Source organism: Pseudomonas sp. S4_EA_1b, assembly GCF_016307435.1.
GTDB classification, from domain to species: domain Bacteria; phylum Pseudomonadota; class Gammaproteobacteria; order Pseudomonadales; family Pseudomonadaceae; genus Aquipseudomonas; species Aquipseudomonas rhodesiae.
On sequence record NZ_JAEILC010000034.1, the window covers coordinates 1 to 56,308 of the forward strand.

Annotated in this window: 55 protein-coding genes and 6 pseudogenes (1 of these 61 cut by a window edge); 46 read left to right on the plus strand and 15 right to left on the minus strand. The window is 62.7% G+C overall.

Annotation, left to right across the window (positions count from 1 at the left end):
* Positions 1-191: 191 nt before the first annotated feature.
* The 4 genes from YA0848_RS11085 to YA0848_RS11100 all read right to left on the minus strand — a co-directional run bounded on the left by YA0848_RS11085 (position 192) and on the right by YA0848_RS11100 (position 5,276).
* Entirely contained in the window at positions 192-620 is a 429-nt protein-coding gene (locus YA0848_RS11085) for a (R)-mandelonitrile lyase (protein WP_034114465.1), read from the minus strand.
* Between the two features lie 99 nt (positions 621-719).
* Positions 720-3,104 carry a membrane-bound PQQ-dependent dehydrogenase, glucose/quinate/shikimate family gene (locus YA0848_RS11090; protein ID WP_052202187.1) on the minus strand — a complete coding sequence of 795 codons (2,385 nt, stop codon included), beginning with the start codon at positions 3,102-3,104 and terminating at the stop codon, positions 720-722.
* A 117-nt stretch (positions 3,105-3,221) separates the two neighbouring features.
* Positions 3,222-3,986 (minus strand): SDR family NAD(P)-dependent oxidoreductase, encoded by a 765-nt coding sequence (locus YA0848_RS11095; RefSeq protein WP_198712510.1) that lies wholly within the window; start codon positions 3,984-3,986, stop codon positions 3,222-3,224.
* Between the two features lie 42 nt (positions 3,987-4,028).
* Entirely contained in the window at positions 4,029-5,276 is a 1,248-nt protein-coding gene (locus YA0848_RS11100; protein WP_332873550.1) for a multidrug effflux MFS transporter, read from the minus strand.
* A 321-nt stretch (positions 5,277-5,597) separates the two neighbouring features.
* Here YA0848_RS11100 and YA0848_RS11105 point away from each other — a divergent pair, with 321 nt between their 5' ends.
* From YA0848_RS11105 to YA0848_RS11115, 3 genes are read left to right on the plus strand one after another with little or no spacing between them, the layout of a single operon-like run.
* Positions 5,598-6,089: a (R)-mandelonitrile lyase gene (locus tag YA0848_RS11105; protein WP_169869060.1), complete on the plus strand. Its 492-nt coding sequence runs from the start codon at positions 5,598-5,600 to the stop codon at positions 6,087-6,089.
* Positions 6,086-6,874: a carboxymuconolactone decarboxylase family protein gene (locus tag YA0848_RS11110; protein ID WP_034097275.1), complete on the plus strand. Its 789-nt coding sequence runs from the start codon at positions 6,086-6,088 to the stop codon at positions 6,872-6,874. Before YA0848_RS11105 ends, YA0848_RS11110 begins: the two co-directional genes overlap by 4 nt.
* Before the next feature lie 13 nt (positions 6,875-6,887).
* Entirely contained in the window at positions 6,888-8,087 is a 1,200-nt protein-coding gene (locus YA0848_RS11115; protein ID WP_034114467.1) for an NAD(P)-dependent alcohol dehydrogenase, read from the plus strand.
* Positions 8,088-8,117: 30 nt separating this feature from the next.
* Here YA0848_RS11115 and YA0848_RS11120 read toward each other — a convergent pair whose 3' ends face one another.
* The 5 genes from YA0848_RS11120 to YA0848_RS11140 all read right to left on the minus strand — a co-directional run bounded on the left by YA0848_RS11120 (position 8,118) and on the right by YA0848_RS11140 (position 12,005).
* Positions 8,118-9,035, minus strand: coding sequence for a LysR family transcriptional regulator (locus YA0848_RS11120; protein ID WP_034097271.1), 918 nt, complete (start codon positions 9,033-9,035; stop codon positions 8,118-8,120).
* A gap of 1,374 nt (positions 9,036-10,409) precedes the next feature.
* Complete coding sequence (locus YA0848_RS11125) at positions 10,410-10,958, minus strand: hypothetical protein (protein WP_034097269.1); 549 nt, start codon at positions 10,956-10,958, stop codon at positions 10,410-10,412.
* Positions 10,959-10,978: 20 nt separating this feature from the next.
* On the minus strand, positions 10,979-11,233 hold the full coding sequence (locus tag YA0848_RS11130; protein ID WP_034097267.1) for a hypothetical protein: 255 nt from the start codon (positions 11,231-11,233) through the stop codon (positions 10,979-10,981).
* 62 nt (positions 11,234-11,295) lie between these two features.
* Entirely contained in the window at positions 11,296-11,514 is a 219-nt protein-coding gene (locus tag YA0848_RS11135) for a hypothetical protein (RefSeq protein WP_152331814.1), read from the minus strand.
* A 107-nt stretch (positions 11,515-11,621) separates the two neighbouring features.
* Entirely contained in the window at positions 11,622-12,005 is a 384-nt protein-coding gene (locus YA0848_RS11140) for a hypothetical protein (protein WP_169903882.1), read from the minus strand.
* A 243-nt stretch (positions 12,006-12,248) separates the two neighbouring features.
* Between YA0848_RS11140 and YA0848_RS11145 the strand changes: the two are divergent.
* Positions 12,249-12,391, plus strand: a pseudogene (locus YA0848_RS11145) (integrase); the annotation flags it as partial.
* Here the strand turns inward: YA0848_RS11145 and tnpB are convergent.
* Both tnpB and YA0848_RS36655 read right to left on the minus strand, forming a co-directional pair.
* Entirely contained in the window at positions 12,357-12,578 is a 222-nt protein-coding gene (tnpB, locus tag YA0848_RS11150; protein WP_318253205.1) for an IS66 family insertion sequence element accessory protein TnpB, read from the minus strand. The pseudogene YA0848_RS11145 and the gene tnpB overlap by 35 nt on opposite strands.
* 25 nt (positions 12,579-12,603) lie before the next feature.
* Positions 12,604-12,876, minus strand: coding sequence for a transposase (locus tag YA0848_RS36655; protein ID WP_169903883.1), 273 nt, complete (start codon positions 12,874-12,876; stop codon positions 12,604-12,606).
* Between the two features lie 277 nt (positions 12,877-13,153).
* On the opposite strand from YA0848_RS36655, the gene YA0848_RS11160 reads away from it, so the two are divergent.
* Positions 13,154-13,444 carry a type II toxin-antitoxin system ParD family antitoxin gene (locus YA0848_RS11160; protein ID WP_034097264.1) on the plus strand — a complete coding sequence of 97 codons (291 nt, stop codon included), beginning with the start codon at positions 13,154-13,156 and terminating at the stop codon, positions 13,442-13,444.
* Between the two features lie 2 nt (positions 13,445-13,446).
* Complete coding sequence (locus YA0848_RS11165; RefSeq protein WP_034097262.1) at positions 13,447-13,803, plus strand: type II toxin-antitoxin system RelE/ParE family toxin; 357 nt, start codon at positions 13,447-13,449, stop codon at positions 13,801-13,803.
* Positions 13,804-14,421: 618 nt separating this feature from the next.
* Here YA0848_RS11165 and YA0848_RS11170 read toward each other — a convergent pair.
* Positions 14,422-15,708, minus strand: a pseudogene (locus YA0848_RS11170) (tyrosine-type recombinase/integrase); the annotation flags it as partial.
* Between the two features lie 829 nt (positions 15,709-16,537).
* A complete protein-coding gene (locus tag YA0848_RS11175; RefSeq protein ID WP_023082351.1) occupies positions 16,538-16,711 on the minus strand; it encodes a hypothetical protein in 174 nt (57 codons plus the stop codon).
* Between the two features lie 29 nt (positions 16,712-16,740).
* Between YA0848_RS11175 and YA0848_RS11180 the strand changes: the two genes are divergently transcribed.
* The 35 genes and pseudogenes from YA0848_RS11180 to YA0848_RS11355 all read left to right on the plus strand — a co-directional run bounded on the left by YA0848_RS11180 (position 16,741) and on the right by YA0848_RS11355 (position 49,822).
* Positions 16,741-17,496, plus strand: coding sequence for a hypothetical protein (locus tag YA0848_RS11180; RefSeq protein WP_023082350.1), 756 nt, complete (start codon positions 16,741-16,743; stop codon positions 17,494-17,496).
* A gap of 118 nt (positions 17,497-17,614) precedes the next feature.
* A complete protein-coding gene (locus YA0848_RS11185) occupies positions 17,615-17,827 on the plus strand; it encodes an AlpA family transcriptional regulator (protein WP_023082349.1) in 213 nt (70 codons plus the stop codon).
* 42 nt (positions 17,828-17,869) lie between these two features.
* Entirely contained in the window at positions 17,870-18,745 is an 876-nt protein-coding gene (locus YA0848_RS11190) for a ParA family protein (protein ID WP_023082348.1), read from the plus strand.
* Positions 18,729-18,977 (plus strand): hypothetical protein, encoded by a 249-nt coding sequence (locus YA0848_RS11195; RefSeq protein ID WP_023082347.1) that lies wholly within the window; start codon positions 18,729-18,731, stop codon positions 18,975-18,977. Before YA0848_RS11190 ends, YA0848_RS11195 begins: the two co-directional genes overlap by 17 nt.
* Complete coding sequence (locus YA0848_RS11200) at positions 18,970-20,604, plus strand: ParB family protein (RefSeq protein WP_023082346.1); 1,635 nt, start codon at positions 18,970-18,972, stop codon at positions 20,602-20,604. The genes YA0848_RS11195 and YA0848_RS11200 overlap by 8 nt, the downstream gene beginning before the upstream one ends.
* Before the next feature lie 15 nt (positions 20,605-20,619).
* Positions 20,620-21,180: a DUF2857 domain-containing protein gene (locus YA0848_RS11205; RefSeq protein ID WP_023082345.1), complete on the plus strand. Its 561-nt coding sequence runs from the start codon at positions 20,620-20,622 to the stop codon at positions 21,178-21,180.
* Positions 21,181-21,183: 3 nt separating this feature from the next.
* Positions 21,184-22,434 carry an STY4528 family pathogenicity island replication protein gene (locus tag YA0848_RS11210; RefSeq protein WP_023082344.1) on the plus strand — a complete coding sequence of 417 codons (1,251 nt, stop codon included), beginning with the start codon at positions 21,184-21,186 and terminating at the stop codon, positions 22,432-22,434.
* A gap of 315 nt (positions 22,435-22,749) precedes the next feature.
* A complete protein-coding gene (locus YA0848_RS11215) occupies positions 22,750-23,532 on the plus strand; it encodes a PFL_4669 family integrating conjugative element protein (RefSeq protein ID WP_023082343.1) in 783 nt (260 codons plus the stop codon).
* A complete protein-coding gene (locus YA0848_RS11220) occupies positions 23,529-24,056 on the plus strand; it encodes a DUF3158 family protein (protein ID WP_023082342.1) in 528 nt (175 codons plus the stop codon). The genes YA0848_RS11215 and YA0848_RS11220 overlap by 4 nt, the downstream gene beginning before the upstream one ends.
* 73 nt (positions 24,057-24,129) lie before the next feature.
* Positions 24,130-24,582, plus strand: coding sequence for a single-stranded DNA-binding protein (locus tag YA0848_RS11225; protein WP_023082341.1), 453 nt, complete (start codon positions 24,130-24,132; stop codon positions 24,580-24,582).
* Between the two features lie 274 nt (positions 24,583-24,856).
* On the plus strand, positions 24,857-26,869 hold the full coding sequence (locus YA0848_RS11230) for a DNA topoisomerase III (protein ID WP_023082340.1): 2,013 nt from the start codon (positions 24,857-24,859) through the stop codon (positions 26,867-26,869).
* Positions 26,870-27,403: 534 nt separating this feature from the next.
* The gene (locus YA0848_RS11235; protein ID WP_154355079.1) at positions 27,404-29,014 is read left to right on the plus strand and encodes a DNA cytosine methyltransferase; all 1,611 of its coding nucleotides are present in this window, start codon (positions 27,404-27,406) and stop codon (positions 29,012-29,014) included.
* Positions 29,015-29,318: 304 nt separating this feature from the next.
* Entirely contained in the window at positions 29,319-30,896 is a 1,578-nt protein-coding gene (locus YA0848_RS11240) for an ATP-binding protein (RefSeq protein WP_023082338.1), read from the plus strand.
* Between the two features lie 322 nt (positions 30,897-31,218).
* A complete protein-coding gene (locus YA0848_RS11245) occupies positions 31,219-31,776 on the plus strand; it encodes a hypothetical protein (protein ID WP_049272048.1) in 558 nt (185 codons plus the stop codon).
* 331 nt (positions 31,777-32,107) lie between these two features.
* On the plus strand, positions 32,108-32,320 hold the full coding sequence (locus YA0848_RS11250) for a hypothetical protein (RefSeq protein ID WP_023082336.1): 213 nt from the start codon (positions 32,108-32,110) through the stop codon (positions 32,318-32,320).
* Between the two features lie 21 nt (positions 32,321-32,341).
* Entirely contained in the window at positions 32,342-32,734 is a 393-nt protein-coding gene (locus tag YA0848_RS11255; protein ID WP_023082335.1) for a hypothetical protein, read from the plus strand.
* A gap of 98 nt (positions 32,735-32,832) precedes the next feature.
* Entirely contained in the window at positions 32,833-33,294 is a 462-nt protein-coding gene (locus YA0848_RS11260) for a hypothetical protein (protein ID WP_023082334.1), read from the plus strand.
* Positions 33,295-33,398: 104 nt separating this feature from the next.
* On the plus strand, positions 33,399-34,136 hold the full coding sequence (locus YA0848_RS11265; RefSeq protein ID WP_023082333.1) for a DUF5983 family protein: 738 nt from the start codon (positions 33,399-33,401) through the stop codon (positions 34,134-34,136).
* A gap of 97 nt (positions 34,137-34,233) precedes the next feature.
* Positions 34,234-34,512 carry a hypothetical protein gene (locus YA0848_RS11270; protein WP_023082332.1) on the plus strand — a complete coding sequence of 93 codons (279 nt, stop codon included), beginning with the start codon at positions 34,234-34,236 and terminating at the stop codon, positions 34,510-34,512.
* A gap of 444 nt (positions 34,513-34,956) precedes the next feature.
* Complete coding sequence (gene ltrA, locus YA0848_RS11275) at positions 34,957-36,381, plus strand: group II intron reverse transcriptase/maturase (RefSeq protein ID WP_374990868.1); 1,425 nt, start codon at positions 34,957-34,959, stop codon at positions 36,379-36,381.
* A gap of 321 nt (positions 36,382-36,702) precedes the next feature.
* A pseudogene (locus YA0848_RS11280) lies at positions 36,703-37,476 on the plus strand (GTPase); the annotation flags it as partial.
* 344 nt (positions 37,477-37,820) lie between these two features.
* Positions 37,821-38,173, plus strand: a pseudogene (locus tag YA0848_RS11290) (DUF3085 domain-containing protein).
* 146 nt (positions 38,174-38,319) lie between these two features.
* The gene (locus YA0848_RS11295; protein ID WP_023082328.1) at positions 38,320-39,162 is read left to right on the plus strand and encodes a phosphoadenosine phosphosulfate reductase domain-containing protein; all 843 of its coding nucleotides are present in this window, start codon (positions 38,320-38,322) and stop codon (positions 39,160-39,162) included.
* Positions 39,163-39,456: 294 nt separating this feature from the next.
* Positions 39,457-40,374: a DUF3577 domain-containing protein gene (locus YA0848_RS11300; RefSeq protein ID WP_023082327.1), complete on the plus strand. Its 918-nt coding sequence runs from the start codon at positions 39,457-39,459 to the stop codon at positions 40,372-40,374.
* A 56-nt stretch (positions 40,375-40,430) separates the two neighbouring features.
* A pseudogene (locus tag YA0848_RS11305) lies at positions 40,431-40,628 on the plus strand (DUF3275 family protein); the annotation flags it as partial.
* A gap of 616 nt (positions 40,629-41,244) precedes the next feature.
* The gene (ltrA, locus tag YA0848_RS11310; protein ID WP_023082325.1) at positions 41,245-42,963 is read left to right on the plus strand and encodes a group II intron reverse transcriptase/maturase; all 1,719 of its coding nucleotides are present in this window, start codon (positions 41,245-41,247) and stop codon (positions 42,961-42,963) included.
* 82 nt (positions 42,964-43,045) lie between these two features.
* Positions 43,046-43,537, plus strand: a pseudogene (locus tag YA0848_RS11315) (DUF3275 family protein); the annotation flags it as partial.
* Positions 43,538-43,632: 95 nt separating this feature from the next.
* Positions 43,633-43,956, plus strand: a complete 324-nt coding sequence (locus YA0848_RS11320; protein ID WP_023082323.1) for a hypothetical protein — start codon at positions 43,633-43,635, stop codon at positions 43,954-43,956.
* 100 nt (positions 43,957-44,056) lie between these two features.
* A complete protein-coding gene (locus tag YA0848_RS11325; RefSeq protein WP_023082322.1) occupies positions 44,057-44,464 on the plus strand; it encodes a hypothetical protein in 408 nt (135 codons plus the stop codon).
* Positions 44,465-44,480: 16 nt separating this feature from the next.
* Positions 44,481-44,741 carry a hypothetical protein gene (locus YA0848_RS11330; protein WP_023082321.1) on the plus strand — a complete coding sequence of 87 codons (261 nt, stop codon included), beginning with the start codon at positions 44,481-44,483 and terminating at the stop codon, positions 44,739-44,741.
* A gap of 76 nt (positions 44,742-44,817) precedes the next feature.
* Positions 44,818-45,468: a hypothetical protein gene (locus YA0848_RS11335; protein ID WP_023082320.1), complete on the plus strand. Its 651-nt coding sequence runs from the start codon at positions 44,818-44,820 to the stop codon at positions 45,466-45,468.
* Between the two features lie 64 nt (positions 45,469-45,532).
* Positions 45,533-46,642, plus strand: a complete 1,110-nt coding sequence (locus tag YA0848_RS11340) for a DUF6094 domain-containing protein (RefSeq protein ID WP_023082319.1) — start codon at positions 45,533-45,535, stop codon at positions 46,640-46,642.
* Between the two features lie 50 nt (positions 46,643-46,692).
* Entirely contained in the window at positions 46,693-47,013 is a 321-nt protein-coding gene (locus YA0848_RS11345; protein ID WP_023082318.1) for a hypothetical protein, read from the plus strand.
* An 88-nt stretch (positions 47,014-47,101) separates the two neighbouring features.
* Positions 47,102-47,407, plus strand: coding sequence for a hypothetical protein (locus YA0848_RS11350; RefSeq protein WP_023082317.1), 306 nt, complete (start codon positions 47,102-47,104; stop codon positions 47,405-47,407).
* A gap of 135 nt (positions 47,408-47,542) precedes the next feature.
* Positions 47,543-49,822: a DEAD/DEAH box helicase family protein gene (locus YA0848_RS11355; RefSeq protein WP_023082316.1), complete on the plus strand. Its 2,280-nt coding sequence runs from the start codon at positions 47,543-47,545 to the stop codon at positions 49,820-49,822.
* Between the two features lie 86 nt (positions 49,823-49,908).
* Here YA0848_RS11355 and YA0848_RS11360 read toward each other — a convergent pair whose 3' ends face one another.
* Complete coding sequence (locus tag YA0848_RS11360; protein WP_198712511.1) at positions 49,909-51,729, minus strand: ATP-dependent helicase; 1,821 nt, start codon at positions 51,727-51,729, stop codon at positions 49,909-49,911.
* Positions 51,716-53,500, minus strand: coding sequence for an ATP-dependent nuclease (locus YA0848_RS11365; RefSeq protein WP_023082314.1), 1,785 nt, complete (start codon positions 53,498-53,500; stop codon positions 51,716-51,718). The genes YA0848_RS11360 and YA0848_RS11365 overlap by 14 nt, the downstream gene beginning before the upstream one ends.
* A gap of 160 nt (positions 53,501-53,660) precedes the next feature.
* Here YA0848_RS11365 and pilL2 point away from each other — a divergent pair, with 160 nt between their 5' ends.
* The 5 genes in view from pilL2 to YA0848_RS11390 are tightly spaced (at most 14 nt apart) and all read left to right on the plus strand, a layout consistent with a single transcriptional unit that may run on beyond the window.
* A complete protein-coding gene (pilL2, locus tag YA0848_RS11370) occupies positions 53,661-54,248 on the plus strand; it encodes a PFGI-1 class ICE element type IV pilus protein PilL2 (RefSeq protein WP_023082313.1) in 588 nt (195 codons plus the stop codon).
* The gene (locus YA0848_RS11375; protein WP_023082312.1) at positions 54,245-54,886 is read left to right on the plus strand and encodes a hypothetical protein; all 642 of its coding nucleotides are present in this window, start codon (positions 54,245-54,247) and stop codon (positions 54,884-54,886) included. The genes pilL2 and YA0848_RS11375 overlap by 4 nt, the downstream gene beginning before the upstream one ends.
* A 14-nt stretch (positions 54,887-54,900) precedes the next feature.
* On the plus strand, positions 54,901-55,626 hold the full coding sequence (locus YA0848_RS11380; RefSeq protein WP_023082311.1) for a TIGR03759 family integrating conjugative element protein: 726 nt from the start codon (positions 54,901-54,903) through the stop codon (positions 55,624-55,626).
* Positions 55,608-56,198, plus strand: a complete 591-nt coding sequence (locus YA0848_RS11385) for a transglycosylase SLT domain-containing protein (RefSeq protein WP_023082310.1) — start codon at positions 55,608-55,610, stop codon at positions 56,196-56,198. The genes YA0848_RS11380 and YA0848_RS11385 overlap by 19 nt, the downstream gene beginning before the upstream one ends.
* Positions 56,195-56,308, plus strand: partial view of an integrating conjugative element protein gene (locus YA0848_RS11390; RefSeq protein WP_023082309.1) — the 5' end (the start) only. It continues 426 nt past the right edge of the window; the window shows 114 of its 540 coding nt (coding positions 1-114); its start codon is at positions 56,195-56,197; its stop codon lies beyond the right edge, outside the window. The genes YA0848_RS11385 and YA0848_RS11390 overlap by 4 nt, the downstream gene beginning before the upstream one ends.

The following is a 56,308-nucleotide window of genomic DNA, read 5'->3' on the forward strand; positions in this document are numbered from 1 at the left end:
TTTTTACACACTCTGGGCCAGAAGCGGTCATTTAAAAAAAGACGGCTTCTGGCTCAGCATTTCCACAGTAGGTTGCAAGGATCGGTCAGCGGTGAAGCAGCACTGCGTCCTGAATACCAAGGCTTAGCCAAATGGGCCCGAGTGCGATCAATCAGTGATCATGAATAAATGTTAAATAGCTGACCAACGCTTCAGTGGCTGTGGTCATGAGGCGCAACAGCAGGACCAACGCCATATTCCTCGTCCGTAACCTTTTCCAACCATTCAACGTTTTTGCCATTCAACGCTTCTTGCACCGCAATGTGAGTCATTGAGGTGGTGGCGGTTGCGCCGTGCCAATGTTTGTGGCCGGGCGGGCACCAGATGACGTCGCCTGCACGAATCTCGACGATGGGCTCGCCTTCGCACTGCGTCCAGCCGCAGCCGGCGGTGACGATCAGGGTCTGTCCGAGCGGGTGGGTGTGCCAGGCAGTGCGTGCCCCGGGTTCGAAGGTCACACTGGCAACGGACACTCGGGCCGGTTCCGGCGGGAAGTTCAGGGGGTCGATCCTCACAGTACCGGTGAACCACTCCTCCGGGCCTTTGATGGAGGGCTGCGAACCTGGGCGTTTGAGTTCCATGACTTTTCCTTTCGTTTCGGTGTTGGTTTTGAGGTGTGTATGCAGCGGTGACCTGGGTCAGGCCGCTGCAATGCCGACTGATATCAGCGATGTCCGCCATCAGGCCTGATCAGGCAGCGCGTATGCCACGATGTAGTCTCCTTTTTGCGTAGTGGCGGAGTTGCCGCCCGCGCTGATGAGCACGAATTGCCTGCCGGTCTTGGGCGAGACGTAGGTCATTGGCGTCGCCTCAGCGCCGACCGGCAAACGTCCCTTCCAGAGTTCTTTGCCCGTGCGCACATCGAAGGCGCGGATGTAGAAATCCTGAGTGCCGGCCATGAACACCAACCCTGTCGAGGTGGTGATCGGACCACCCCGAGTAGGCATACCGATTGGCATCGACAAATGGGTTGCAATACCCAACGGACCGGTTTGCTCGGTCGTACCCAAGGGCGTTGACCATGCAATCTTGCGCGTCGCCAGATCAATGGCCGTGAGAGTGCCATAAGGCGGTTCCTGGCATGGGATGCCCAGCGGCGAGAGGAAGCGACCTTGCTCGATACCCCACGGAGTGCCCGCCTGCGGCGCGTTGCCTTCATGGCCACCGCCACTGAGGGTTTTCTCGTCGTAGGCGGCGCGTGGAATCATGCGATTCCAGATGGCAACGCGGGTGTCGTTGACGATCATGTAGCCAAGGTTTTCAGCGATGGAAACCGAACCCCAGTTCATGCCTCCCAACCAGCTCGGATACTGAATCGTCAGGCGCTCGCTCGGAGGCGTGAATTCACCCTCATAGCGCGCCTTGCGAAAATCGATTCGGCAGATCAACTGATCCAGCGGCGTGAGACCCCACATGCGCTTTTCGCTCAGAGGCTCGGTGCCAATGGACGGCATGCCCACAGAGTATGGCTGCGTCGGTTCGGTACGATCGTCAGCCACGCCGCCCTGTGGAACCGGTCGTTCCTCGACCTGCGCTATCGGGGTGCCGGTGCGACGGTCAAGCATGAAAATCTGGCCGCGCTTGGTGGTCTGGATGAGCGCCGGGAGCATGCCGCCATGGCCATCCGGAACGTCATAAAGCGCTGGCTGCGAGGGTACGTCGTAGTCCCACAGATCATGATGAACGGTCTGGAAACGCCAGCGTTCGCGGCCGGTAGCAATGTCCAGCGCGACGATGGAAGAGGAATAGCGATCATCGGCTTCGGTGCGATGGCCGCCCCAAAAATCCGGGGTCGCGTTGCCGGTCGGCAGGTAGATCAAACCCAGCGCATCATCGAAGGCAGGTGTGGACCAGACATTCGGTGTGCCGGGGGTGTAGGTTTGACCTTCTGGCGGCTCACGCGTAATCGCCGGATTACCCAGATCCCAGGCCCAGGCGAGTTGCCCGGTTCGCGCATTGAACGCGCGGACTACGCCAGACGGTTCGCCGGTTTTCTGGTTGTCCCACACCAGCCCGCCGACAACGATCAGATCACGAACCACTGTGGGTGCCGCAGTCGGAAAATACAGATCCTGATCCTGGCCTCCCATGCCGATGCGCAAACTCACGCTGCCATGGTCGCCAAAGTCAGTACAGGCCTGCCCGGTCCGCGCATCCACTGCGACCAGTCGTGCATCGACGGTGGTGGCGATGATCCGTCGCGCACAGGCTTGCGGGCCAGCAGCCGTGACAGTGGCGGCCTGCTCAGGTGTCGCGTCGTAGTAACCCACGCCGCGACAGCGCGGGTAGGTGTTGTTGGCTTGCACCTTGGGATCGTGATGCCAGATCTCCTTGCCGGTGTCGGCGTCGAGCGCGAACAACTGACTGGACTGGGTGCAGCCGTAGACCATGCCGTTGACATGAAGCGGCGTCACGACATGGCCCTGGCTGCCTGCGGGAATTTCGCCTGTCCGGTAAGTCCACGCCACCTTCAGACCCGATACGTTCTGCGGTGTGATCTGGTCGACCACCGCATGGCGTGTGCCTGAAGGTGTGTGACCGAAATAGCGCCAGTCGGTCGCAGGCTCAACCGTTCCGACTGCCTTGCCCGGCACAGGCGCTGGCGTTCCGTCAGCCGTCTGGATAGGCTGCGGTTGCAGCGCCGTGTAAAAGGTTACGCCCAGACCAACCGCCACCACTGCCGCCGTAAGGTATGCCAGCGGTGCCGATGCGGGACGTCGGCGAGCCCGCAGATGCGGGGCCGCCAGCAGCACAAAAACCAACGCCACGCCCAACGCGAACAGCCGGGAAAACAGTGGCCAGAACGCCAGGCCCACATCCCACACCGACCAGACGACCGACGCGGCGAACACCAGCAGATACACCACCGCTCCCGGTAACCGCTGCCGTATCAAAAACAGGCCGCTGACAAACAGTCCCGCTCCCGCCAACGCGAAATACCAAGACCCGCCCAGCACGACGAGATACCCGCCCCCCACAAGCAACGCCAAACCAACAAGTAAGACGACGATACCGAGGATGATCAGCAGTGCAGTTGTTAACCTGGAAGTGCTCAATGGCGGCATGGGTCTGGGTTCCTTTCAGATGATTTCAGGCGAAGCGTGGCCACGACTTCAACAAGGTTGAAATCTGAAATCCGGGGTTTTGTCGTTAGGCGTCAGGTGTATGCGGCTGCAATCACATCAGCGCATGATGAACCCGCCGTCCACGGAGATGGACTGGCCAGTGACATAGCTTGAAGTCGAACTGCTCAGCCAGAGCACGGCATCGGCAATCTCTTCAGGTTTTCCATGACGGCCCATCGGAATCATCCGGGTCATGCCAGCTAGCGCGTCACCCTGCCCCGCTGCGACCATCTGATCGGCCATCGGCGTCCATATCAGCCCTGGGCAGACCGCGTTAATGCGGATGTTGCGAGCGGCGTATTCCAGGGCCGCGCTCTTGGTCAGGCCGATCACGCCGTGCTTCGCCGCGTGATAGTTGGCACGCTCGGCACCACCCACCAGGCCACCCAAAGACGAGCAATTGACGATGGTGCCGCTGCCTTGGCGGCGCATGTGTTCCAATTCGAACTTCATGCAGCTCCAGACGCCGCGCAGGTTGACCGACATGACCTTGTCGTAGTCCTCGACCGTCGCATCGGCGATTTCCGCCAGCTTGTTCTGGATACCGGCGTTGTTGAACGCCGCGTCCAGACGGCCAAAAGTGGCGACGGCTGCCTTGACCATCGCTTCGACCTGATCCATGTCAGAGACGTCGCAACGAATACCGATGGCGCGATGACCTTCGGCGATCAAAGCCTTGGCAGCCGCCTGCGCGGCTTCGCCGTTGACGTCGGCCAATGCCACAGCGGCACCTGCACGGGCAAAGGCCTGCGCGGTCGCCAGACCGATACCGGACGCAGCGCCGGTGACCAGTGCGACCTGATTCTCGAATGAAAAGCTCATGGGGGTGTTCCTCAGTTTCAATGGTTCAAGTTCTAAAATGGATCAGTGATCGTCAGGGGCGCGCAGCACCCATACCGCGCTGGCAAGGCAACCCACTCCGCAAACGGCCAGTACCAACCCCATCGGCCAGGGTGTGCCGTCAGCGAAAATCGCCACAAGCGCCGAGCCGAAAATGCCCGCGCCGTATTGCAGAGCACCGGCCAGCGCCGAGGCTGAGCCTGCGAACTCAGGCATACAGCCCAGCGCACCCGAGATCGAGTTCGCCAACACCAGCCCTGTGGCTGATACGAATAAAAGGCAGCCGCAGATCATCAGAGGCAGTCCGCCCAGATCGGCCCACGTATTGATGGCGAGCACCAGTCCGGCCACGCAAGAGACCAACCCACCCACGGTCATCATCGTGTCGCTGGTGTAGCGGTTGAGCAGCCTGGCGTTGATCTGATTGGTGAGCATCAGCCCGACGATCCCGGCGCCAAACAAGGCGCCGTACCATTGGGGAGTGACGTGGTGGTAGGTGATGTAGGCAAACGGAGAGCCGGCGATGTAGGCGAACGTTCCGGCGTAAAAGAACCCACCCGCAGCGACATAACCAATGAATTTGCGGTGGCTTAGCAAACTTCCGTAGCGCATCAGGATTGCACGGGGTGAAGTAGGCGTTCGACGGCGAACTGGAAGGGTCTCGGGCAGCCACAGTAGACTGGCCAATGTCGTCAGCGCGACCAGCACCAGCGTCCAGAAGATCGCCTGCCAGGACAACCAGTGCAGAATCTGCCCACCCACAGTCGGACCGGCCAATGGGGCAATTGCCATGATGGTCATCAGCGTCGACATCTTCTGCGCTGCCCGCTGGCCTTCGTAAAGGTCGCGTACCATGGCTCGTGCCAGGACGACATTGGCGCACGCGCCCAATGCCTGAACAACTCGCCAGAAAATGATCGTCGAGCCGTCAGCAGCAAGCGCGCAGCCGCTGGAACCGATGATGAACAGCAGCAACCCCAGCGCGACTGGCAGGCGCCGCCCGAAGCGATCACTGAACGGCCCCCAGAACAGCTGGCCCAGACTGAACCCCGCCAGATAACCGCTGACCGTCAGTTCCATCATGCCGCTGGTGGCATGCAGCGACGTCGCCATGACCGGCATCGCGGGCAGGTAGAGGTCAGTGGAAATAGAGGCGAACGCCAACAATGCACTGAGAATCAACAGAACCCGCAGCCCATGCTCAACAGTATTTTTCGATACATCGGCCAGCGCGACGTCACTACGCGGCGCAATCAAATCCAGTTTGCTCACTGTGTGTTCTCTCGGGGAAAATACGAATGCTTGCCGCGCAGGATTATTCTCCTGGAGCCTTGATCTTCAATGCTGGAAAGGGGAACGCGACGCCATTGTTCGATGGGATTACGGTAATCAACCTCGATTGAGACGATAACCCGCCAAGATCGGGATGTTCCTGTGAGGAATGCTCATCAATAGTCCCCGCCGCGTTGGCAGTGGTCTGACGGCCTACTGATGAGCATTGCTCATCGCTTCATGCAGGATTTGAGGGGTAGTTCTGTCGAAGATGTTCCTCTAGCGTTTCAGCTCCTCCGAATAACGAGCAGGAGCTTACCGATGAAAGCACTCGCCACCCTATCTGCGCTGGCCGCGACATTGATGGCCTCAATGTCTGGTTACGGCGCCGAAATTCCCACCGAGAAAACCATGAACGTGGTTCGCAACGGCGAGCAGGCGTCCATCATGGGTGCGCCCGGAAATTTTGTGGGTAGCGCCCGGATCGATCCTCTGATTGCGGTACGTGCACCCTCGAAAGTGTCGGCAGGTGCAGTGACCTTTCAGCCCGGCGCGCGCTCGGTGTGGCACACCCATCCCTTGGGGCAGGCATTGGTCGTCACGGCTGGCATGGGCTGGATCCAGCAGGAAAACGGCGAGAAAATCGTTATCAAGCCTGGCGATGTGATCTGGACGCCACCCGGCGTCAAACACTGGCATGGCGCGACTGCAACGACCGGGATGAGCCACATTGCGATCCAGGAGTCTCAGGATGGCAAGAATGTGGAGTGGCTGGAGCCTGTCACTGAGGCACAGTACGAGGCGTCGCGATGAAATGGGCAAAGGCCGGACTGGCCTCACTGTCATTGTTGCTGGCAGCGTGCTCCAACCATACGCCCGGCGACTCGGCTCAAGTACCTCCTGTTCCAAGCCTGGATGACATGCGTGCCGTGTCTCCAACGTTGGCACACAACACTGAATCGATGCTGCTCGGAGAAGTGTGGAAACGCCCCGGGTTGTCTCCTCGCGACCGCAGTCTGGTCACCCTCGCAGTGCTGATTTCCAAGCAGCAAACGGTCGAATTGGCCTACCACCTGAACCTGGCCTTGGATAACGGCGTTAAGCCTTCGGAAATTTCCGAAGTCATCAACCATCTGGCTTTCTACACCGGTTGGGGCAATGCCACCGCAACCATCCTGGTGACCAAGCAGGTGTTCGCCCAGCGCGGCGTCACAGTGGAGCAACTCCCCCCCGTGTCCCCTCCGCTGCTACCTATCGACCAAGCATCCGAGAAAGTTCGCACGACCTTTGTCGACAAGACAGTCGGTCCGGTATCACCGGGTGTGGTGCATTACACCAGCGCTGCGCTCTTTCATGACTTGTGGCTACGACCCGGGCTCGCCCCACGAGATCGAAGCCTCATAACGGTCAGCGCTCTAATCGCCACCGGGCAGGTCGCACAGCTCGGCGCACACCTCAACCGAGCCATGGACAACGGGCTGACTCAGGGAGAAGCCTCTGAGGTGCTGACACAACTGGCGTTCTACACCGGATGGCCAAATGTGTTTACCGCAGTGCCTGTGGTCAACGATGTATTTGCTGGCCGCAAGAAAACCTAAGGAGCGAAGCTGCATGAGTGAAAAGACATCTGACGCGACGCCTTCGGCCATGAGTCGGCGCAAAGTACTGATGGCGGGAGCAGGACTGGCGGCTGCTCCCTTGCTGAGCGGAGCAGGCGAATCAGTAGCCCAGGCTTCGGAACCCGCACAACTCAAAGGGCCGTTCAGCGTCCGTGCCTACGGCACGAAAGGGGCCAGGGCGGGCTTTGCGCCCATGCAGATCCAGCGCCGGGCCGTAGGCCCCAAAGATGTGTTGATCGATATTGAGTATGCAGGCGTCTGCCACTCGGATATCCACATCGCACACAGCGAATGGTCCGAGACACCCTACCCCTGCGTGCCTGGCCATGAAATTGTCGGAAAGGTCTCAGCTGTTGGAGCGCAGGTCAGCAAATTCAAGGTGGGTGATTATGCAGGTGTCGGGTGCATGGTGGACGCTTGCGGTAACTGCGAAAACTGCCTGGCAGACCGCGAACAGAACTGTCTCGAAGGGACGACATTCACCTACGCATCCCCAGACAAGGTGTTGGGAGGGATGACGTATGGCGGCTACTCGGAACGCATCGTGGTGGCCGAGCATTTTGCGATCCGCATGCCGTCGGGCGCCAACCTGGCAGCCATGACGCCACTGCTTTGCGCGGGCGTCACGACCTTCTCACCGATGCAGCACTGGAACCTCAAACCTGGGCAAAAAGTCGCCGTCATCGGCCTGGGAGGATTAGGACATGTTGCAGTGAAACTGGGTGCCGCTCGGCGAGCCGAGGTGACGGTCTTCACCACCACTGCCAGCAAAGTTCAGGACGCCAAGCGCTTGGGTGCGGGTGAGGCGATCTTGTGGAGCGATGAAGCAGCCTTTGCTCGACTCGCCAACCACTTCGACCTGATCATTTCCACGGTGCCGCAGGCCTACCCCATGCAGCGCTTCGTCAACCTGCTGAAACTGGATGCGACGTTCGTTAATGTCGGCGCTCTGGATGACTTGCAAGGATTGAGCGGAATGCTGATGGCGTTTGGGCGCAAAACATTCGCTGGATCCCTGATTGGCGGGATCGCCGAAACTCAGGAAGTCATCGACTACTGTGCGGCACGCAACATCACCGCGGATATCGAATTGATCAATCCAGACGAGATTGACCGGGCCTATGCACGAGTTGTCGATAAGGATGTGCGCTATCGATTCGTCGTCGATATAGCCGCCTCGAAACGAGCCTGAGATACCCAGCCGCGTCGAGGTCTGATGCGGCTACGGCAGGCACTCGCCCATTGGTTTAAGTTCCCTGATCAGGTCGATCAACAGCGTAAGGCCCATCGGGACCTGCCGGTGGCTCGAAAAGTACATGTGGAATCCCGGGGCTACGCTGGCCCAGTCATCGAGCACCCGGATCACCTCCCCGCGCGCCACCAGAGGAGCAATCGCAGGCTCCGGGGCGTACATCAGACCAGCTCCCTGGCGCACCAGCGAAAGCCCGACGCGTGTTTCGTCGATGGTGATGCAGCCCGGGACGGCAATTGCCAACTGCTCATCGTCCTTTTCGAATTCCCAGTCATACATGGCACCATTGCCCAGGCGAATGCGCAGGCAGCGATGTTGCACAAGATCGTTCGGATGCTGTGGCACGCCGAAACGTTTGAGATAGCCCCGACTGCCCGCCACCACCCAGCGGATGTCCGGCGACAGACGCTGAGCGATCATGTCCTCGGGCACCGTACCGCCGTAACGGATACCGGCATCGTGCCCGCCGCCGATGACGTCGACGATCAGGTTGGTGACTGTCAAATCGACTTGCATGTCCGGGTAGCGGTCGTTAAACACCGGGAGAACCGGGCCCAACAAGAGATCGGCAGCGTCACTGAGAAGATTAAGACGAATACGCCCGGTAGGCTCATCCCGATAACGATTCAACGCTTCGGCTGCTTGAGCGATTTCGTCCATAGGTTTGCAGATAAAGCCGTGCAACTCCTCGCCTGCCGCCGTCAGCGTGACACTGCGAGTGGTGCGGTTGAGGAGACGAACGCCGAGACGCGTCTCAAGCCCCTTGATGGCATGGCTCAACGCAGACGCACTGATGCCAACCTCCTTGCCCGCCCGGCTGAAGTTCTCGTGCCGGACAATGGCCAGGAAATAAACGAAATCGGCAAGATTCGCACGGTTAAGATTCATATCCCATGGTCCGTTCGTGATGGACGAGGCCCCGTTAGCCATCCAAAGTGGCCACCATTCTACGGGTTATGGAGCTGATGACCGATGAGCATTAATCAGCACATAAGTATAAATTGCTCATCAATATTTTTAGGGTCGATTGTGCGCGTGTTATGGGCTCCACCCTCACGAATCTGCTTAATGAGTTGCGAGTGACACGAGTAGTCGGTAATCGACATCGGTTCTGATTCGCGAGGAGCTGTACCGGACGTCCTAATGTTCTGTCGGGGATGAGCGATTGGAACGTCACCTAGCAGCTAATACCCAACTGTGAGGCAGTCTAGGGAGCTAGCCCCGGGATGACCGCTTTGGGTCGAAAGTCGTCAATCGCGAAGCGCAGCTATTGGCCGGGAGCTGCGGTACGCAACTGAAAGCTTCCGGCCCAAAAAAGCGGCTCCGAATCGCCGAATGAAGGCTAAGAAACCTGATCACCGATCACTATGATGGGTGCTCCGAAGGTTACATCAGATAGCCGAGTAGCCTCAGCTAATGCCCGTAAAGGGGCAGGCAAATCGAAAAGTGTCAGTGGATTCAGTGGGCGGCATTGCAGCTCATACCCCCTCAAGGCTTGGCGTGAATCGCGATGAACGTCTGACCAGTCGTACGCGAAGAACCCACGTTTGGCAAATTCAACGAAAGCGTTTACGCCAGCCCTGGCAGTGACCCGATCTGCATCGGACACCTCCGGCAATGAGAGGACAAATTCTTCGGAGTTTTCGACGGAGGGCATTGCGGAATCAGGAACCGGCCCCGGCCCCCCCGTAGTGAAGAGCGCAACCTGCCCGACGGCGTCGGTGGCGACCCATCCAACATCAAAGTCCTGGAGAACGAAGGGAGCCACCATTTGCACCTACTTTATAAAAAGGGACGAGCTGATTTCCTAACTCTACTTGCCAGCCCAGAGTGTGTAAAAGCGCGCCGGCAAACTCTTAAAGCGGGAAGAAATTCGACAAGTTCATTGTCCCAGCTTTAAACATCCGGTTCTGGCCGTTTTCTGCCTGTGACGACCGATTGAATTCGGCCATAAGCGGACATGTCAGAAAAATTGTGGTCGGTGATGCCATCTATCTCCATCTCGTGACAGCGCCAGAAAACGCTTGGCCTTTGTCTGGATGTCTACCTCAAAAGCGGACGACCAACTCGGTTCTGGTTTCGCCCAGCTTGCCTCCTCCGCAAGTGCAAGCTGGCTCACTTCTCTGCCTCTTGGATACGCCTGGTATGTCAAGTCGGCTAAAGGCCACGCCCCCGATGCGCATTGATTCGGCTCACGTTTAGGTTTGAACTATCCGCAATGTCCGGATAGCTACCTATCGCTGGAATTCTGAATATCCCAAGCTAAAAGGCATCCAATGCTCTACACAGCCCTGCCTTCTCAACAGGCTCGTTTTCAGGTTTTCCAGCTGGGTTTAAGCGCTGCAACGCGACCAGGCACTGGCCACCGTCGAGCAGGATCAGTTCGTAATCTTGCCCGGCCTTGGGGGTGAAGTGAAAGCTTTGCCTGCATCTATAGGAATTACCGCCGGAAACATAGCCCTCACTCTGGAAGTTCATGGCAAAAGGCTTGTTCGCCGGCACCTTCAGTTCGCTACGCGCGGAGCCTTGCGGCTCCACCCGGCGGTTGCTCTCGGGCATGCCCAGGCTGCGACCATTATTCTGCCCCGCAAAGCCGGACTCGGACACGGCCATCACCCCGGCGCCAGGCACACGCCAGTCGATGCAGTCACGGCCCGGCACGCCGCGCGCCATGCCATTGGTGATCACACGCAAGCGTGCGGTATCCCCGGATGTGGGTTCAACATAGGCCGTATTGTAAGCACGGATATTGGAAATATTGCCGCAGCCACTCACGGCCAGAGCCAGGCCTGCGATCAGAAACGCTCTCATGGAAATCCTTTTTTTGAGGCTTAACGGCAGTGATAAGGGCTTTCGCTGCGCAGTTCCTCGCCGGTGCGGGCATCGCGAATGATGACCGTCGCCCCCGGCGCATTGAGGCAGAACGCATTGCGTATGGGGTAGATGTTATGGCCCTCGGCGGTGAAGGTGCCAAGCTTGGTTAACGGGCCGCCGGAGGCGTCCTGAGCCGTCACGGTGTATTCACCCGACATGGTCAGACAGCCGCTCAGTAACAGCGCCAAGGTGGCGCAGATTGGATATTTCACAGGTGATGTCCCTATCGTGTTGAGTGACGAGCCCTCAAAAAGAAGGCGGTTTTTTTGTGGTTTCATTGCGCCGACTCGCAGGCCTTCAACGGCTCCTTGGGGTGCGATGCACAGATATCGAAACCGTCACGCCGGGTGTAGCCCGCGCGCTTCATACACACAAAGCGCTGGGCCATCTCCTGGAAGCTGGCCCTGGGATCAATGCCGGAACCATTCTTTTCACCACACGCCAACATGGACGCAACCACATCCTGGTGGCTGGCGCCGGGCTTCTCCCACAAGTCGGCATCGGCCGTGGGGGGCTAGAAGGGCTTGCTAAAGCAAGCGCTGACAAAAGGTGCAATCAACACAATTAACGCCAGACGTTTGAGCTGCATCCTGAATTTCCTTATTTGCGCGGGCTCACCGGCGCCAGCACGGGCCGACCCTCGGGCCAGTATCGTGTGCAGGCATTTGGGCCGTAGGCGTAACAGCTGTGCATTGTCGTCTCGCCCTTCAATACGTTGATAAGCTCTTTAAACAGGCTACTGCCCTGGGGTATCACCCCGCCGGTGCCTGGGTTATTGCCCATGATGAACCACGTACCTACCGGGTCGTAGTTATGGACCTCGTACTTAAGGACCAGGTTCGCCCGTTCGACGGGTTCGGTGACGGCTGCGCGATTTTGCAAATAGGCCAGCTGTTCATCGGCGCGATAGACATTGAATGCACCGCCAAAGTCATACACCGTGTGTTTTTCTAAGCATGCCTTGGGCGTCCGGTAGATTGGCAATGGAATCTCGCGAGATACTTATCAAAACCATCGGGCGCCCCCTCCAGCTTAATTAGCCATGACATGCGCTACTCCTTGCGGTGCTCTAGCAATCGAAAAAGTCTCGACACTAGCACTTTGGCACCCAGTAGCTTCATCCGCCCCATACCTCGAGCCGTGAGCTATTACTGGAGCAACTTCTGCGGAGGAAATGAGCGGCCGTAAAAGCTTACTGGCATTGCTGGCTCTCACAGACCAGCCCTGACCCGGCAGTACGCCCGAATCGTCAAGCGTGGAAAAAAGCTATTGGCCTTGAACCGGCTATGTTCGGCACCCACATGATGAGACGTATGAAGGCGTCACTGACCTATCTCAGGACCAGAAATCTGAGGGCACTTCAGCTCCTAGCACCTTTATGCGATTGGCGCGGCTGTTGGCGAACAGATAAGCGCAGTGCGGCTGCGCCGCACCGAACACCACGATCGCCTTAGCTAACGCAGTTTCGGTACCAGCGCGCATGTCCATCGGAGCGGTGACGAGCCAGATGGCGTCGATGCGGATCATCGCAACAGGTCTCGAAGAAAGGTCGCGCATGCAGCAGCATTTTCAGTGGGCCAGTTCAATTTAACGATGCCGCGTGGGTGCTGGATCTCAACGCAGATATTCGATGACGCTGCGTGCGAACTTGCTGCGGCCAACGGCATGGGTAATGGAATAAATGCATGTAAAGCACGACGCTTTTGTGCGTGTGCACCCGAATCCATTTGTGGACGAGGTTTGCGTTGAGGCTATGGCTGAGCGCAATGCTGGCAATCGAAGCACCGCGCTGGGCACACTCTTGAATGACCTGGGCGTTGAAGGATTTGGAATAGGAACGGCGTGTTGGCCGCATGAAATACCCGCTTAAACGGCTAGAGCTGGTGCCCACTTAAATTTAAGTGCACACCATCTCTTGGCTTTGCGGGGCTGGGTAGATGACTTGGCCGGACGCATACAATCAATCTACAGGTTGTTTTATTAATGGGTGGATCACTTTGAATCTTGCTGATTAGCGCCGAGTCAGCCATCAGCTGATCGCCGAATGTCGGCCCCAAACTATTCCCCTGAACGAAAATGGCATAATATGCCAACAATCAAAAGTACCTGTTTGCATGGACCTGGAGCTAGTTATGGCGACGCGAAACGTTGTGCTCACCCCTCACCAGGAACAGGTTATCCAGGACCTGGTGCAGTCCGGCCGTTATCAGAATGCCAGCGAAGTGATGCGAGAAGGTTTGCGCCTATTGGAACAGCGCGTCGCCGAAGACACCGCCAAAATTGAGGCCCTGCGTCAGGCGACCTCGATCGGCATCATGGATCTTGAGCACGGGCACTTTACTCAGTTGAACGAAGGAGATCTGGAGCACTACCTCGAGGGCTTGAGCCTGGAGGCCACCCTCCCCGCGCGCGAGAAACACTGAGCATGCCGCAATATCGGATTTCCAACGCGGCGCGCACCGACATTGTCGACATCCTCAGGCTCTCCCAGACGCAGTTCGGCGATCAAGCACGCCACCGCTACCAGGCGCTGATCCTCTCCGCATTACAAGCTATCGCCGACACGCCCTATCGAATTGGCAGCCACGACCGCGATGAGCTTGCACCGGGCCTTCGCAGCTATCACCTCATCTACTCACGCCAGCAGGCTAAACACCCTCATGGAACGGTCAAAAGCCCGCGCCATGTCGTGTTCTATCGCGTGGCAAATGACGACGTGATCGAGGTCGTCCGACTCCTGCATGACGCCATGGAAGTGCAGTTGCACTTGCCTAACGACTGATCACCGACCTGGCCCAAAGGCTTAACTGGCCATGAACAGCGAAGGATAGGTGCTGAAAAACAGCCCCGACAACGCCGCTTAAAGGTATCGACTCATCACCCACGTCCTCTTCCGAACGAGCAAGGGTTTGCCAGAGACGGGTTGCTCATCCAGTATAAGGAAGTGCACTGAATACCAGCCACGGCCACCGAGGTCCGTGTCAGAAATCGCCATTCGCGATCGCTCGTGCACCCAGTGCGAGCGGGGGCAAATCTGGGGGCATATTAAAGATTTTTTGAGCTGAAAAAATTGTCCTAGAGCCTAGTGAAAATGCTTTTCGGCGTTCCCGAGAGTCTTTAAGTGCCTTCAAAGTCACTAATTTTGGCGAGTTTGATAAATACTCAAAATGACGCAACCCCGAGTTCGCCACCCACGCGCTTGGACGTCACCTGGTTCTCGAGAATGCCCCATGAACAACCAAACCTTATATGAAATTCTAGGGTACCTGTTGCGCGACCCGCAGGCAGTGATGCCGTCAGCTACGTTCGACAACCCCCTATCTGCGACTGACCCAAGGCCCTATCCCGCCTGCACAGCCAAAGCAACCGCAGGATTCAGCTCTACCCCCTCGCCCAACTGAGGCACGCCCTCCAGACGAATGATCAGTCGTGTACTGGCAGCTTTCAGATTGCCCCGCTCCAGCAGATCCAGCCGATTGGCCCAGTCCTGCATCATGTGCCGCCGCAACTCCACGTACTCGGCGTGGTTGTAGGTGGAACTGGTCTTGTCTGGATCCGCGTGGGATAGCTGGGCGTCAATCCACGGTTTGGGGTAACCGATCTCATGCAACGCAGTGGACAGCGTGGCCCTGATTCCATGCCCCGTCAGTTGATCGACATAACCCATCCGGCGCAGGGCGCCATTGAGGGTGTTTTCACTGATCCGCTGGCCCAGGTTACTGCGATGGGCCAGCAAGTGGCGTTGCGCGGGACGCACTCGCTTCAACAGTTGGCGCACCACCTCCATCGCCTGAGTCGACAGCGGCACGATATAGGGAGGGATGTCCTGCGCACGCCTGCGCTTTTTGCGCATCTTCAGTTGCAACTGCTTGACCACCTCGGAGGGAATGGTCCACAACCCTCGCTCAAGATCAAACTGAGCGGGGGTCGCCCAACGCAGTTCTCCCGTGCGTACTCCCGTCAACAGCAACAGCCGTATTCCTAACCGCGTTTGTTCCATCCCGCCGTAATCACGCAAGGTGTGTAACAAGGCCGGAAGCTCGGCCATACGCAGGAAGGGTTGATGGACCACCGACGGCTTGGGCATCGCCACCACGTCCAGGTCTGAGGCGGGGTTCTGCTCTAGCGCCGGAACCTTGACCATGGCGAAACGAAACAGCTGATTGAACCAGGTCCGGCACTTCTCGGCAGTCGTGAACGCGCCACGCTGCTCGATCCGCGCCAACACCGCTAGCAGATCAGGGCGACGAATGTCACCGATGGAGCACAGGCCAAGCGTGGGCAGCACGTCCTTGCCAAAGATCCGCCGAATCTGAGACAGCGTGCTTTGCCGGCCTTCCTTGAGGGAGAGCGACCGATGCTCGACCCAGTGGTCGAACGTACTCTTAAATGTGTTTTCTTCTGCCAGCCGGTCAGCTTCACGGGTGTGCCGGCGATGCGCCTGGGGGTTGACCCCTTGCGCCAATAATTTGCGCGCTTCGTCCCGAAGGGAACGCGCCTCACGCAAACTGACTTCGGGATAGGTGCCCATCGACATGCGCTTTTGCTTACCGTTCCAGCAGTAACGGAAGTGCCACGAACGCCCGCCCGAAGCCGTCACCGCCAGGGACAGACCGTCAATATCGCCGAGAGTGTAGTCTTTGCCGGTGGGCTTGGCCTGCCGGACGGCAGCATCTGAAAGAGCCATGCTTCTAGCCTCCTGAAGGTTGGATTCAGGGCTAGATGTTCAGCAAATGACTCGTTGGGCTCCTGCAACAATCCGATCTCGAAGCCCGCCATTTTTATGGACTAGATTCTGGACTAAATCTAGTCCAGATACCCGTAGCTTTGAGTGGATGCCAACGGAACGAAAAAAGACGCCTAAGCGTCTATTTTCAATGACTTACAGACTTCCATGGAACTCTGTAGATCTATATTTGGAGCGGGAAACGAGACGTTTACTAGAGCAGTAAGTCGTTGATTCCCAAGCTCTTCCTTCGCCGAGGTGGTCAGCGAAGGCCTCAATTGTAGCCTTGTTTTTCGTCCCCGGCAAGAAGATCGTCCAAAGAGTTCCACTGACATCCACAGACCTGCACCCGGCAAACCAGAGCCACGTTCGGTACAGCGTCATTGGCGACGGCCTCGAACTAGCAGCCTACGCGTCGTCCTCTGCTCCCGCGTCCCACGACGATAAGGACCAGGCCGATGCTTCCGGTGCCGGCTGCAGTTCGGGTGCTGTCAATGTCAAGAAGCGGCACGCATCGCACATTGCAGCGCCCATCTGTGCAAATCACGCCGAAATAACGCATGCCCTTGCCGCAGCGTGTCGGCGCACGATTCTTTGTCGATATATCAGGATGCTGGGACAAGCATGACAGGCGTGGGTTCGCTACGTCCGGCTGGACGCCGGACGGCGATTACCGCCCCCCCTGGTGCCTCGTGAAACCGCTGGCATATCAGGTCATACCTAAACGGATTTGCAGGGGCCGCAACTTCTTACGACCCTGATAGCGTGGCGTCGCTGTCGAGCCCGCTTTCTACTGCTCGACCATCCAGCGATCGATGGATTTTTGCACATCGGGCACACGACGGCTACCAGTAGCGCGACCTGGTGAGAAGTACTCAAGCCCCATGACGAAGCTGGCCTCGGAACTCGCTTCCTGCACAGGTACCAGGCCGACCATGAGGTCGGCGGCAAAGGAGTCGGCCATGTAGTTCTTCTCCTGGAAGGAGACCAAGCATGCACGAGAGCAAGAATGATGCACCCACATCAAAGGTGTTCTACCGCCCGATCGAAGCCTCCATCCGCTGGGCCGGTCTGCTGCGATACGAGCAGGTGATCCTTGCCTCGATTTCGTCGCCAAGGAATCTGCCACAGTCGCTGGACTGCCCGCGCTGGGGCGAACTGCGGCTGTACACGGACCGCATATACGACGGCATCCTCAATGGGGAACTGCCCTTCGGGCAGAACGGCATCACGGTACGCGACATCGCACTGATCGACTGCCCTGACCTTACGGTTCGCCATATCGACTTGAAGCGCTGGATGCGTCAGCACTACCCCGAGCAGCGACCCGGCTTTCTCTTCTGCCGTAGCGAGCGCATCGCCCATCCCTTCATCACGCTGGAAACGGGGCAAGCCATGCTGGTCGAACGGCTCGCCCTGAAGTCCGCCTTGGAGCAATCCAAGCGCCAACTCCGCGAGTTGCAAGACAAGCACGACGCGCTGCTCAAGCAATCCACAGTCATTCCGGCATGCTCGCAGTGCCCGATCAGTGATCGGGCCGAAGCCACTTATCTGAACATCATCGGGGGCATGCTGGAGCTGATGCTCGGCCAGTCGCCTTCGGGCACGCCGTACTCCAGCTTCAAGACGCAGGAGGCCGTCGTCAGCGCAATGGTTGCCCATCACAGTGGTGTCATGGGGATCGCTGAGCGGACATTGAACGGCAAGTTCGCCACAGCCAGGCGCCGGCTGCATAGCGCCACCCTCTGAGGTCTTCTAGCTTGTATGTGCAGTCACGGATATTGCATTTGCAATGTCTTTCCGCAGCCGTGTCTATTGAATAGAGGTCACGCCAACAAACGCCACTAAGCGTTCAGGAGTGACCGCCATGTCGCAAACACCTGTACTGCCACCGAACGAGCGCCGCATCCTGCGGCTGGAAGAAGTCGAAGCGAAGTCCGGCTTCAAACGCGCCCACATCTACAACCTGATGAGGAAGCGCCAATTCCCGCAGGCGCTGCGCCTGGGCGTGCGCGCCGTCGGCTGGGACTCCATCGAAATCGATCAGTGGATCGCCGAGCGCGTCAACAACCGGGCCTGACCCGTTCTCCAGCGGACTTTTCATCCTCACACGGAGAACGCCATGCAGGTCGTATCCATCATTTCAACGAAAGGTGGCGTGGGCAAGACCACCACGGCCGCCAATCTAGGGGGGCTCGCTGCAGATGCAGGGCTGCGCGTGCTGCTGCTGGATCTCGACGTGCAGCCCACGTTGTCGTCCTACTACGAGTTGCTCCAGCGCGCGCCCGGCGGCATCTATGAGTTGCTGGCCTTCAACGAGCGCGACCTCGGCCAGCTCGTGTCCCGCACGATCATCACAGGCCTGGATCTGGTGCTGTCCAACGACCACCGGGGCGAGCTGAACACCTTGTTGCTGCATGCGCCGGACGGACGCCTGCGACTACGGCACCTGCTGCCGGCACTGGCTCCCCTCTACGACCTGGTGCTGATCGACACCCAGGGCGCGCGCTCGGTGACGCTGGAGATGGCAGTGCTCGCCTCCGATCTCGCGCTGTCACCCGTGACCCCGGAAATTCTCGCCGCCCGAGAGCTGCGGCGCGGCACCATGCAGTTGCTGGAGGACATCGCGCCGTACCGGCACCTGGGCATCGAGCCGCCGCCGCTGCATCTGCTCATCAACCGGGTCCACCCGGTGTCGGCGAACGCCCGGCTGATCCAGCAGGCCCTGCGCGACCTGTTCCAGGACCACACCGGCATCCGCGTGCTGGCCACCGACGTGCCGGCCATCGAAGCCTATCCGCGCGCCGCGACGCGCGGCCTGCCGGTGCATCGGGTCGAGTACCGCCAGCCACCGGGCAGAGTCGCCCCCGCCGCGCTCGACACCATGCGCGGCCTCGCTGGCGAACTGTTCCCGCAATGGCAGCACCGATTTACCACGGTGTCCGGCCGCCCGCCATTTCCTCTTGATACCGGGAGGCCCCGTGGCGAACGCACATGAACTGGCCCGAGGCCACAAGCGGCTGCGCGCCCTGATCGAGTTCGCCGTCGGAGAGGGCTGGCACGTCAAGCGCACGCCAGGCGGCCACCTCAAATTCACCAAGGCAGGCTGCGCCGCGATCTACACCAGTTCGACGGCCAGCGACCACCGGGCGGCGCTCAACGCCCGCGCGCAGATCCGCCGCGCCGAGCGCGAGGCCCGGTCCCGAGCGCAGGGAGGCCGCAATGGCTGAAATGACCTCCCAGCAGATGGCCGGCAAGCTGCTCGCGGCCGGGTTCGAGCGCAGCGGCCCGTCCACCTCGGCCTTGAGCGACCCGATCGCCGACACGCCCATGGTCGTGACCCTGGACCAGTTGCGCCCCTACGACCACGATCCTAGGAAGAAGCGCAACCCGGCCTACGAGGACATCAAGTCGTCCATCCGCGAGCGCGGCCTGGACGCGGCGCCGGCGATCACCCGGCGCCCGGGCGAGGAGCACTACATCATCCGCAACGGCGGCAACACACGCCTGGCGATCCTGCGCGAACTGTGGTCGGAGACCAAGGACGAGCGGTTCTTCCGCATATCGTGCCTGTTCCGGCCGTGGCCCAGCCGCGGCGAAGTCGTGATGCTGACCGGCCACCTGGCCGAGAACGAATTGCGCGGGGGCCTGACGTTCATCGAGCGCGCCCTCGGCGTCGAGAAGGCGCGCGAGTTCTACGAGCAGGAAAGCGGCGCCGCCCTGAGCCAGTCCGAACTGGCCCGCCGCCTGGCCGCCGATGGCTTCCCGGTCCAGCAATCGCACATCAGCCGGATGAACGACGCGGTGCGCTACCTCCTGCCGGCGATCCCGACCGTGCTCTATGGCGGGCTCGGCCGCCACCAGGTCGAACGCCTGTCGGTCATGCGCAAGGCCTGCATGCTCGCGTGGGAGCGCTACGCCAAGGGCCGCACGCTGGTGCAGGACTTCGATGACTTCTTTCAGGAGGTGCTGTCGCAGTTCGATACGCAGGCCGACGAGTTCGCCCCCCAGCGCGTACAGGACGAGCTGATCGGCCAGATGTCCGAACTGCTCGGCATCGACTACGACGTACTGGCGCTTGACCTCACTGAATCCGAAAGCCGCCATCGCGCCCTGGTCAGCGACCCGACCCCACCAACGGCACCGCCCGCGCTGCCTGAGCCTGGCACCATGGCACGCCCGCCTGCGGCACCAGCCCCATCGGCCCCAACGCCGACGGCTACGAATGGGGCGCGCGAACGCGAGGGCGGCTCGGGGACGAACGGCTCGCTCGCAGGAAGCCCCGTGGCTGCTCCTGGCGATCTGCTGCAGGGGCACATCGTTTCGCCTGCACCGACGACGGAGCGGTTGCAATCCATTCAGCGGATGGTCGCCGACGAGCTGGGGGATGCGCTGCCCGATTTCTCGGCCAATGTCTTGCAGTCCATTCCCGTCCAGGCAGGCGGTCTCTACCCGATTTCCGACGTCTGGCACATCGACGCGGGGCTGGACACGCCCGATCGCCTGCGCATCCACATCGCGCAGTTCGCACGGGAGATCGCCGGCGAGGCAGGCCTCGATCAGTGCATCGAGGACCGCGCGGACGGTGTGGGCTTCGCATGCCATGCCAGCGCGCAGCCCCCATCACCACAGGGCCGCGCCGTGCTGGCATTGCTGGCGAGCCTGGCTGGTCAGAGCTTCACCGATGCCGATCTGGACAGCCGGCAGCTTGCCGCCGAGCTGCCGGCGCTGCTGCACGGCCAAGGCGATGCGAACCGGCGATTGAGCGACACCGCGCTGGTCAAGCTGTTCCGATTGCTGCGTTTGGCCCGGCGCCTGCTGGACCTGGAATCCGGTGCCGCAGGCCCTGGGGCGTGAAGGAAGGAGACCAGCATGTCCGCACCGCATCCGCTCAATCAAGCCGTCATCGCCCAGGCGCTCTACGACCTGCGCAACGGCCAACTGCGCCGCTGCAAGGCGATGGGCTTCAGCGAGGCCGAGCTGGATGCGCTCAAGCATCCCGCCATGGTGAGCGTGCTTGCCAACGCCAATGTCTCGTGGTGTTCCGTGTCCGTGAACCGCGAGGTGCTCCGGCGTCTGCTCGCGCAGGCGCAGGACGTGGAGAAGGAAATCGCGACCGTCGATCGCATGTTGCGCCTGGGGGCCAGCACGGAGATGGTCAGCCGCTTCTATGGCCTGACCCATCAGGAAGTCGCCCTGCGCCGTGAGGTGCTGGGCCTGCCCAAGCGCAAGGGGCGTCACCCTGTCCTGGACGAGAAGCAGGACGTCGAACTGTGGCGGCGCTGGAAAGCCATCACCAGCAGCAGGAATGTGGACCTGGAGGACGAGACCTCGATTCTCGACGCGGCCATGGATCTCGCCGAAGGCATGGATCTGCCCCTGTCGGTGGTCTGGGCCGCGATCAAGTCGTGGGTCGATCAGGGACTGGGTTGAGCCATGGCTGTGGACGACACCACACCACGCCATGGCCCCGTCGCACTCGCTGACCTGTTCGACGCGGCGCTGAAAGACCTTGCGCCCAAGTCCAGCCTGCCCACGCCCATACCAGCGCTGTCATCTGCGATACCAGCAGCGTCCGGCGATGCGTTCCTCTTCAGCGGCAACCGGCATGAGACCGTGCCGCGGCGGCTGTTCCTCGACCGCCGCCTGACGCCGCTGGAGCGCAACGCCTGGCAGGTGTTCCGGCTGATGCTCAACGACGACGGCGTGACCGCATTCCCCACCTACGAGCAGTTGCGGCCCTGGCTGGCCTCGATGCCCTGCGCTGGACAGGCCTCGCACGAAACCGTGGCGCGGGCCCTGACGCTGCTGCGGCTGACCCGATGGCTGAGCCTGGTGCGGCGACGGCGCGACGCCAAGACCGGCCGCATCCTCGGCAACCTCTATGTCCTGCACGACGAGCCGCTGACCCCCTTTGAAGCGATGCAGCTCGACCCGGACTACCTGCAACTCGTCAGCCAGGCGCTCGGCCATTCGGCCAAAGCCGTGCAGATCGTGGGCCTGCACACCCTCAAGGAAATCGGCGAAGACCCGATGCTGGCCGGGCGCACCCTGCCGTCGAGGCTGCAAGTCCTGGCCGAGCGCCTCGCCAGCCAGGGCGTCGGGGCGCACGAAAGTTATCCACAGGAGGACGCCACGCACGAATCCGAAGAAGGGGTGACGAGCCTTCTTCGGAATCCTGATGACCCCACTTCGGAATCCGAAGCAGGGTCGAAACCCACATCAGACGCCTCTCTTCGGAATCCGAAGCAGGCCCGTACAGTACGTAGTAGTCGTATTAATGAAGTACGTACTACCGCGCAGGCACAGGCGCAGGCGCGCGCGCTGGGCGACCTGCAATGGCCCAAACGCTTCGCGGAACTGAAGGCAGAGCAGCAGACAGGTGCGCGGGTGGCATTGCAGCAGGTCGATGCCGCGCTGAGGCAGGCCGTGCTGGACGAATGGGCTACACGATGCAGCAGCCATGGCATCCGCAATCCTGCGGGGTATCTGTTCGGCATCATCCAGCGGGCCATCCATGGCGAGTTCAACGCCTGGGCCAAGAAAGACGCGCCATCGGCACACGCTCCGCCGAATGAGCGGCCACCACCGGCACCGCCAACATCCCAGCCGCAGGGCAAGCCGGTGCCGCCAGAAGTCGCCAGGCAGCACATCGAGCGGCTGCGCAACCTGCTCGCTAGCAAGTGAGCGGGCCTGCAAGGCGGTGAAGTGGATGCCAGTGGCTTCCAGTAGAGCTATCCCCTGGGGATAGTTCTACTGACGGCTACACGTCGAACCGCTGCACGCCGGGCTCCGATCGCCTGCGGCGGGAGCGGCCTTATCCGGGCTGAGCCGGGCGTGCAGCGTTCCTTGGCGCTCCATGGAGCTATCCCCTGGGGATAGCTCGCGACGCATTCGACCGCCACGCCCTGAACCGGGGATTGGCGGGTTTCGGTTTGTTGACTGACTGCCTTCCGCTTCCTGCCGAAGCTGGCCGCTCTTTTCCAACAACGAGCGGACACCATGGCAACGACCAACGAACCCTTGCAACTGAATCTCGGCTCCTTGCGCAGCGCGATGTCGCTGACGCTGCACACGCACCACGCCTCGCGCATCTGGCACGGCCGCGCCGCCGCCGAGGGGCGACCGGGCATCGTCGGCCTGAACGGCTACATCGCCCAGATGAACAAGATGCGGCGCGGCTCGGAGCAGGACGACCCGTACAGCGACTTCTGGATGCTGCGCATCGAAGACAAGCTCGACCAGACCAAGGCCACGCTGCAATCGCTGCGCGAGCAGGTGGACCAGGCCCTGGCGAGCGTGCCGCCGGCACTGACCCTGGGAGAAAACCTCAACGTGCAGCCCGTCAAGCTGCCGCTGTTCGTCAATGCGCAGTTGGGCTTTGCTGCCGTGTATCTGCTGGCCGATTACGACGACATCGCCCGCAAGCTGATCCTCGCTCACCACACCGCGCTGATCGATCGCTCGACGCTCGAACGCTGGCTCAACGAAGGCGCACATGCACTGCGCAGCCTGTTCTCGCTGGCCCAGCAGTACCGCTACTCGGGCTGCACCCGCGACGACTTCGCCGCGAAGAACGCCGCAGCGCGTGCGGCGCTGGAGAAATTCGGCGAACTGCCGCAGGACGTGCTGGAAGGCACGCGCCGCTCGAAGTTCGCGCCGCCCATCGTGCGCCGTGGCCTGCAGCAGCGCGGTGACGGTCCTGCCGCAGCCGCATCGCCCAGCGACGAGGCCACCACCACCGAGACACCCGAGGCCACCGCGGGCGAGGACGCGCAGGCATGAGCGACCCGAACCGCGACACCCGCTACTTCCGCCCCCTGCAACAGACCGCCTTCATGCGGCTGGAACACGCAGGCTCTCAAAAAGGCCTTTTAAAGCCTTTTAAAGGTAAAGGGGACTTGGAGGCCTGGGCCAGCCAGTGCTTCGCCATGCGCGACGAGTTGATTGGCTTGGCGCAGCGACAGGTGCTGCCACAGGCCGTCGGGCATCCCTTCCACCTGCTCCCCATCGAGCTGGCCCAGCAGACCACTGGCGCAGGTACGACCTTTCTGCGCTGGCGCAAGCACGACAGGTCGGCCATGGGCGTGGCCCTGTGGCAGGAGCTGATGGCGAGCACAAGCACACCCGTCAACCTGCTGGCCGACCTGTACGCCATCGAGTTTCAGCGCATCACGCTCAACATGCAGATCAGCCTGTTGCACACCTTGGGCAGGCAGGCCCAGGAGTGCGCCAGCAAGGCCACCGAGGCGGAAGACGCCTACCTGCGCCGGCTCAAGTCCACGCCACCCGCGCTGCTCGATCGGTGATCGCGCCGGGCAACCCAGCACGCGCCCGTCACCGACCAGGTGCGGGTATTTCAACCACCACGGAGATTGCAACATGAGCACGCATTTTTCTGGCGAGGGCAACATCGGTTCGCCCCCTGAGTACCGGGAGTTCCCCAACGGCAACGACGAGCCGCGGCGCTTGCTGCGGCTGAACGTGTATTTCGACAACCCCGTCCCCACCAAGGGCGGCGACTTCGAGGATCGCGGCGGCTTCTGGGCACCGGTGGAAATCTGGCACCGCGACGCGGCGCACTGGAAGGACCTCTACCAGAAGGGCATGCGCGTGCTGGTCGTCGGCCGCATGGAGCGCGAACCCTGGACGGACAACGAGGATCAGCCGCGCGAGACTTGGCAGATCAACGCGCGCAGCGTCGGCATCCTGCCGTTCCGCATCGAGTCCGTGACCCTCAGCCCCAGGCAGCAGGAGACCGCGCAGGAGGCGCAGCCGAAACCCCAGGCCTCCCAGGACCCGACCACGCCGAAGGAGCCGAAGCGCAGGAAGTGACCCGGCATGGGGCGACGGCAGTCGTTCGTCGCCCTGTGTCCTCGCGAGCTATCCCCTGGGGATAGCTCCATCAACGTCCACCGGCTTTCACGCTCCCGCAAAAAATCGCGGCTCCCGGCCACCACGCTCCCGGCTGCACGCCACTCCCGACCCCGCCATCCCATCCCGTGAAAGTGGTCGCCACCGCATGCGGCTTGTTTGCTGCTGTACCTGGTGGTGCTCGGCATCCTCGATTCCAGCAACTCAATCAACCACGGAAATCGGATGGACGGACATGCGGCTGTTCTTGTGCGAGAAGCCCTCCCAGGGCAAAGACATTGGCCGGATTCTCGGCGCGACGCAGCGCGGTGAAGGCTGTCTCAGCGGCTCCGGCGTCACCGTCACCTGGTGCATCGGCCATCTCGTAGAAGCGGCAGCCCCCGAGGTCTATGACGCGGCGCTCAAGCGCTGGTCGCTGGAGCAGTTGCCCATCGTTCCCCAGCAGTGGCGGGTCGAGGTCAAACCGAAGACCGCCACGCAATTCAAGGTCGTCAAGGCGCTTCTGGCGAAGGCGACCCATCTGGTCATCGCCACCGATGCCGACCGCGAGGGCGAGTTGATCGCCCGCGAGATCATCGACCTGTGCGGCTACCGCGGCCCTATCGAGCGGCTATGGCTGTCGGCGCTCAACGATGCGTCGATTCGCACCGCGCTCGCCAAGTTGCGGCCGTCGTCCGACACGCTGCCGATGTACTACTCGGCGCTGGCGCGCTCGCGCGCCGACTGGCTGGTGGGCATGAACCTCAGCCGGTTGTTCACCGTGCTGGGCCGGCAGGCAGGCTACGACGGCGTGCTGTCGGTCGGGCGCGTCCAGACTCCGACGCTCAAGCTCGTCGTGGACCGCGACCGCGAGATCGGGGCCTTCAAGTCTGTGCCGTTCTGGGCCATCGACGTGTCGCTGTCCGCAGGTGGACAGGTTTTCAGCGCGCAGTGGGTTCCGCCCGATGGCTGCACCGACGATGCCGGCCGCTGCCTGCAGCAGCCGGTCGCCCAGCAGGCCGCGCAACAGATCCGCACTGCGGGCAGCGCCCAGGTGGTATCGGTCGAGACAGAGCGCGTGCGCGAAGGTCCGCCGCTGCTATTCGACCTGGGAACGCTTCAGGAGGTCTGTTCCAAGCAGCTTGGGCTGGATGTTCAAGAGACACTTGAAATCGCGCAGGCCTTGTACGAGACGCACAAGGCCACGACGTACCCGCGTTCGGATTCCGGCTACCTGCCTGAAAGCATGTTCGCCGAGGTGTCCACGGTCCTGGACAGCTTGCTCAAGACCGACCCTTCGCTGCATCCCATCATGGGCCAGCTCGACCGCTCCCAGCGCTCACGCGCCTGGAACGACGGCAAGGTCACGGCGCACCACGGCATCATCCCGACGCTCGAACCCGCGAACCTCTCTGCGATGAGCGAGAAGGAACTGGCGGTGTACCGGTTCATCCGGGCGCACTACCTCGCGCAGTTCCTCCCCCACCACGAGTTCGACCGCACGGTCGCCGAGCTGTCCTGCGGCCAACAGAAGGTGGCGGCCACCGGAAAGCAGGTGGTCGTCAAGGGCTGGCGCCTGGTGCTGGCCGAGCCGCAAGCGGACGAGGACGGTGAAGCCACGGCGCGCAGCCAGGTGCTGCCCGCATTGCGCGAGGGCCTGGCATGCCAAGTGGCCGAGGTTGAGATCAAGGCGCTCAAGACGATGCCGCCCAAGCCCTACACGCAGGGCGAACTTGTCAAGTCGATGAAAGGCGTGGCGCGCTTCGTGACCGATCCGCGCTTGAAACAGAAGTTGAAGGACACGACAGGCATCGGCACCGAAGCCACGCGCGCCAACATCATCACCAGCCTGCTGACGCGGGGTTATCTCGTGAAGAAAGGACGCTCCATTCGCGCATCGGATGCGGCGTTCACGCTGATCGACGCCGTGCCCGCGGCGATTGCCGATCCCGGAACCACCGCCGTGTGGGAGCAGGCGCTCGACATGATCGAGGCCGGACAGCTTACGCTGGACACCTTCATCGGCAAGCAGGCCGCATGGATTTCGCAGCTGATCGCGCAGTACGGCAGCACCTCGCTGTCCATCAAGGTTCCCCAGGGACCCACTTGCCCGCAGTGCGGCGCACCGACTCGCCAGCGCACCGGCAAGACTGGCCCCTTCTGGTCGTGCAGTCGCTACCCCGACTGCAAAGGCACGCTGCCGGTCGAAACCGGCGCGTCCAAGCGCGGTGCCTCGCGCCCGCGCAGTAGCGGCCGCAAAGCATCCTGACCGACCCCGCTCCCCGAGAGCCACGCCCGTCCTCAAAGGCGTGGCCCATGTCCCGCATGCCCTGCGGGACGCCCAGCGCGCAACGCCTTCTCCTGTCCGTGTGCGCGTCCCGCCCAGCCGTCCCCGGCTGCGGGACCTGAAGGCAGCTTCTCCACGAACCATGTCCGGGTTTTCCTGGCGCGTTCTGCTGATCTGCATTTTTCCGCCTCTGCGAAGGGTCCCCCGATGGCTTGCCAGCCTGCGAGCCACCCGGAGACCCTTTGCGGTCAGCGGTATTCGATGCCGTGCCCAACGGCGAAAAACTGGGCTCCTTTTGTGCGCGGATGTGCGCCAGAAGATGCCGGCGCCAACCACGACATGCGCCGGGTGCGATTGCTGACAGCAGACGGTTCTAGCGACGACCGGGCCTGCAACAGCCCACGGGTGGTTCCGTCCTCCCGAGCCGGAGGCCACACGGCCTTCGGCGCCTTTCTCCTGCCGATCAACGTCCGGCCCGACCACACGGTCCAGGGCCACACGAACAGGAGACCCGACATGAACCCGCAACCTCGCACCCCACGCGGTGCGCCCCAGGCCGCGCCACTGCTGTACGGCAGCGTGTGCAGCGGCATCGAGGCCGTGAGCCTCGCCTGGCAACCCCTCGGCCTCGAAGCCGCGTGGTTCGCCGAAATCGAGCCGTTCCCGAGCGCCGTGCTCGCCCACCGCTATCCCCGCGTGCCCAACCTGGGCGACATGACCGCGATCGCCCGCCAGGTGCGCGCCGGCACCGTGCCAGCGCCCGACATCCTGGTCGGCGGCACGCCGTGCCAGTCGTTCAGCGTGGCCGGTGCGCGCCGTGGGCTGGATGACCCGCGCGGTGCCTTGACCCTTGCCTATGTGGAGCTTGCCAATGCCATCGACCAAACCCGCCGCCAAGACCGCCGCCCGGCGGCAACGCTCGTCTGGGAAAACGTCCCGGGCGTCCTCAACGACCGCAGCAATGCCTTCGGTCATTTCCTCGGCGCATTGGCCGGAGAAAGCCGTGCGCTCCAGCCGCCAGGGGATCGGTGGGCGCACGCTGGTTATGTGTCTGGACCCTGCCGCCGCATCGCGTGGCGCGTGCTCGACGCGCAATATTTCGGTGTCGCCCAACGCCGCAAGCGCGTGTTTCTTGTGGCAAGTGGTGGAAATGACCTCGATCCCGCAGAAGTACTTTTTGAGCGCGCAGGCCTGCACGGGGATTCTTCGCCGGGCTGCTCGCCGTGGCAAGACGCTTCCCGCACTGCTGGACATGGCGCTGCAGCAGCAGGCGGCTACGCCGGATTGAAGCAGCCCTATGGTCCGGTCACCATGACTTTCGGGTTTGGGGGGGGCAATACGGCCGGTCCCATCGACGTGGCCGCTTGCCTGACCGCCGCGCCTGGTCCGAAGAACGACTTCGAGGTCGAAACTTTCCTCGCGCAGTCCATCGCAGGCAACATCACCCACACGCTCAGCACCGCAAACGGCGGCAAGGGCAGCAGCGAAGACGGCACCGGCAAGGGTGTTCCAATCATCGCCTTCACCGCCCAGGGCAGCGGTGCGGATGCGATGGCGAACCAGGCGCCGACGCTGCGCGCTGGTGGGCACCGCAACAGCCACGCGAATGCGGGTGTGGTGCCAGCCGTCGCTTTCGCGCAAAACTCCCGTGGTGAACTGCGGCTCGAATCCGGTCACGGCCAGCTCGCCGGAACGCTTTCCACGGGCGGCGGCAAGCCGGGCCAGGGCCGGCCCATGGTGCTCAGTGTCGCGCTGCGTGGTCGCGCCAAGGGACTGGCCTTCGAGTTGGGCGGCAGTGTAGCGGCCGCACTGCGCACCAGCGGCGGCGGCGCGGACAAGCCCCATGTGCTGGCCCCCGACTTCGAGGCGCATTTCCGCTACGACTGGAACGACCCCGGCCCCGGCGACTGGTCGCACTGGCGGGTGCGGCGGCTGATGCCCGTGGAGTGTGAGCGGCTGCAAGGCATGCCCGACGACTACACGCTGATCCCGTACCGCGGCAAGCCCGCAGCGGACGCCCCGCGCTACAAGGCGATCGGCAACTCCATGGCCGTCTCGTGCATGGCATGGCTGGGCCAGCGGCTGGTGCAGTGCCTGCACAAGACGGGTTCAACCGATTCGGATTGATGCACGACGACAGCGGCGGTTGACGCCACTCTCATTCCTGCATAGCCGAAGCATCGGCATTGCCAGCAGCCACGGTCTTTCAGGCTGCGCCGCGGATTCTCCCGCGCCGACCTCCTTGTCCGCATCGCACCGTGCCGCGGACACGCGCCCGCCCCGGGCGTTGGTGCTGCTTCTCCAACGGGCCATCCGCCCATTTCCCTTAGACCGGCCATTGCCGCCCAGCACGCCATCGCGGCGGGCTTCGGCGTGCGCCGCTTCATCCCCGCGCCTGACCGGTGCACCACCTCATCCAAGGAACCATGCCATGAGCACCATCCGTCTACAGACGAACCAGAACCGCCTGATCGAAACTTTTCGCCATGCGTTCACCCAAGCCTCAATGCTGGGCGAGCTGCTACAGAACGCCCGGCGCGCAAAGGCCCGCCACATCCACATCACCACCGAAGGCGACACACTCACCGTCAGCGACGACGGCGAAGGTATCGCCAACCTCCAGACCCTCATCTGCATCGCCGAATCCGGCTGGAACGAGGAACTGAAGGCCCGGGAAAACCCCTTCGGCATCGGCATCCTCTCCACGCTGTACTTCGCGCGCAGCCTGCGCGTGCATTCGCTGGACATGGCCTTTCGCGCCACCACCGCCGCGATCATCAACGGCGAGGACATCGACGTCATCGCCGCGCCAGCGCGCGTCGGCACCGAGATCCGCTTGTGCGGTGTCGAGCCTCCCTACAAGGGCCCGACACTGTCCCAGTGGGTCGCGCAGCAACTGGTGCGGCTGTGCGAAGCCTTCCCCGTCCGCGTGACATTGAACGGCGCGGAGGTCGAGCGCCCGCTGTCCCGGCCAGCTCTGGCCTGGCGGGACACGGACGTCGGCCGGGTTCTCATCGACCTGGAAGGAGCGCAGTCACAGTACCGCTGCTACCTCCAAGGGCTTCCCATCGGAAGATGGCCCTCTTCGCAACGGCACCAGATCGTGGTGCTGCGCGATGACATGATCGCCCGCCCGCCGGATCGCCAGCATCTGCTCCACGAGGAAGAGGACGGCAAGCGCATCCAGGCTGCGGTCGCGCAGGCCTTCCGTCAGGCGTTGATCGAAGCCAAGGAGCGACTGTCCGGTGCCGAGTTCGTGATGCTGTACGCATCCACGTGCCTGTCCTCATCGAACGCTGATCTGCTCAGCAGCATTCCCTTCGCGCCGCGCAGTTGGTTCCGCGACTGGACCCATGAGCCGCCAGGCTTTCGCAGCCACTGGGCCAGGCACTGGGATCGCCATCACGCCGAGGGCGTTGTCGCTCGGGAAGCGCTCCAAGAGGTCGGTGTCTGGTCCATCGACGCCGAAGACGATGATGATGTGCCGACCGCCGAGGTCTATCTGGCGGCCAGACAGGCTTTTCTGCTGGAGGAGCACCGCCTCGATGGTGACCACTGGCTGCGCGACTTGCTGCACTACGCAGACCCGGATCAGGTCGGCATCCACCACGGCGAAGTGCTGCACGTGGATGACAGCCTGCCATTCAACGGCGACATCATCGGTGTCACCTTGGTCGGAACCTTGTCCGCCAGCTTTGGCGGAGACACCCGCGAGTATGCGGTGGCTGCCATCCGCAGGCATGGCAGGCTCTACGTGACGCCTCATGCGGGAGACGTCACCAGGCTCTTGTCCGACTACATCTTCGATGACCGCTACGACCAAGGTCGCGAGGATGCGGATGCGCAGACCATCGCCACGTTCATCGCGGTCGGCTGCTCGGATTCGCCCGCCCGCGCCATCGAGGAACTGCTGCCCAGGTCCTGGCGATACACCCAGCAGCCCAAGCTCGCGGGTGCCGCCGTGTGCCTGAGCTTCGACGCCGAGGGCAAGCTCGCGAGCGTGCAGTGATCCTCCCTTTCAGCTCCCTCCGGGGAGCTTTTTTTCTTGGGGCGCGGCAATCCGGTGGCGACGAATCCAGATTGCCGGATGACGCACGCCAGCGCAGCGCCGATGCTCCCTCGCATGTGTCGCTGCCGACGCAGCGCCCATGCCCGCAGCCAGGGTGGCCAGGCTGCCGTGGGTTCCCCCCACGCCACCCGCCAGTTCGCCTCGGCATCTCACCGGCGAACGCTGCCCACCGGGGCACCGATGCCTCCTTTCTCCAACCCACGGGATGGTCGCCACATCCCATCAGGGGCGTGTCGCCACCCGGTCGATTTCAGGACTTTCCATGGACAACATCACCCAGCAAGACCGCATCACGCTAAAGAACCTCAAGGTGGCCGACTTCGCCAGCGAGGAAACGCTGTGCTTCAGCGCCACCGTCGTGTTCGACGGCACTCCCATCGCCGAGGCCCGCAACGATGGCCACGGCGGCTCGACATTCCTCCACGCACTCAACGGCAAGGCTGCGCAGTTGGCGCAGGCCGAAGCCTTCGCCAAGAGCCTGCCACCTGCGCCGCTCGACCTCGGTCAGGAGGGTGAAGACCCTCACTACATCGACATGACGCTCGACTTCCTGGTCGATGAACTGGCCGACGCCATGCACGCCGAGCGCAAGGTGCGAGCCGCGTTCAACCGCGACATCGGCAACAAAGTGCTGTTCATCAAGGATGGCAAATTGATGTTCATCAAGGGCATCAAGCTCAAGGCCATCGCCGACCGCAAGGCGTACTTCGCTTCTCTGCGTGCCCGGCAGGCCCAGCCCATCGTCATCCTCGCCGAACTTCCTCCCGAGCAGGCATTCGACCTGTGGAAGCAGCATGTCCTGGGCGACAAGCCCGACTGACCCAGCGCCGACACACCCTCCTGACAGCCCCGCACTCGATGCGGGGTTTCTTTTTTTCCGGCGGCCATCAATCGGGGCTGGGCCGGATGCCGTTTTCCAACTGACGCGGCACGGCTCGCGCACGAAGCTGCCCGCATGTTCGCTGATTCGTCAGCACATGCCAGCAGCCCGGGTTTCAGGCTGCCGCGGGTCTCTCCCGCGTTGCCCACCAGTCCGCATCGCATCAAGTCTGCGGACGCGCGTCCCCGTGACGTCGATGCTTTTTATCAACCGCGTGCGGGAGCTGCCATCCCGTGAGGGACGAGGCCCCGCTTTTCCAAGGAGCCCGTCCATGTCCCAGCAAGCCTCTTTCGGCCAATTAGCCTCGACCTACTGCGGCAAGTTCCTGCCGCTCGAAGTCCTGCAAAGCGCCGCCGGTCACTACATCGGCACGCGCGATACCGAAGGCCCAGTTTCGCGGGAATCCCACGAGTACTTCCGCAGCTATGCCGCGGCTCAACGTGCCCTCGAAAGAGGCGGCTGGTCCCAGCTCGCCATTCCCTGATCCAACTGGAGGAATCACGTCATGAACCAGCTACTGCCGCGGGAAGTCGTCGATCAGATCATGCGGGAAGAACAGCATTTCGCTGCCGCGCCCCAGGCCTTTTTCGAGGCATGGAAGCGCGGCGCCGAGATCGCTGGCCCCGAGTGGTTCGGCGACGGCACCCGTGAAGGCCTGAACCAGGCCAAGAGCAAGTGGGATCTGCGTCCCAACCTGCTGCGGCTCAACGACGCTCTCGGCGTCCTGAGCGGCGGGCAGCGGATGTTCCTCTCCGCGATGGTGAGCTTCTACAACGCCCGCGAGGGTGCCGCGATGCTCAAGCGCTGCGGCTTCGAGGGACTGTCCGATCTGGGCGGCCTCGACCTCGAACGGCGCCAGGTCATCGCCGCCCTGGTCCTCAACTACGCAGGCTGGTAAGCCGATCCCGGCGGACCTCCGCGACTTTCTTCGATCCCAACGAGGGACATCCGTCCCTTCGGGGCGGTGTCCCTCCCTTTTTTCCCAAGGAGTGACCCATGCCCCGAAATCCATCTTTCGCCGTCGTTCTCGAAGGCGGTCTGGTCCAGGCAATCCTCGTCCAGGATTGGCCGGCCCACCTGTCGCTGCCGCCGTTCGTGGTGGTGGACTACGACACCGAGGGCGCCGACGACGACGAGATCACGCGCTTTCCCATCGGCGACTCCGAAGCCGAAGCCGTCTGTCGCGGCGAATCACCTACCGTCCACGAGGCGCTGGCGGATTCCGTGTCGCCACGCGCAGTCCTCGCCGCACTGGACGAGCCTGTCGTCGATGACGGACCCGATCCGCTGGCGATCGCGCGGAGCGTGCGACAGGACATCCTCGACCTCGACGCCACGCTCAACACGGCCGAACAGCCGCCGTCGGGCGAGGACTACAACCACCTGTATGTGCTGGCCAACTGCGGCCTGATCGACGTACTCAAGGCATTGGGCGACCCGACCGACTTCGGCGAATAGCACCAGCGCCACTCCATCACCGACGCCGACAGGCGCCGGACCTCCCACCGGGTCCAATTCCCGGTTCCGGGAATTGGCTCCATTATTCAATCTGGAGAGTTCCCATGTCCCAGAAACCTAACCCTTTTCTTCGCGGCTACTGGAATCTGAAAATCGTCCGCACGCTGTCCATCAGCTACGAGGATGGAAGTCCGCATGTCTGGCGGCCCATCCATGCCAGTCAGCAGCACCTCTCCGACGAGGCGCTGATTTCCTCCTCCTGCATCGTCACCAGCGATTTCGCCGTGGTCAGCAATAGCCCCGAACCTGTGAGCGCCGAGGTACTAGCCGAATGCGATGCCGGTGAAGGCGTCAGCGGCGAAGGTGTGACCGGTGCCGTTGTCTATGCCGTCCATGGCGACGACTTTGACGGTCGTCCGGTCCACATCGGTGACACCTATTCGGCCGAAGCCGCGCGGGAAGTCGTGCAGCGCCTGAGTTTCGAGACCGGCTATTACAGCCGTTGCTGGGAAATCAGCACCGCACACATCAGCCAGGAGACCGGCCAGTACCTCGCCAACCTGGCAGACCTTGCCACGCCGGAGGCCTTCCTGTTCATCGCGTTCCGGGTTCCGTACAGCCCCGCGATCGGCGTCAAGCTGATCTCCACGCCCTGGACGGACCAGAACCTGGAGCACGCCGAGGGCATCAGCGCCGAACAGCTTCGGCAGGAGCACCGGAACAAGGGCATGCCGGACGATCTGGCGAACATCCTTGAACTGGCTGGCCAGGCCGATGTGCGTATCCTGATCCTCGACGCCGACGCTCCCGTGCTGCTGGGCCTGCCGCTGGTCGAGTCCTAGCAGCCTCGATACGCGCCGTCTTTCCTCTTCGTTCTCCCCATGCCAGCCCGACTCCTCGCCAGGAGCCGGGCCGGTCCAATTTCATAGGAGCACCCTCATGTTCCCCGACCTCATCTTGCCCGTAAGCGACTTCGAGCATCAGCTCGGGGCCTGCGTCAACGCTATGGGCCAGGACGACGCCATCGGCCAGATCCTGGTATTCGAGCGCATGCGTGGCACGCTGCACATGCGCCATATCGCCAGCGCCGACCTGGTGGACACCGACATCGACGACTACGAAATGGTCGTGTTCGATGGTGGCAACACCAGCGGCGACACGTGGAAGCACGTTTTCTTCCCGCGTCAGCGCGAGCATTACTTCGTGTACGAAGCCTGACCCCAAGCCCCTNNTTTTTTTTTTTTTTTTTTGGTGCGCCCGGCAGGGCGCACTCACTTGGAGGTGCAAGTCCTCTACTCGCCCGACAAGGGGAAGAGTTAGCCGAAGGCAAGGGTTCCGTGGGCGACCGCGGGTCTGAAGGAAGCCGGATGGCAAAGCGCTGGCCTGACGCACAGGAAGCGGATACGAGGCGTAGTGACTGGGTAAGGCGGCCGAAATCGTCAAAGCCCGAAACTTGTACTGGCGTTGCTACGTAGATCCGACAGGCATAAGCGCGAAGGTGGGTGCGCAATACCCGGGGAGATCTGGTCACGTGCTGGGGCATATTCCAGCTACCGGAGCCGCAAGGCAAGGGATGCGTGACCAGAAGTCAGCAGAGGGCATAGTAGTTCGAGGCGAAGGCGGTGAGCCGATGAGTACCCCGAACGAAGGCCCGAACAGAGGATACCGAGAGTAGGACAGATGATCTCGACGCTGGTTGATGAAGCAGAAGCCCTGGTGACAGGGGCCACGGAACCCAGTACCGGCCGGAAGCCGGGGGGAAGGTCTCGTGGTGCTGAAGCTGGCGCGGCGACAACTGGGCAAACGAAATCGGAGAGCGGCTCGCTCCTGGAGCGGGTCGTAGAGCGCAGCAACATGAGGCTGGCGTATCGACGGGTCAAGCGCAATGGCGGATCGGCCGGGGTTGATGGTCTGACCGTCCAGGAGCTCGGAGCTTGGCTCAAGATGCACTGGCCCAGCGTGAAGCAGGCGCTGCTGGCGGGGACGTATATGCCGCAAGCGGTGCGCCGGGTGGACATCCCCAAGCCAAGTGGCGGGGTACGTAGTCTAGGCGTGCCAACGGTGGTGGATCGTCTGATCCAGCAGGCGTTACATCAAGTTCTCCAGCCGATCTACGAGCCGACCTTCTCGGCCAGTAGCTTCGGGTTCCGGCCGGGGCGCAGCGCGCTCGACGCAGTACGGCAGGCGCAACGCCATGTCCAAGCCGGACGGCGCTGGGTGGTTGATATCGATCTGGAGAAATTCTTCGATCGGGTCAACCACGACGTGCTGATGGCGCGGGTGGCGCGCCAGGTACAGGACAGGACGACCCTCAAGCTGATCCGTCGCTTCCTGGAAGCGGGGGTGATGGCGGGCGGGGTGGAACAGTCCCGTACGGAAGGGGCGCCCCAAGGCGGCCCGCTGTCGCCGTTGTTGTCGAACGTACTGCTGACGGATCTGGATCGGAAACTGGAGAAGCGGGGCCTGGCGTTCTGTCGCTACGCTGACGATTGCAACATTTACGTCGGCAGCGAGCGGGCGGGACACCGGGTCATGGCAGGCATCAGGACCTATCTCGAGAAGGTCTTGAGGCTAAAGGTGAACGCGTCTAAGAGCGCGGTTGCTCGACCGGGAAGCCGTAAGTTCCTGGGATATCGGGTAGCCGAACGCCACGCAAGCGTCAGCCTGTACGTCGCCCCGGAAAGTATCGGGCGGCTCATGGAGCGCGTGCGTGACGTGATGCGGCAAGGGCGCGGTCAGTCCTTGGTGAAGGTTATCCAGAGGCTGAACCCGCTGCTACGCGGATGGGCGAACTACTTCCGCCTAACCGTGCAGCGGCGGCGCATGCAGGATCTGGATGGCTGGGTGCGTCGTCGTCTTCGCTGTCTGCTCTGGCGGCAGTGGAAAACTGGGCGTACACGCCAACGCCGCATGATTGCGCTGGGGCTGGACCCGCAACGGGCCTGGAAATCCAGCGGCAATGGTCGCGGCCCATGGTGGAACGCCGGGGCATCTCACCTTCAACAGGCGTTGCCTAACGCCTACTTCACGGCCATGGGGCTGGTCTCGATCCGCGACACCGTGGATCGCCTCCAGCGTATCAACTGAACCGCCGTATGCGGAACCGCACGTACGGTGGTGTGGGAGGGCTGAGGGGGTAACCCCTCACCCTACCCAATCCCGTAGCACAGGAAAGCGGGTGTGGCGCGGTGCGGTTTCCTGCGGGCGGGCCACGCATCCCTAAACCATCCTTGCCCCCATGTTCGTCGGCGCAGCCGACACATGCCCAGGCAGCCAAGACCTTCGAGGCTGCAAGCACGGGAAACCGCGCTGGTCGTTTCTTCCCACGGACGCTCCGCGTCCATCCACCCACAAGGGACCTCTCCCTTGCGGGCGGGGAATCCCTTGTTCTTCCTCAAGGAGATTCCCATGGACCGTTCTCTCATCAAATCCATGATGCCTTCGCTTGTCGCAGGCCATGTGCCCCGCAACTTGCGGTCGATCAAGTACCGCTTTTTCGATGATCAGCCGCAGTCCTCGACGCTGGGCTTCGCCATCGATCCCCAGCCCTTCGACGGCAAAGTGGTCGCGGCCAACGACGACGCCATCGTCGTCAAGCTCAAGCCCAGCGAGTTTGCGGTGCTCGATCCCAACCTGGTCACCACCGTTCCCAGCGAGGGCGCCAAGGTACATGTCCAGCCCTACGCACGGCGCCGTTTCGACGGCCTGCGCGCGGACACCCCGGAAGTGATCACCGAGAAGACCGCAGACGGTGTTCCCTACACCATCACCAGGCACATCCTCGGCTCCGCGCCGGCCAAGCTGCCCATCCCCGAGCCGCAGTGCATGGAACTGGGCCAGCTCATCCAGCAGTTGGAGGAAATGCCGGCGCCCGACGGGTTCCGGCGCATCACCCACATGCTGGTCGATGCGAGCGCCCGCGACTTCACCTGGGTCGATCCGAAGCCGTCCAAGATCATCGAGACACCCCCGGCGATCGGCTTCACGGTCTCGACCGCGAAGTTCGAGGGCCAGGTGACGATCCTCTACGACCGCGGCGGCGACACCTACGTGGTGGAACTGCATCGGGATGGCGAACTTGTCGATCGGCATGACGAGGTCTATTTCGACATGCTCGGCGAAGTACTGGAGAGACTCATCGACGACGGAAACTGGCCGGATCGACGTGAGCGTGATCGATGCCAAGGCTTCCCGGCGACGCCAGGCGGTGCCGGCGTGATGTTCGAGGCGAGCGAGTGCTGGGTGGTGTATTCGCCCAACGAGTCCGCCATCAGCGACAGCGCCGGCTTCTGGTCCAACGAGTTCGGCTGGGTCCAGTTCGACCAGGCGACGCGCTTCTCGACGCAAGAGACCGGGAGCTTGCAGCTTCCGATCTCAACGGGTGGGGATGCGCGCTTCGTTCCCTGGCACGAAGCCCAGCAGCACTACGGCTGAGTTCGCAGCCTGCCGGCGACTTGCCCCCACAGGCCTTCCATCCGTTCGGGTGGAGGGCCTTTTTTTCTTCATCCCCACAGGAGATTTCAACCATGGCACTGCGATTCAAAGGCACCGATCTGCGGCCGGTGCTGGCCGAGGCCGTCGCCAACCAATGCCGCGTCGTCCTCGCCAAGGACCAGGGCGTGTACTTCCTCGCCGAGCGCGGAGAGCGCCGCCCCGATGGCCGCGTGAAGCTGCTGGCCTACGCCGTCGGCTGCAACCCGGATACCGACCGTTCGATGACTGGTGGGAACTGGCACGCGCCGAGCTGGGCGGCGACGACTTCGGCGAGTTCTTCGACCCGAAGGAAGGCGTCTTCGCACGCATCCTGCACGGCACGGACGATCTGATGCTGTCCGCCACCCCCACGCAACTGTCGCTGGAGGTGGTGCCAGTGGTGTAGCACGGCTACCACCGTCCCTCACAGCCCCCGTCACGGGGGCTTCCTTTTCTCCGCACCGCGGTCATTGCCGCTTGTGCGCGTTCGTCTCCGGCCGCCATGGCCCGCCCCGTCGGCATGCCCGCCGACATGCCCTCGGAGACGACCGCATGCACGACCCGTTCAAGATCACACAGCCGACCTGCATCAGCTTCTCGGGCGGGCGCACCAGCGCCTACATGCTCTGGCGCGTGTTGCAGGCCAATGGCGGCCTGCCTGCCGACACTCTGGTCTGCTTCGCCAACACCGGCAAGGAGATGGAGGCGACCTTGCGCTTTGTGCGCGACTGCGCCGAGCACTGGCAGGTGCCGATACGCTGGCTGGAATACCTGCCCACGGAGCCAGGCTTCACGCTGGTGGACTTCGATCGGGCCAGCCGCCAGGGCGAGCCGTTCGAGGCGCTGATCCGCAAGCGCCAGTACCTACCTAATCCCGTCGCGCGCGGCTGCACGACCAGCCTGAAGATCCGCCCGATGCACCGCTACCTGCGGCATCTGGGGTGGACGGACTGGGACCAGATGATCGGCATTCGCGCCGACGAGCAGCGCCGCGTCGCCAAGATTCGCGCGCGCGGCCATTCCACCGAATCGACCCGCGAGACCATGTGCATGCCGCTGGCGGACGCCGGCGTCACCGTGCGCGACGTGGACGCCTTCTGGCAGGCTCAGCCGTTCAACCTCGACCTGCTGACGGTAAACGGGCGCACGCTCGAAGGGAACTGCGACCTGTGTTTCCTGAAGCCGCGTGGGCAGCGCCTGGCGCTCATCAAAGCCCGGCCCGAGGCGGCCATCTGGTGGGTGCGCATGGAGTCGCTGAACCTCGCCAGCAAGCCCAGCGGTGCCCGGTTCCGCGCCGATGGCCCGAGCTATGCCGACCTGGCGCGCTTCGCCGCCGATCAGGGCGATCTGTTCGACACCGCCGAAGAGCCGATCGCCTGCTTCTGCGGCGACTGACGAATAGGGATGCCCCCGGATGCCGATTGATTGCTGCCGCGCGCGCGAGCCCCAGCCATGCTGACCCCATGCCTGCTGACGTTGTCAGCGACATGCCAGGCAACCATCGGTCTTCGAGGTTGCCGCGCAGTACCTACTGCGTGACCGAGCCAGCTCGCACCGCATCCATTTGCGAGCGGCCACCAGTCTCTGGTGGCGGATGCTTTCGCCTTATCAACCCACCGCGGGGTTACGCACCTTTCCCCGCATGCGTGGGGCCGGTGTGTCTCCGCTTCATCCCTATGGAGATTCACCATGAGCAACACGTCCAACGAGAAATCGTATTTCGACCTCCACACCTCCGGCATCGGCTACATCCAGCGTGCCCGCGAGGTTCCCGTCCGGGGCGGCCGCCGTGCGCAGCCGTTCCTGGCTTGCACCATCGCCGCGCTGGTCGGTCCCGCCAAGGACCCGACCTACCGCTACTTCGACGTCAAGGTCTCGGGTGCCGAGGCCAAGAAGCTGGTCGAACGCTACATCGGCGTCGACGATCCCAAGCAGCGTCCGCTGGTGCGCTTCCGCACTGGCGATCTGCGCGGTGATCCGTACATCCGCGACAAGGGTGAAAAGAAGGGCCAGGCCGGCGCGTCCCTCAAGGCACGGCTGCTCAAGGCCGAGCCGCTTGACCGGGCCGAACTGGCTTCGATCAAGCAGCACGAACTGATCACCCGCGGCATCGGCTACCTCAGCCGAGTGAAGGACGTCACCCCCAAGAATGGCGACCCCTTCCTGTCATGCACCATCGCCGCCCTGAGCGGACCTGTCGATGAACCGGAATATCGGTACTTCGACACCATCGTCGCCACCCCCGAGGCCGAGCACCTGGTTCGCCGGTGCGTGCAGGCCATCGAAGGGGACCGCAAGGTGCTGATCGCCTTCCGTCTGAACGACATGAAGATCGATCCGTACATCCGCACCAAGGGCGAGCGCGCCGGGGAACCGGGAGCGAGCCTGGAATCGACGCTGGTCCACATCGGTCTGATCAAGATCGACGGCACCCAGGTCTATCCGACGAGCCAGGCGCAAGCCGAGGCGCCGCAGGCCGAGGACGCACCCGCGCCCGAAGCCGAGGTTGCCGCCGACACCGCTGCCGACCAGCCTGTCGAGCCCGCCGAGCGCGAGCCCGCAGGTGAAGTCGAGGAGCAGGAGCCGGCATTGGCTGCTTCGTTCTGATCCTGCATGGCCCCTCACGGGGCCTTGCCTTTTTCCTATTCCCAAGGAGAACCATCATGGTAGCCACCTCGGAAGCCACAAGATCAGTCCTACCCATCGTCGTCCCGGGCCAGCTCACGTTGCGAACCATCCGCGGCAAGAACGGCCCGTTCACGGTCGGTCGTTTGACCACGCCCATCGGCGAATTTGCCGTGAAAGACCCGGAATTGGAGCAGTATCCCGAAGGCAAGTACGACGGGGAGTTCGTCATCCGCGTGCGACGTGAAGTCGCTTAAGTAATTGTTCCAACGGAGGAAACTCCGCGGAGGAACCTGGTGTTCCGTCATCAGTAGCCTACCGGCACATGCAGGACTGGTAACGGTCTTGTGTGAAGCTGCCGGGACAATGTAGCTGGGCCCTCGGGCTGCGCTGATGCCGTGAGGCAAGGCGTTATCTGCAAGCATCAATGCGGATACGGCGCTAGGCTGGGTGGTATGACCAACGCAAGTGAACTGCTATTAAACATCGTTACGAATAACAAGCCAAAGATGCTGACAGGCTTGAACCAAAAGGTATGCGGTCGGTTGCTCTCTTTCGGATTGAGAGCACACGGACATCATGACCGCCGGTGAAAAGGCAGGGTCTAACCCATCTCGTTACTCAAGCGAAACACGGTAAGCCCGTATCGCTGCCCATTGGGGCAGGCAGACCGTAAGGAATGCTGTTGGCGGTGCGGGTATAGGAATGTGGAAAAAGCGAATGCTGTCCTGTAATGGGGCGGATAGGGGTTGAGCCGCAAGGCGACATCACTCCACGCGAAAGCGGGCAGACTTCCACTTGGTCTTTCTCTACGAGAGAACTTGTCCAACCTTCTTAAAGAGGGAATTGCAGATGACTACGCAAGAAATTGCTTGCGCGGGTGCGCCCTCACGCGAATCGGTCACATGGCACAGCATCGACTGGGCTGCGTGTCACCGTGAAGTGCGAAGGCTCCAAGCGCGTATCGTAAAGGCGACACGGGAAGGAAAACATGGCAAGCTGAAAGCCCTGCAATGGATTCTGACCCACTCGTTCAGCGGCAAAGCATTGGCCGTCAGACGAGTCACCGAGAACCAAGGCAAGAAGACGCCGGGTGTGGATGGCATCACATGGTCCACCCCGGAAGCCAAGTCTGAAGCCATGTTGTCACTCAAGCGGTGCGGGTATCGTCCCCAACCGCTGAAGCGTGTCTATATTCCCAAAGCCAATGGGAAGATGCGGCCGCTGGGTATCCCGACCATGAAGGACAGAGCGATGCAGGCGCTATACCTGCTTGCTCTTGAACCCGTGGCCGAGACCACTGCGGATAGGCGCTCATTTGGGTTCCGACCAGAAAGGTCCACGGCGGATGCTATCGAACAGTGCTTCAAATCACTGTCCATGAAGGCGTCTCCGCAATGGGTTCTGGAAGGCGACATCAAAGGCTGCTTCGACAACATCAGCCATGACTGGCTCATGGGTCATGTACCGACAGATCGCGAGATTCTGAGGAAGTGGCTCAAGGCCGGATACATGGAAGATCGGCAACTTTTTCCAACCGAAGCCGGTACCCCGCAAGGGGGCATTATCTCGCCAACCCTGGCGAATCTCGTCTTAGATGGTCTTGAAGCGAAGCTGTTTCAGACGTTCGGCAAAGAACGTTTTATAAATGGCAAGCAGATCACCATGAAAGTCAACTACGTGCGGTATGCGGACGACTTCATCGTGACAGGACGCTCGAAAGAGCTACTGGAACAAGAGGTCATGCCGATAGTCAAGGAATTCATGCGGGAACGGGGGCTCACGCTCTCACCGGAGAAGACCAAGATTACGCACATAGACGAGGGCTTTGATTTTCTAGGTCAAAACGTGCGCAAGTACAGCGGCAAGCTGTTGATTAAGCCGTCGAAAACGAACGTGACAACCTTTCTGGAAAAAGTGCGCTCCGTGGTCAAAGGAAACAAGGCGCTAAATCAGATACATCTGATCAAGCTACTTAACCCGATGATCCAAGGCTGGGCAAATTATCACCAGCACGTCGTCTCAAAAGCGACGTTCGCGAGTGTCGATCATCAGATTTGGCATGTGTTGTGGCAGTGGGCCGCCCGTCGGCATCCGCATAAGGGTAGTGTCTGGATCAAGCAGCGCTACTTCCATTCCGTAGGCTCCCGTAACTGGGTGTTTGCGGCGGCGACAGGTGAAAAGTTCCCCGATGGGAATTCGATCCTGGCGGTACTGCGGAAGGCAACGGATACGCCCATCCGGCGACACCGGCTAATCAAGTTGGAGGCTACTCCACTCGACCCGCTGTGGGAAACGTACTTTGAGGAGCGTATGAGCCTCAAGATGCAGAACTCACTGAGGGGCAGGAAGAAGCTCATCAACCTCTGGTTGGATCAGGATCGCCGTTGTCCAATCTGCCAGCAATTGATCACGCAGGAATCGGGGTGGCATGTCCACCACATCATCCGGCGGGTCGATGGCGGAAAGGACGGGAGTACCAACCTCGTGATGGTGCATCCGAACTGTCATAACCAGATCCACGTCAATGGTCTCAAGGTGGTGAAGCCGGTTCGCGAAAGCGAGCTTTGAAAGGCTTGAGCCGTATGAGGGGAAACTCTCACGTACGGTTCTTAGGGGGGGATGGGCCAGTAATGGCCTGTCCCTACCCGACTACATCTTCGCGAAGTCCTATCCGGTCGCGGGCGGCGCGCGCTTTGAAGTCCGCGCCAACCTCGACGGCATGACGCTCAATGGCATCGACAAACTAAGCCGTGACGAGGCCCGCAGCTTCGCCACCCAGGAAGTCGATCCGCTTGATGAAGAGCAAGAGGCACAGCCAGCGGCAACGCCGGCCAAGCCCGTCAAAGCATCCAAACCCGCCAAGCCCGCACCCGTGCAGGCGTCGGCGGACCCGCTGGTCGATACCACGCCTTTCGGGGTGGATGCGCCGACGCCCGCCGCGGTTGCTGCCACCGGCAGTGCCGAGGATGGCGATGCCGCGCTGTTCGGCAGCCTGTGGCCGCTGGGCGAATCCGTGAAACTGGATTCGACCATCGACCGCCGCGCGTTGCGTGCGCAGATCGCCCGCCTGGGTGAACTGGGCTACGCGCTGGACTTTAAGACGCAGGAGTGGAGCCGCCAGGCCGAACTGCAACCTGCGTGATCGCAGACGCCGCATCCGCGGTGTTCTTCATCCACCCGCCGGGGTTCCTTCCCCATGCGGGGGGAGGCTCCGGCTTTCTTCTGGAGGTCTCCACCATGTCCACCATCGCTTGCGATACACCTCATACCGCGCTGGACGAACCCGCGTGGCGCGCTGTCTGCAAGACGGCCGCCGAGCATGCCCAGCGTGGTTGCGGCCTGTCCTGGGATCACTGGGTCACTCTCTTCAGTTCGGAGATCGACGCGCAAGCCAGTCGATTGCCGGAAAACCAACGGGCTCAGGCCCTGGAAATCGCGACCCAGGAATGGGACTACGCAACGCCTGCCCAACGGCAGGAAACCCGGGACTGGAACGCTGCAAACGGCTACTGCTCCCATGGCATCGAACTGGGCTACTGCCCAGCCGGTTGCGGTTCCTAGTCCGCACCGGACTCCATCGCCGCACACGCGGCATTCCATCACCCGCTGGGGGTTCTCCCCCAAGGAGAGGCCTCCGGCTCCATTCTTCAGGAGGCCTCTCATGGGCTGGTATTTCTCCCCCCAATCGCGGTCTGAACTGATCGCGGAACTGATCGCACCGCAAGAGACCGAGCGCGCCAGCGTCAAGGTCATCGCCCACGCGCTGCGCGGCAACGTCCTCTGGTCCGTCGCGGAAGTGACGGCCAAGGTCGAAGGTGTGCATCGTCATCTGGCGCCGGGCCAATCCCTGCGCTACATCCGCTGCGATCTGCTCGAACGCAGCGGCGGCCAGTGGGGCTACAAGCCGCTGGACGAGTCCATGCACCCGTACTACTACTCGTGCCCGCTGTCCTATCTGGACCTCGCACCGGAGCAGTCCGCCGACTGGCGTGCAGGCGTTCGCGCCTACCACGCGCGGCGGCGCACACCCACGGCACCTGCGGCATCCACCGCAGCGCTGATGGCCTGAGCCAGGAGGAACCGACATGGACCCGATCCTGGCTGCGCTCCCGCCCTCGCTGCTGAAGCTCGTTGAAGGGAGTTTGTCCAACGACGAAGTTTCTTCCGACGAGGAAATGCTGGAGTACCTCATCAGCAATGGCCTCACCGAGGAACAGGCACGGCAGGCGCTGACCTACCGCGACCAGTACCTCAACAACATCTACCTGGACGGCTTCACGCCGATCACCGCGGTGGACGACGCACTCCACTTCAACCCGCACACCCGGCAGTTCGAGCCGGACTGAGCGAATTTCTTCCACCCCCTGGGACAGTGCTTGCCCCAGCGGGCGGTGCTGTTCCCGTTTATCCGAGGACACCACCATGCCCGCACACACTTCTTCTACCACGCTGTATCGCATCGACGAATGCTCCGACGTGATGGCCGACGCTTGCGTCGGCGACGACCAGGGCAACCTGATCTTCCTGTCGATCTGGGCGCGGGACACCGCCGTCCAGCAGTTCCTCGCTCGTCTGACCCTCGGGCGCGACAAACAGGGCCTGGACCAGTTCCACGTCATCACCGACCAGGGCGGCAGCGTCCCGGTGTTCATCGGCAACGTCGATCGTCTGGAAAAGCGCATGACCCGCGCCTACCGGCGAACGCTGTTCGGTTCGCTGTCCAACGTGTGGCTGTTCGACCGCCGCTGCGTCAAGCCCGACAAGGCCAACGCCAGCGCACTGGCATTGCTGCCCAAGGGCAGCGCCCACCGGCTTGACCGCCTGTGGATGCTGCTAAGGGACACCTGCCCACTGCCGCTGCTCGACCACTGGCGCGAACCCGTGCTGGAACTGCTACAGACCCGCGAGATGCTGGCCCGTCTTCCGTTCGCCCTCGGGCCGCTGGAAGGCCATCGGCTCGCCATCGACGTGCCGGCGCTGACCCTGGCGCTGGGCTCTCTGATCCGCAGTGACGTGCTCACCGCCTATCCCTATCCGGCCAAGATTTGGACGCCGGAAGCGGTAGCGGCTTGACCCACCCGCGAGGGCACGCCAAAGCGTGCGTTCGCACTTCATCCCCGCCAACCAGGAGACTTCCATGGCCCTCATGTTCCCGCGGCTCGCCCGCAATTTCGCCAAGAACGGGTATTACCCGACCGACGAACCCACGCTCGAAAGAGCTCTCAACGCACTGATGCCCAGCGATGGTCCGATGTGCATCCTCGATCCCTGCGCCGGCGAAGGCGTGGCGATCGCCGAAGCCGCTCATGCCCTCGGGCGCGAGCAGGCCAAGGCGTTCGCCGTCGAGTTCGACGCGGAACGGGCACGCCATGCCCGCGGCCTTGTCGATCACTGCCTGCACGCGGACCTGATGGACACGATGATCTCCAAGCAGTCATTCGGGCTGCTCTGGCTCAACCCGCCGTATGGCGACCTGTCCAAGGACGTCAACGGCAACATCGGCTATCAAGGTCAGGGCCGTCCCCGCTTCGAGAAACTGTTCTACCAGCGCAGCCTGTCGCTGTTGCAGTACGGCGGTGTGCTGGTCTTCATCGTCCCCGGCTACGTGCTCGACGCCGAGCTGGTCGGCTGGCTGACGCGCCACTACACGGACCTGCGGATCTACCGAGCGGTGGAGACGCAGTTCAAGCAAGTGGTGATCTTCGGTCGCAGGGTGCGTCAGCGCGAGCTGGCACCCGATGGTCTCAAGGCCGTGCGCAATCTGCTGCTGCAGGTCGGGCTTGGTGAAGTCGAAGCCGAGGAGCTGCCGAGCGAATGGCCGTTCCTGCCGTACATCGTTCCCGCCAGTCCGGCCGAGCCGGAGCATTTCTTCCGCGTGACGATGGAGCCGGAGCAATTCGCCGATGAAGTCGGCCGGCTGCAAGGCCTCTGGCCGTCGCAGGACACGCACCTGGGGGCAGCGCAGCAGTCGCTGCGTCCACCGGCGCGTGCCTTGTCCCACTGGCATCTCGCCCTGGCCCTGGCCGCGGGCGCGATCTCGGGGGTTGTGCGCTCCAAGACCGGGCGCGTGCTCGTCGTCAAAGGTGACACCCACAAGGACAAGACGCTCCAGCGGGAATTCACCGAACGCGAAGACGGCTCCATCGCCGAGACCCGCATCCTCACCGACAAGTTCGTGCCTGTCATCCGCGCGTGGGACATGACGCCCGGCTCCGCTACACGGGGCGAGGTCCTGACCATCCGTTAATCCATCGGACGCGCTGTCGTCCTGCTGTACCACATCGAAGGAGAAACACCATGTTCCCCAATCTGTTCAAGCGGCCCGCGCCGCAGAAGCAACCGTTGTTCGCACCAGGTACGTTGCAGTTGAGCGAGAAGGTGCATTGGCTGGCCCGCAAAGGCCTGATCGACCCCTTGGCTCTTGTCCAGCGCCATGTGCGCGGTGACTGGGGCGAGACCGATGAGGCCACCCGTCAAGCCAACGATGTCGCAATCCGTGGGGACGATCCGATGATCTCCCACTTCAGGATCACGCCCGAACTGGTGTTGATCGTCAAGACCAGCGAGGACCACCAGACCACGGTGATCCAGCTTCCCGAAGAACGGGACATGATCTGACAGCACCATCGTCGTCTTCATCCACCTGACGGAGCCACTTCACTCCGCCAGGGGTGTCGTGGCTCAATGACTCATCAAGGAGGAGCCCATGGCATCACATCACATTGAAACCTACTGCCACGGGCTGGCGTTTCCAATCGGTGCGCTCATCTTCAGCAGGGGCATCGATCGCCTGGTCCGCACGGGTCGGCTCGACCCGATCCCGTACTTCAGGCGCCACACCCGTGGCGACTGGGGCGACGTCAACATCCAGCAATGGCAGGCCAACAGCACTGCACTGCAATCCGGTGCATCGCTGGAATCCCGCTACGTGATCCATCCGGGGCTGGCCATCCGCATCGTCACCGATGCGGAGCGCAGCGCCACCGTCATCGTGCTGCCGTCCGAAGACTGAGCACGATTCACCAGCAGGCCGCCACGGCCGGCAACTTCGACCACCTCGGCCAAGCGCCGATTTCCTTCCCACTGCGGGGCATGCCATTGGCCCGCTGGGGGTAGTGCATGCCCCATTTTTCATTGGAGCATCACCATGTCCCTCGATCTCGAAACCACTGCCGCTGAAGCCGCGCCCGTACAGGGCGAACTGCTCGATGCGGAATCTTCCCCTCTGACCCTGAGCCTTCAGGATTTTGTCGGCGAGTTCGGCGACGAACTGCTCGACGCCCTCAATAGCGCGAACCCGCCGGTCTATAACGGCCAGCCGCGGGCGCACCGGCAACTCGTCGTCGCCAGCCTCAAGCGCAAGCTGTTCCCGGCCCAGGCCGAAGTCGTCCACGCCGCCGCCGAGCTGCTAGTCGATCGGGGAGAACGCGCCGCGATCGTCAATGGCGAAATGGGTTGCGGCAAAACGACCGTCGGCATCGCCACGGCCGCCGCGCTCAACGCCGAAGGCTACCGCCGCACCCTGGTTCTTTCGCCACCGCACCTTGTTTACAAGTGGCGGCGCGAGATCCAGGAAACGGTAGCAGGTGCCAAGGTCTGGGTGCTCAACGGGCCGGATACGCTCGTCAAGCTAATCAAGCTGCGCGAGCAGTTGAATGTCCAGCCCACGGGCCAGGAGTTCTTTGTCCTGGGCCGGGTCAGGATGCGGATGGGCTTCCACTGGAAGTCCGTCTTCACCCAGCGGCGCACCCGCCACGGCGACGTGGCGGCCTGCCCGGACTGCGGCAGGGTCATCACCGACCTCGACGGCGAGCCGGTCAACCCGGTCGCCCTCCAAGCCGAGGAACACCGCAGGAAGTGCAGCCACTGCGCCGCGCCCCTGTGGACACTGATCCGCCCGCGCAGCCTGTCCGGCAGCGACCAGTCCTCGGCCGTGCTGAAAGCCCTCAAGCGCATCCCGACGATCGGGGAAGTCACCGCGCAGAAGCTGATGCAGAAGTTCGGCGACGGGTTCCTGGCGTCGATGCTGGGCGACAACATCCATGAGTTCATCAACTTGATGGATGGCAACGGCGAACTGGTCTTCTCTGACCGCCAGGCGCATCGCATGGAAAGAGCGATGGCGAACATGGAGTTCGGCTTTGGCGAAGGCGGCTACCAGCCGTCCGAGTTCATCAAGCGCTATCTGCCGCAAGGCACGTTCGACTTGTGCATCGCGGACGAGGCCCACGAGTACAAGAACGGTGGCAGTGCCCAAGGCCAGGCCATGGGCGTGCTGGCGGCGAAGGCTCGCAAGACCTTGCTGCTGACAGGCACGTTGATGGGCGGCTACGGGGACGACCTGTTCTACCTGCTGTTCCGAGCCCTGCCTGGGCGGATGATCGAAGACGGCTACCGCCCGACCACGAGCGGCAGCATGACCTCGGCCGCCATGGCGTTCATGAGGGACCACGGGGTCCTCAAGGACATCTACTCCGAAAGCACCGGCACGGCGCACAAGACGGCCAGGGGCACCAAGGTATCGGTGCGCACGGTCAAGGCTCCCGGCTTCGGGCCGAAGGGGGTCTTGCGGTGCATCCTGCCGTTCACGATCTTCCTCAAGCTCAAGGACATCGGCGGCAACGTCCTGCCGCCGTATGACGAGGAGTTCCGTGAAGTCGCAATGGACGTGGCGCAAGCCGCGGCCTACCGCGACCTGGCGGGTCGGCTGACCGCGGAGCTGAAACAGGCTCTGGCGCGACGCGATACGACGCTGCTGGGCGTGGTGCTCAATGTGCTGCTGGCTTGGCCGGACTGCTGCTTCCGGTCGGAAACCGTGGTGCATCCGCGCACGCGCAACACCTTGGCGTTCGTCCCGGCTCAGTTCAACGAGTTCGAGGTGACGCCGAAAGAGCGCGAGCTGATCGACATCTGCAAGGAAGAGAAGGCGCAGGGCCGCAAGGTTCTGGCCTACACGGTCTATACCGGCACGCGCGACACCACGTCGCGCCTGAAGGTGCTGCTGGAGCAGGAAGGTTTTCGGGTGGCAGTGCTGCGCGCGAGCGTGGATGCCAGCCGCCGCGAGGACTGGATCGCCGAGCAACTGGACCGTGGCATCGATGTGCTCATTACCAACCCTGAGCTTGTCAAGACGGGATTGGACCTGTTGGACTTCCCGACGATCGTGTTCATGCAGTCGGGCTACAACGTGTACTCGCTCCAGCAGGCGGCGCGTCGCTCCTGGCGCATCGGACAGAAGCAGTCCGTGCGCGTGATCTATCTCGGCTATGCCGGCTCCTCTCAGATGACCTGCCTGGAGCTGATGGCCAAGAAGATCATGGTCTCGCAGTCCACCTCGGGCGACGTGCCCGAATCGGGCCTGGATGTACTTAACCAGGACGGTGATTCCGTCGAAGTGGCGCTGGCCCGGCAACTCGTTGCAGCGTAAATTCTGCGACAACGCCGGCATCCCCATTGGGATGCCGGTTTTTTTTTGCCGCCCCTCAGTAAGGCGCGGAGCTTGCGTTGCCTAGGCTACTGCTGCAAGCCGGCGGTCCGCATCCGATTCTCCAACTCGTCCAAGAACGGGGAGCGTCCAAGCCGCATCGGGCCGAATCGACCATCGACAAAGCCCGAATAGAGCATGTGGACCTCGTCACGGGCGCGGGTCAGGCCCACGTAGAAGAGGCGACGACTTTCGCGCAATTTCTCGGGACTCTCATTGCGCCACGGCAGGTTCCCAAGATCGAGACCGACCATGATGACCACGCCGTACTCGCAGCCCTTGGCCGAATGTAAGGTCAATAGATTGAGGTGCGCTGGCGACCCATCTCGCCCCCCGAGGCTCACGATATCCAGGGAGGCCAATGCGCCACCTTCCGCGAGTGCCGCCGTCATACGGTCCAACTGCTCCTTCTGGTCGGCGAGCGCGCTCTCTGCGTCCAGCAGGTCATCGAGGATACCGGTCCGAAGCGCTGCAACGAACTCACGCGCAGGTTGAACATCCTGGCGCAGGGACCATAAAAGCGCGGTCAGCACTTGCCCCTCGCGTTTGGCCTGGCTCTCGTCCAGATGCGCACGGCGGAAAGCCAGATAACGTTCGATCAAACCACGCAACTGCGGCCGCCCGATGCGCCAGCCGCCTGCGCACCAGGCTGCGCAGTCCTCGACCCAACTCGTCAGGCCCACCTTGCGATAAGGCGCGGCATTGTCGACCCGGATGTAGTCGAGTCCGCTGGCCGTCGCCACCTCGGCAACGACGTCGCCTGCGCGGTAGTCCTTGTAGAGGATTGCGATATCACCAAGCGTCCGACCGGGCTTGGCCGCCAGAGCCGCCGGAATGATCTGCGCAATGGCATGCGCGGCCTGATCCGCTAAGCCCCCAGGACGCAGCACGAACGCGATGGACGCCTGACGCGTCGGGTCGTTCGCCCGATAACCGCGGGCTTCGCCCAACGCCAGCTCCGAGGCGTTAACGATTCTGGTACCTGATCGATAATTGAGCTGAAGCTGGACCCGCTCAATATCGTCGCGTGCGGCCAGTTCCGTGAGCAAGCCGCCGTCGGCCCCCGTGAAACCATAGATTGACTGATCCGCATCGCCTACCGCGAATAAGCGAACACCGCCATCGAACGCCAGGCGCTTGACGATCCGATGCAGCGCGACGCCCAAGTCCTGGTACTCGTCGACGGCGAGCACCGGAAACTTCGCCTGGACCAATGGCAGCACCCAGTCGTGCTCGACAATCAGCCGCTGGCCGAAGACGACCATGTCGTCGTAGTCGATTAATCCCTCGTTACGCAACGCCGCTTCGTAGGCGATCGCCCAAGCGGCAAGCTCCTCCTCGCTGCGCCACATGACGCTGTTTCGGTCGAGAACAGAGCGTCGGTGCCGCCCCAGATCGATGGCCTTGTACGGATGATTGGGCCCGAAGAGCGCGTCCCCCGACTGCCTCAGCAAACGGTCGCTCACCCGCTGCGTTGCCACCGCCAATGGAAACGGAATCGGCAGTTTGGCCAAGCGCCCGTAGGGCATCAGCAGATGGCGCAGGCAAAAGCCATGCACCGTGCCAATGAACAGGTTTGGTGCCTCTCGCAATCCCAAGCCTTCGAGGCGGCGAGTCAGTTCGCGCGCGCATTCCTGGCTGTAGGTAATGCATGCGGCTCCACGAGGGGCGCGGACGTCCTCGGCCAAGATGCGTGCGAGCTTCAGCACCAAGGTCTTCGTCTTGCCACTCCCCGGTCCGGCGAGCACCACGCAGTGCCCTTGCGAGTCGTATGCCGCCTGTTGGCCGGGATTGCCGGCTAGGTCTGCGGCCTGCGCCAGGTAGGCGGAGCTGACACTAGACGACGGCATCACGGATGTACTCAAGCGCAGAGCGAATGTAGTCCGGGCACGTGTCATCCGATACCGACACCGCAAGCGCCTGTGCAAACCGCCCCTTACCAATGCGCTCAATCATCGCCAGCAAACGGTCTTCATCAAGCTCATCTGGATCGTCCACCCAAGACTGCAGATCGTCCAAGCTTGCCCGCTTCAAAGGCAACTCTCGTTCGATCACCTGTTGCATCGACTCGGCCAAACCACCTGCGAATAGTTCAGGCTCCAGCGTGTTCTCGTTGACGAAGTATCCGAGTTCCACGGCGCGCTCCAGGACATCGTCCACGTCCCACTCGCCGTGATCGTCGCCCGGCTCGACCACATCGAGGACATTGGCGAGGCGCCGACGTACGCGCGGCGGCTTTCCGTCGACCGGGTCACGGTCGGTCAAGATCACATGCGGGATGTTTAGGCCATGAGGCCCCAAGAGTTTCACGTAAGGAGTGAAGTTGGTGCCGCCCACCGAACACACCGTGATTCCCAGCATGTCGAGCGGGATACCCAGCGCTTCCGCGAATGCTGGGATGAGGAAGCGCTCCGCATCGCCCTCGACCAGAATGACGCCCCGTGAAAAGAAGATTTCGCCGCGCGTCACATCAATGTAGCGCTGCAGGTCTTCCTCGTCGCGTTGAGTGAAAGGAGCGTTCGCCGTAGAGACCGCCACGGTCTTCCCCTCTGACGCATCGTGACGAAGCAGGACGATCGACCGTATCGGCGCAACACTGGCGATATGCGGCGAGTGCGTGGTCAGAATCGTCGTGAGCGGAGGCACGTCCTCTTCGCCCTGTGCACCGGTGCCCAGGAAGTAGCGATACACCAGCCGCTGGACGTGGGGATGCAGGTGCGCCTCGGGCTCTTCCACTACGAAGAAGGTGTGGTCACGCTCGCCGTCCGACACCAGCCGGTCTAGTTCGAGACTCTTGAGCGCCAGGAAGATCAGGTTCGCCGTCCCGAGACTTGCGTCGCCGATGCCGCGAGCTCCGTTGTCGATCAGCAGCCGCAAGCTGCGCAACAGGGCATCGACGCGCGTCGGCGCCAGCCCGAGGCCTAGCGGGACGGCATGCTGCGCTCCCGCGAGGGCGACCAGCCTTTCGCTGATCCGTTCCGCAGCCTCTATTACCTCGTTGTGACCGGCAAGTTCCTGTTGGGCTTCGTCGACCTGCTGCTGAATCTCCTCTCGGGCGTCTTCATCGAGCGACGCTGCAAGGTCTTCGATGAGCGGCCGCAACGGTGAGTGACGCCAGCTCGCAAGATCCTTCTCCGCATCACGCAAAGCAACCTGAACGTCCAACGGCAACATGCGACGGAGCGCGCCGCCGATACGCATCTCGGGGTCGTTGCCGCCGAAGATCACGTACTCGTAGTCCCTCAGCGAATCGGGCTCCTCGGCCAGTCCGGCCTTCGGCTGAAAGCGATAGGTCAAGCGCGCCACCATGGGTGGCCCAGCCTCGATCACGCAGTCGTTGAGGTGGGCCATCAGTCGCGGATCGTCCGTGAAATCGGTAAGGTCGACCGACACCTCGATGGCTTCGCCGAGCTTGTCTGCGCCGAGGCCGTCCCAAAAGTGCTCAAGCCCCAATTGCCGGTCACGCTCGGACAATGCTGGATCGAGGATCAGTTGCAGGGCACGAATGAAGTTGCTCTTGCCGACCTTGTTCTCCCCCACGATGACGATGCTGTCGCCGGTCTCGACATCCACGTCCGAGAAATTGGCGAAATTGACTAGCCTGACACGTGAAATCCGCATTTCAAATCCCCCTTCCTTTTGGCATTTGATAGTAGCAGTCAGTGGCGAACTGCCCCATTCAGCTACTGAACAAACCGGACCACCTCCAGTTCGCATTCTTTGCTGATTGGCTGGACGCATCCGAAGAAGGTATCGGCTTATTGCACCAGAGAGCCGAGCCATGCAAGCCATTTGTCCGATCCGGCGTCTGGCCGGTGCCAGCCTGCTGGCAGCTACCGTCCTGACCACCGGCTGCGCGACGACCGCCGCACCGGTCGTGCCACCGCCCATCGAGCAGGCGATCTCGATACCCGAGCCGGCCGCGCCGGAACTCGTGCCGGTCGTGCGCTACGGTCGTTACACGCTGGTCGAACTGGCACCGACGGCCGCGCAGCGCGACCTGCTGTTGCAGACCATCGACGTGTCGATGCCGGAGGATGCCCGCGCAACGGTGGGCGATGGGCTGCGGCATGTGCTCAAGCGCAGCGGCTATCAGCTCTGCGAGACCGCGCACGCGGTAATTGAGCTGTACGCACTGCCGCTGCCGGCGGCGCACCTGCACCTCGGCCCCATGACCTTGCGCGATGCGCTGCTCACGCTTGCCGGCCCCGCTTGGGAACTGCACGCGGACGATCGGGCACGGCAAATCTGCTTCGAGCGGCCTGGCGACAGTATGTCCGCAGACAACGCATCCGCGCCGCCCGTCACCGAGGCGGCGCAGACGTTCCCGCTGGCACCCATGCCCGTGGTTTCGGGAGGCCAGCCATGAACGCTCCGCAATCCGCCCAGCGTTCAACCGCCGCCGTGGTGGTGCAGAGCCTGCTCTGGCTTTGGCTGTTCGGCCTCAGCGTCTTCGTAGCCCTCGGCTACCAGGCCATGCACGACCAGGCCGACCAGGAGAGGCTGGATTCCCGCCTGCAACGCCTCGAAGCGCAGGCAACAGGCCTGGCCGAGACCATCGAGACCATCCAACAGCGTCCGGCCGTCGCAACGGCGGTAGACCTCAAAGACACCCGCCAAATCCTTGAAGCACGCGCGGCCCAGGTCGAGAAAGCGCTGAGCGGCTATGCCGCTGCCGACGACCTTCAGTCGCTGCGCGCCGAGGTCGAGCAGCTCAAGACGCGCCAGACCGCAGCACGCGCCGCGGCACCGGCCCAGTCGCGCGCACCGAGCAAGGCTGCTGCCAGGCCCGAGCCACCGCCGCTCCCGTTCCGCATCGTCGGCGCCGAACTGCGCGCCGGCCAGCGCAGCGTGTCCGTCGCGCCGAGCAATGGGGACTTCACGCCTGACCAGCTTCAGGTGCTGCTGCCCGGCGATGCGATCGGCCTGTGGCGCTTGCTGGCCGTCGAAGGCAGCACCGCGGTGTTCCAGGCCGGCGACCAGACCCGTCGCATGGCGATTCCCTGACCGGAGCACACCACATGAAGCCGTCGATCATCCTTTCTGCGCTTGTGCTGGCGTCCGCCCACTGGCCCGCCTGGGCGCAGCAGCCGACCACGGCGCCCACGCGCAATGCGCAGAGCCAGGAACGTCCGCTGGCCGCCCGCATCCCGGAAGACCGGGTGGCAAGCGACTGGGGCCTGCAACCGCAGGAATGGACGCGCTATCGCGAACTGATGGACGGACCGCTGGGCATCTACTCGCCCAACCTGGACCCGCTATCGGCCCTGGGCATCGAGGCACGCACCGACGAAGAACGGCGGCGCTACGCAGAACTGCAGGTGCAAGCCGAAGCGCGCCGCGTCGAGAAGCTGCTCGCCTACCAGCGCGCCTACGACGAAGCCTGGCAGCGGCTGAACCCCGGCATGCAGCGGGTGAACCTGCCGGACGACAAGCCGGTCGCCGGCGCCACGCGCGGCTCCGGCCGCACGGCAGTATTCGTCAAGGACGGCTGCGTGGCCTGCGGCCAGCTCGTGCAGCGCCTGCAATCCGCGGGCGCCGAATTCGACCTGTACATGGTCGGCAGCCGCCAGGACGACGCGCGCATCCGCGACTGGGCCAAGCGCGCGAACGTCGATCCGGCGCGCGTGCGCAGCGGCAGCATCACGCTCAACCACGACGGCGGCCGCTGGCTAACCTTGGGGGTGCCCGGCGATCTGCCGGCGGTCGTGCGCGAGGTGAACGGTCAATGGCAGCGCCAGCCGTAGCCGCACCCCTGCGCGCACTGGTGCTCGCCGCTGGCCTGTATGCCTGCGTCGCCCAGGCCCAGGAGGTTCCGCCACCGGCCTACCAGCTCGCCGCGCAGCGTGCGGGCATCCCCTCGACGGTGCTCTATGCCGTCGCCTTGCAAGAGAGCGGCATCCGCCGCAATGGGCGTATGGTCCCATGGCCCTGGTCGCTCAACGTCGCCGGCCAGTCGCGCCGCTACGCCACCCGCGCCGACGCCTGCGCTGGCTTGCAACAGGCGATGCGCTCCACGCCGCACACGCGCATCGACGCGGGCCTGGGCCAGATCAACCTCGGCTATCACCGGCAGCGCTACGCCAGCGCGTGCGACTTGCTCGATCCGTACCGCAACCTCGCCATCGCCGCCGAGATCCTGAAGGAGCAGCACGCGCCGGGGGAGGACTGGCTTCTGGCGATCGGTCGCTACCACCGCCCCGCGGGTGGCGAGCCTGCCGCCCGCTATCGGCGCAGCGTGTCGCGCCACCTCGCCCGCGTGCAGGGCACGCGCCCAACCGCCGCAGCACTCGCCGCGCGCCAGGAGACCTCACCATGACGAAACCCCATTTGACCCTGTGGAGCCTGCTCGTGTCGCTGGCGGGCCTGCCGTTGGCCCTGTATGCCGGCGAGCCGCTGATTGTGGTCGAGGACCGCGGCGGCACGTCG

Coding starts and splice junctions, on each gene's coding strand:
- YA0848_RS11085 (WP_034114465.1), bottom strand. CDS start 620: ATGGAACTCAAACGCCCAGGTTCGCAGCCCTCCATCAAAGGCCCGGAG.
- YA0848_RS11090 (WP_052202187.1), bottom strand. CDS start 3,104: ATGCCGCCATTGAGCACTTCCAGGTTAACAACTGCACTGCTGATCATC.
- YA0848_RS11095 (WP_198712510.1), bottom strand. CDS start 3,986: ATGAGCTTTTCATTCGAGAATCAGGTCGCACTGGTCACCGGCGCTGCG.
- YA0848_RS11105 (WP_169869060.1), top strand. CDS start 5,598: ATGAAAGCACTCGCCACCCTATCTGCGCTGGCCGCGACATTGATGGCC.
- YA0848_RS11110 (WP_034097275.1), top strand. CDS start 6,086: ATGAAATGGGCAAAGGCCGGACTGGCCTCACTGTCATTGTTGCTGGCA.
- YA0848_RS11115 (WP_034114467.1), top strand. CDS start 6,888: ATGAGTGAAAAGACATCTGACGCGACGCCTTCGGCCATGAGTCGGCGC.
- YA0848_RS11120 (WP_034097271.1), bottom strand. CDS start 9,035: ATGAATCTTAACCGTGCGAATCTTGCCGATTTCGTTTATTTCCTGGCC.
- YA0848_RS11125 (WP_034097269.1), bottom strand. CDS start 10,958: ATGAGAGCGTTTCTGATCGCAGGCCTGGCTCTGGCCGTGAGTGGCTGC.
- tnpB (WP_318253205.1), bottom strand. CDS start 12,578: ATGCGCGACCTTTCTTCGAGACCTGTTGCGATGATCCGCATCGACGCC.
- YA0848_RS36655 (WP_169903883.1), bottom strand. CDS start 12,876: ATGCGGCCAACACGCCGTTCCTATTCCAAATCCTTCAACGCCCAGGTC.
- YA0848_RS11160 (WP_034097264.1), top strand. CDS start 13,154: ATGGCGACGCGAAACGTTGTGCTCACCCCTCACCAGGAACAGGTTATC.
- YA0848_RS11165 (WP_034097262.1), top strand. CDS start 13,447: ATGCCGCAATATCGGATTTCCAACGCGGCGCGCACCGACATTGTCGAC.
- YA0848_RS11175 (WP_023082351.1), bottom strand. CDS start 16,711: ATGGCCGACTCCTTTGCCGCCGACCTCATGGTCGGCCTGGTACCTGTG.
- YA0848_RS11180 (WP_023082350.1), top strand. CDS start 16,741: ATGCACGAGAGCAAGAATGATGCACCCACATCAAAGGTGTTCTACCGC.
- YA0848_RS11185 (WP_023082349.1), top strand. CDS start 17,615: ATGTCGCAAACACCTGTACTGCCACCGAACGAGCGCCGCATCCTGCGG.
- YA0848_RS11190 (WP_023082348.1), top strand. CDS start 17,870: ATGCAGGTCGTATCCATCATTTCAACGAAAGGTGGCGTGGGCAAGACC.
- YA0848_RS11200 (WP_023082346.1), top strand. CDS start 18,970: ATGGCTGAAATGACCTCCCAGCAGATGGCCGGCAAGCTGCTCGCGGCC.
- YA0848_RS11205 (WP_023082345.1), top strand. CDS start 20,620: ATGTCCGCACCGCATCCGCTCAATCAAGCCGTCATCGCCCAGGCGCTC.
- YA0848_RS11210 (WP_023082344.1), top strand. CDS start 21,184: ATGGCTGTGGACGACACCACACCACGCCATGGCCCCGTCGCACTCGCT.
- YA0848_RS11215 (WP_023082343.1), top strand. CDS start 22,750: ATGGCAACGACCAACGAACCCTTGCAACTGAATCTCGGCTCCTTGCGC.
- YA0848_RS11220 (WP_023082342.1), top strand. CDS start 23,529: ATGAGCGACCCGAACCGCGACACCCGCTACTTCCGCCCCCTGCAACAG.
- YA0848_RS11225 (WP_023082341.1), top strand. CDS start 24,130: ATGAGCACGCATTTTTCTGGCGAGGGCAACATCGGTTCGCCCCCTGAG.
- YA0848_RS11230 (WP_023082340.1), top strand. CDS start 24,857: ATGCGGCTGTTCTTGTGCGAGAAGCCCTCCCAGGGCAAAGACATTGGC.
- YA0848_RS11235 (WP_154355079.1), top strand. CDS start 27,404: ATGAACCCGCAACCTCGCACCCCACGCGGTGCGCCCCAGGCCGCGCCA.
- YA0848_RS11240 (WP_023082338.1), top strand. CDS start 29,319: ATGAGCACCATCCGTCTACAGACGAACCAGAACCGCCTGATCGAAACT.
- YA0848_RS11245 (WP_049272048.1), top strand. CDS start 31,219: ATGGACAACATCACCCAGCAAGACCGCATCACGCTAAAGAACCTCAAG.
- YA0848_RS11250 (WP_023082336.1), top strand. CDS start 32,108: ATGTCCCAGCAAGCCTCTTTCGGCCAATTAGCCTCGACCTACTGCGGC.
- YA0848_RS11255 (WP_023082335.1), top strand. CDS start 32,342: ATGAACCAGCTACTGCCGCGGGAAGTCGTCGATCAGATCATGCGGGAA.
- YA0848_RS11260 (WP_023082334.1), top strand. CDS start 32,833: ATGCCCCGAAATCCATCTTTCGCCGTCGTTCTCGAAGGCGGTCTGGTC.
- YA0848_RS11265 (WP_023082333.1), top strand. CDS start 33,399: ATGTCCCAGAAACCTAACCCTTTTCTTCGCGGCTACTGGAATCTGAAA.
- YA0848_RS11270 (WP_023082332.1), top strand. CDS start 34,234: ATGTTCCCCGACCTCATCTTGCCCGTAAGCGACTTCGAGCATCAGCTC.
- YA0848_RS11295 (WP_023082328.1), top strand. CDS start 38,320: ATGCACGACCCGTTCAAGATCACACAGCCGACCTGCATCAGCTTCTCG.
- YA0848_RS11300 (WP_023082327.1), top strand. CDS start 39,457: ATGAGCAACACGTCCAACGAGAAATCGTATTTCGACCTCCACACCTCC.
- ltrA (WP_023082325.1), top strand. CDS start 41,245: ATGACTACGCAAGAAATTGCTTGCGCGGGTGCGCCCTCACGCGAATCG.
- YA0848_RS11320 (WP_023082323.1), top strand. CDS start 43,633: ATGTCCACCATCGCTTGCGATACACCTCATACCGCGCTGGACGAACCC.
- YA0848_RS11325 (WP_023082322.1), top strand. CDS start 44,057: ATGGGCTGGTATTTCTCCCCCCAATCGCGGTCTGAACTGATCGCGGAA.
- YA0848_RS11330 (WP_023082321.1), top strand. CDS start 44,481: ATGGACCCGATCCTGGCTGCGCTCCCGCCCTCGCTGCTGAAGCTCGTT.
- YA0848_RS11335 (WP_023082320.1), top strand. CDS start 44,818: ATGCCCGCACACACTTCTTCTACCACGCTGTATCGCATCGACGAATGC.
- YA0848_RS11340 (WP_023082319.1), top strand. CDS start 45,533: ATGGCCCTCATGTTCCCGCGGCTCGCCCGCAATTTCGCCAAGAACGGG.
- YA0848_RS11345 (WP_023082318.1), top strand. CDS start 46,693: ATGTTCCCCAATCTGTTCAAGCGGCCCGCGCCGCAGAAGCAACCGTTG.
- YA0848_RS11350 (WP_023082317.1), top strand. CDS start 47,102: ATGGCATCACATCACATTGAAACCTACTGCCACGGGCTGGCGTTTCCA.
- YA0848_RS11355 (WP_023082316.1), top strand. CDS start 47,543: ATGTCCCTCGATCTCGAAACCACTGCCGCTGAAGCCGCGCCCGTACAG.
- YA0848_RS11360 (WP_198712511.1), bottom strand. CDS start 51,729: ATGCCGTCGTCTAGTGTCAGCTCCGCCTACCTGGCGCAGGCCGCAGAC.
- YA0848_RS11365 (WP_023082314.1), bottom strand. CDS start 53,500: ATGCGGATTTCACGTGTCAGGCTAGTCAATTTCGCCAATTTCTCGGAC.
- pilL2 (WP_023082313.1), top strand. CDS start 53,661: ATGCAAGCCATTTGTCCGATCCGGCGTCTGGCCGGTGCCAGCCTGCTG.
- YA0848_RS11375 (WP_023082312.1), top strand. CDS start 54,245: ATGAACGCTCCGCAATCCGCCCAGCGTTCAACCGCCGCCGTGGTGGTG.
- YA0848_RS11380 (WP_023082311.1), top strand. CDS start 54,901: ATGAAGCCGTCGATCATCCTTTCTGCGCTTGTGCTGGCGTCCGCCCAC.
- YA0848_RS11385 (WP_023082310.1), top strand. CDS start 55,608: ATGGCAGCGCCAGCCGTAGCCGCACCCCTGCGCGCACTGGTGCTCGCC.